Origin of the sequence: Kitasatospora sp. NPDC096140 (assembly GCF_040303045.1) — a bacterium.
In the GTDB taxonomy this organism is placed as follows: Bacteria; Actinomycetota; Actinomycetes; order Streptomycetales; family Streptomycetaceae; genus Kitasatospora.
Genome location: NZ_JBEOUW010000011.1, coordinates 56,250 through 111,687 on the forward strand (window position 1 = coordinate 56,250; position 55,438 = coordinate 111,687).

Sequence of the window (55,438 nt, forward strand, 5' to 3'; positions counted from 1 at the left end):
CACAAGCTGAGCGACAGCCACATCGACAGCATGGTGCTGGCCCTGCGCCCGGGCACGCTGCTGTGCCGCTCGCAGGCCGTGGTCGACCTGCTGCCCAAGCCCCTGCGCAGCTGGGACGTCATCATCCCGCCGGCTCCGGAGACCTACAACTTCCCCGAGTACGCGGACGACGACCTGATCCTCACCAGCCCGTTCATCGATCTCAACGTGCTCTCGGTGAGCCCCGACACCGTCCTGGTCAACGAGGCGTCCCCCGAGCTGATGCGCGAGCTGGAGCGCCACGGCTTCACCGTCGTGCCGGTGCGCCACCGCCACCGCCGGCTCTTCGGCGGCGGCTTCCACTGCTTCACCCTCGACACGGTCCGCGAGGGCGGTCCCGAGGACTACCTCGACTGATCGACCGGCAGCGCCTCTCACACGAAAGGAGGTCGACCGTGCCCACGGACCCCGTGCCATCCCATCCGACCGAGCGCGTCCGTCCGTTCGATCCGCCCGTGGACCTGATGCAGTGGCAGGCCGACGAGCCGCTGCGGCGGATGAGCTACCCGGACGGCCACGTCGGCTGGGTGGTGACCAGCCATCAGCTGGCCCGCCAGATGCTCACCGATCCCCGCTTCAGCGCCCGTTCCGAGTTCAAGCGGGCGCCGGTGTACCGGCCCGGCGCGGATCCGTTCTTCGGTGTCCCCGCGCTGCCCGGCTGGCTGGTCGACATGGACCCGCCGGAGCACACCAGGCTGCGGCAGCAGCTGGCCGGCCAGTTCACCGCGCGCCGGATGCGGGAGATGCGGCCGCAGATCGACCGGATCGTCGACGAGCTGCTGTCCGGCCTGGAGCGCTCCGGCCCCGGGACGGACCTCGTCGAGGCCTTCGCCCTGCCCCTCCCCTCGCAGGTGATCTGCGAGCTGCTCGGTGTCCCGTACCACGAGCGCGCGGAGTTCCAGCACAACAGCAAGCGGCTCTTCGACCTGGAGTCCACCGCGGCCGAGACCTCCGCCGCCATGGACCAGCTGTACGCCGTGGTGCGCGAGATCGCCGCGGGCCGCTCGAAGGACGAGACCCCCGGTCTGCTCAGGTCGCTCGCCGAGGACGGCACGCTGGACACCGAGGAGATCGCCGGCGTCGGGGTGCTGCTGCTGACGGCGGGCCACGACTCCACCATGGGCTCGCTCGGGCTCAGCGTCCACGCCCTGCTGTCCCACCCCGACCAGCTGGCCAGGCTGCTCGCCGACCCGTCGATCGTGGACAACGCGGTGGAGGAACTGCTCCGCTACCTGACGATCTTCCACTTCGGCGTGCCGCGGACCCCGCTGGAGGACCTGGAGTTCGGCGGGCAGCACCTCAAGGCCGGCGACTCCGTCACCGTGTCGCTGTCCGCGGCCAACCGGGACCCGAACTGGTTCCAGGACGAGGCCGACCGGCTGGACCTCGGCCGGCGCACCACCGGCCACCTCGCCTTCGGCTACGGCATCCACCAGTGCCTCGGCCAGAACCTCGTCCGCATGGAGATGCGCGCGGCACTCCCCGCGCTCTTCCACCGCTTCCCGACGCTCGAACTGGCGGTTCCGGCCGACGAAGTCCCGCTCGCCACCGACCGGAGCGTCTACGGCGTGCACCGCCTGCCCGTCACCTGGTGACGCCGACCGCACCGGAGGACACCATGCGCGTATCCGTGGACACGCACACCTGCATCGGAGCGGGCCAGTGCGCCATGGCCCTGCCCGAGGTCTTCGACCAGGACGACACGGACGGCCTCGTCGTCCTGCTGGACGAGACGCCGCCCGAGGATCTGCACGACGCCGTGGACGAGGCGGTCAGGCGCTGTCCGGTGCAGGCGATCACGACCACCGACTCCTGACCGCCACCCCTGACCGCCACCCCGCCGAGAAGGGCACCGCTCCCATGCGACTCAACAGCTTCGACGACTTCACCCCGCTCAAGGAGATCATCGTCGGCTCCGCGGACGGGTACGCCGACCGCATCCGCGACCTGTCGTTCGACATGTTCATCAGCGACAACCTGTCGGGCACCCGGGGCTACTTCCCGAGCCTGTCGACCTGGCGCGACAGCGAGGCCCGCCGGCTGCGCAACGAGCCCGACCGCCTGGCCCTCAAGGAGCGCTTCCTCCGGGAGCTCATCGAGGACGTGGAGGGCGTGGTCGAGCAGCTGGAGGCCCTGGGAGTGACGGTGCACCGCCCGCTGGAGCCCGCCGCCGACCTCACCCGGGTCACCACCCCCGCCTGGGACGCCGCGGTGGTGCCCCCGCTCAACCTGCGCGACAACACCCTCGTCATGGGCGACGAGATCATCGAGACCCCGCCGACCCTGCGCGCCCGGTACTTCGAGAACCAGTTCCTCAAGCCGACCTTCATGGGCTACTTCGCCCAGGGGGCGCGCTGGACGGTCATGCCGCGGCCGATGATGACCGACGCCTCCTTCGACCCGGACAACGACAACCCCGCGCCCAACATCGAGGTCCCGGAGAACCCGCAGCCGTCCCCGTACGACTCCGGCCTGGAGCCGATGATCGACGCCGCGAACTGCCTCCGGCTCGGGCGCGACCTGATCGTCAACGTCGCCAACCGCAACCACGCACTGGCCTACGACTGGCTGGAGCGCCACCTCGACGGGCGCTTCCGGGTGCACCGCATGAACAAGCTGACGCAGAGCCACATCGACAGCGTCGTGGTGCCGCTGAGGCCGGGCACGCTGCTGCTCCGCTCGGCCGACGTGCTGGACTACCTGCCCGAGCCGCTGCGCACGTGGGACGTGATCGTGCCGCCGGCGCCGCAGATCAGCGACTACCCGCAGTACGAGAACGGCGACCCCATCCCGCCCAGCCCGTACATCGACCTCAACGTGCTCTCCATCGACGAGAACACCGTCATGGTCAACGACGCCTGCAAGACGCTGATCCGGACCCTGGAGGAGCACCGCTTCACCGTCGTCCCGGTCCGCCACCGCCACCGCCGGCTGTTCGGCGGCGGCTTCCACTGCTTCACCCTCGACACGGTCCGCACGGGCGGTGCCGAGGAGTACATCTGACCCGGTCCTCCCCCACTCGTGTCGTAGGGAAGCAGAACCATGCGCATAACCTCTGGCGGGGCCGCCGCGGACGACGAGCCCGGACCGGACCTCTCCGATCCGCACTACTTCGGCACCGGGGACCCCCACCCGGTCTGGACCCACCTGCGCGCCCACGATCCCGTCCACCGCCAGTGCCCGATGGGCGGCAAGCCGGAGTTCTGGGCGGTCACCCGGTACGCGGACGTGTCCCGGGTGCTCTCCCAGCACGGCGAGTTCACCGCCACGCGGGGCAACATCCTGACGACCCTGGGGCAGACCGACATCGCCGGCGGGAAGATGCTCGCGGTCACCGACCCGCCGCAGCACAAGCGGCTCAAGGACCCGCTGTCCCCGCACCTGACCAGGCAGGCGGTCCAGGCGTACGAGCCCGCGCTGCGGGAGTTCTCCCGCCGCCTGCTCTCGGTCGGTGCCCGGCAGGACACCTGGGACTTCGCGGCCCAGGCCGCGTACTACCCGATCGCGATCGCGGGGCTGCTGCTCGGCATCCCGGAGTCCTCCTGGAACCGGCTGAGCCACTTCACCTACGCGGCGGTCGCCGAGTCCGACCCGGACTACGCCGGAACCGGCGACTCCCGCTCCGCCGTGCTCAACCGGGCGCACTCCGAGATCTTCCTGTACTTCCACACCGAGGTGTCCCGCCCCGGCCGGGAGGAGGCGGACGACCTCATCGGGGCACTGCTGCGGGCCGCACCGGAGGGCGAGCAGCTGAGCCGCGAGGAGGTCCTCCTCAACGCCTACAGCCTCCTCATCGGGGCGACCGTCACCACCTCCCACGCGGCCGCCGCCGGCCTGCTCGCCCTGCTGGAGAACCCCGCCGAACAGGAGCGCTGGCTGGCGAGCGGGGACACCGAGTCCCTGGTGGAGGAGATCCTGCGCTGGTCCTCACCCGCCAACCACGCGCTGCGGCACACGACCGGAGAGGTGCGGATGGGCGACACGACCATCGGCGCCGGCCGGCCGGTCACCGCGTGGCTGGGCTCCGCCAACCGCGACGAGACCGTGTTCGACGAGCCCTTCCGCTTCCGGGCCGACCGGACCCCCAACCGTCACATCGCGTTCGGCGTGGGCGCCCACCGCTGCATCGGGACCCACCTGGCCCGGCTCGCCCTGACCGTCCTGTTCGACGAGATCGCCAGGAACTTCGAGCGGATCGAGTCGGCCGGGGAGCCGCGCCACCTGCACTCCACCTTCATCGCGGGGATCAAGAGCCTCCCCGTGCGAACGGTCCTGCGACCGGACGGAGCCGGGCTCCGCGACCTCCCACCACTCGGCGACACCTCTGAGGAAGCACTGTGACAGCCCCGGCACACCCGACGTCCGCCCCGCTCGAACCGGGCCCGGCCCCCTGGTCGCACCCCTCCCACCACGTGGTCCGGTGCCTCCGGCTCACCGGGGAGTTCGACCCCGCGGCGGCGCACCGCGCGCTGCAGGAGCTGACCGCGCGGCACGCCGTCCTGCGGACCGTGCTCCCCGCGTCCACCGGACCGGCGGTGCCGCAGCCCGCCGCGCCGGACACCGCAGGCGCGGCGCAGGCCGACTTCGCCGCGGTCCGCGTACCGCCGGAGGAGGAGGCGACCGCGCACGCCGCCCGGCTGGCCGCCGAGCCCTTCGACCTCGCCCGCGGCCCGCTGCTGAGGGTCCGTGCGCTGCGGGTCGGCGAGCAGGAGTGGCTGCTGCTCGCCGTCGCGCACCGGCTGGCGCTCGACCCGGTCTCCCTGGACGCCCTCCTCGTCGAGCACGCGCTCGCCCACACCGCCGTACGGCGGGGGGAGCCGCTCCCCGCCACGCAGGCCCCGGAGCTCCGCTGGCCCTCCGCCGCGGAGGCGAGCGTCGAACTCGACCACTGGCTGGACCGGCCGGAGGCGCTCCCCGTCGTCGACCTGCCGACCGACCGGCCCCGCCGGCCCCGGACCTCCCGCCCCGGCGGCGTGGAACACTTCTCCCTTCCGGCCGGCCTCGCGCCGCGCCTGCGCGAACTGTCCGGAACGGCCGACGCGTCCAGCGCCCTGTGCGCCGCCGCACTCGCGCTGCTCGCCCGGCAGACCGGACAGCAGGCCGTCCCGCTCCTGGTCCCGGTCCGCCCCGACCCGGACACCCCGCTCGGCCGGCCGGAGACCGACGTCGTCCTGGACCTCCGACTGGACGGCAAACCGACCTTCCTGGACGTCGTCGAGCAGGCCCGGGCGGAGCTGGCCCGGGCCCGCGCGCACGCCACCGCCCTGCCGCCGGGAGCCCTGGCCGGGCCGGCCGGAGCCTGCGGCGACCCGGCCCGCCAGCCGGTGCCGGTCAGACTCGCCGCCCGGAACTTCGGCACCGCGCTGCCGGACTATCCCGGTGCCACCTGCACCCCCGTCGACCTGCACCCGGGCACGGCCGCCCGGGACCTCTCGCTCGTCTTCGAGCTGCGCGGGGACGACCTGCGCGGAACGGTCGAGTACGACGCCGACCTGTTCGAGCCGGTCACCGCGCGGCGGCTGGCGCGGCGGATCGAGCTGCTGCTCACCGCCGCCACGGAGAACCCGCACACACCGGTCGCCGCCCTGCCCGCGCTCCCGCCCGAGGAGCGCGCCCTCGTGGTGACCGAATGGAACCGCACCGGGCGGGACTTCCCGCGCGACCGCACCACCGCCGCCCTGTTCGAGGAGCAGGTCCGCCGCGACCCCGCGGCGACCGCCCTCGAACACGAGGACGTCCGGCTCGGCTACGGCGAACTGAACACCCGGGCGAACCGGCTGGCCCACCGCCTGATCGCGTGGGGCGTGGGCCCCGACGTCCCGGTCGGCATCTGCCTGCCCCGGTCCGTCGACATGATCGTGTGCCTGCTGGCCGTGCTCAAGGCCGGCGGCGCCTACCTCCCGCTCGACCCGGACCACCCCGCGCAGCGGCTCGCCTTCGTGGTCGGCGACGCCGGGGCCCCGGTCGTCCTCACCGACACCGCCCACGCGGAGGCCTTCGCCGGGTCCGCCGCCCGGGTGCTCCGGCTCGACGCGCCGGACGACACGGAGCCGACGGACGGCCTGCCGGCGACCGACCCGGTCGTCCCGGCGGCCACCGCCGAGCACCTCGCGTACGTCATCTACACCTCGGGCTCCACCGGCGCCCCCAAGGGCGTCGCCGTCACCCACCGGGCCCTCAGCCGACTGGTCAAGGGCGCGGACTACGTACGGCTCGGGCCCGACGAGGCGCACCTGCAGCTCTCCCCGCTCACCTTCGACGCCTCGCTGATCGAGCTGTGGGGCGCGCTGCTGAACGGCGGCACGCTGGTCCTGCCACCGTCCGGGCTGCCCTTCCCCGACCTGCTCAAGGTTGCGCTGCAGCGCCACCGGATCACCACGCTGCTGCTCGTCTCGCCCCAACTCCACGTGGCGGCCGAACAGTTCCCCGAGGAACTGGCCCGCGTCCGACAGCTGATGGTCGGCGGTGACGTCCTCTCGCCGGCCAGCGCCGCGCAGCTGCTGCCGCACCTGACCGACACCAGCTTCCTGCACGTGTACGGCCCCACCGAGTGCACCCTCTTCGCCACCTGGAAGCCCATCGAGGCCGCCGACACCACCCGCCCCACCATCCCCATCGGCCGTCCGATCGCCAACACCCAGACCTACGTCCTCGACGAGGACCTGGCACCGCAGCCCGTCGGCGTCGCCGGTGACCTCTGGCTCAGCGGCGACGGCCTGGCCCGGGAGTACCTGGGCCGCCCCGACCTCACCCGGGAACGGTTCCTGCCCGACCCGTTCGGCCCTCCGGGCAGCCGGATCTACCGCACCGGCGACCTGGCCCGCTGGCTGCCGGACGGCAACCTCGAATTCCTCGGACGCGGCGACGACCAGGTCAAGATCCGGGGGTACCGGATCGAGCTGGGCGAACTGGACGCGGCCCTCGCCGCGCACCCCGACGTCCGGGCCGTGGCCACCGTGGTCCGCGACGACGCGCCCGGCGGGCCGGCCCTGGCCGCCTACCTGGTGGGCGACGCGCGGCCCGACCACGCCCAGCTGCGGGAGTACATGGCGGCCCGGGTGCCGTCCTACATGATCCCGGCGGCCTTCGTCTGGCTCGACGAGATCCCGCTGACCGCGAACGGCAAGCTCGACCGCAAGGGCCTGCCCGCACCGGAGTACGACTCCGGGGCCGGCCCGGACACCGCCCCGCGCACCCCGGTGGAGGAACGGGTCCTGTCCGTCATGGCGCAGACCCTCGAACGCGAATCCGTCGGCCCCGACGACGACTTCTACGCGCTCGGCGGCAACTCGCTGCTGCTGGTCACGCTCTTCACCCACCTCCAGTCGGCCTTCCCCGACGCCGGGTTGAGCCTCGTGGACCTGCTGGACAACCGCGCCGGCGGGCAGATCGCCGCACTGCTGGAAACCCGGCGGGGCACCGCGTGACCGCCGACCCGACGCCCTGGCTGCTGGGCTCCCCGGCCGGCCGCGGGGCCGGGGAGCGGCTGTTCTGCTTCCCGCACGCGGGCGGCGGGGCGAGCGCCTTCGCCTCCTGGCGCCCGCACCTGCCCGACTCGGTGGACCTGCGCCCGGTCCAGCTCCCGGGCCGGGAGAACCGGGTCGGCGACCCCCTGCCGGCCACGCTCGAAGAACTCACCGTCCAGGTGGCCGGGGCCCTGCTCCCGCTGCTCGAACCGCCGTACGTCCTGTTCGGCCACAGCTTCGGGGGTCTGCTCGCCTACTCGCTGACCAGGCACCTGCACGAGCACGGCCACCCGCTGCCCCGGGCCCTGCTGATCTCCGGTGCCCGGCCGCCGCACCTGGCCGCCGACACCGCGTACCACGCGCTGCCCCACGACGAACTCCTCGACTTCCTGCGCGCCACCAACGGAGTTCCCGACGTCCTCCTGCAGCACGAGGAGTTCGTCCGCCGACTGCTGACCGGCCTGCGGGCCGACCTCGCACTCGCCGCCGAGTACCGGCCCGCCCCCGCCGCACCCCTGCCGTGCGACGTCCGGGTCTTCGCGGCGACGGAGGACCCGGTGGTCCCGCCCGCCGCCCTGGAGGGCTGGCGGGCCTACGCCGGCGGGGAGTTCACCGTCCACCGGCGGCCGGGCGACCACCACACGGTCTACGAGCCCTCCGGCGGCCTGTTCGACGCGATCGTGCGCTCGGGGCTGACCCGCCCATGACGGCCCGCGCCGGTACGGACCGGCCACGTGCCGCGAGAACACCCACGAGGAGATGACCCAGCATGCACACACCCGTGCCGACCCAAGCAACGGCGGCGCAGCCCGACCCGTCCCGCGGCGCGGCGTCCCGTGCCACCGGGGTCCCGCGCTTCCGCGGGGACCACCCGGCGGACACCCGCCTGCTGACCGCCTGTCTCGACGCCTTCGCGGACCAGACCGCGGCGCTGCCGCCGCGCGCCGAGCGCACCCCCGCCGAGCGCGACAGCGCGGAGCACGTCGCGCGCGCCGCCCGGCAGGCCCGGCACCAGTTCCTCGACCTGCACGCGGGCCGCGTCTACGACGAACTCACCACCGGCCGCCGCCGCCAGGTCCGGGTGGACGACCTCGCGTTCGCGGCGGCGGAGGCCTACCCCGGGCTGGTCCCCAGCCGCGCGCAGATCGCCGCGGACCGCCTGGTCCCGCAATCCGCGAAGTCCGGCGGGGAGCTCGACCAGGGCGTCTTCTTCACCCACCTGCTGGGCCTGCGCGACACCGGCGAGCACCTGCTGCGGTCGATGCTGGCCCCCACGCCCCGGGCCCTGGAGCTGCTCCCCGAGTTCCGCCGGACCGGCCACCTGGACCTCGGCCAGGCCACCGTCCGCCGCGACGGCTTCGTGGCCGAGGTGACCATCTGCAACCAGCACGTCCTCAACGCCGAGGACGACGCGGTGGTCGAGGCCCTGGAGACCGCCATCGACCTGGCCCTGCTCGACGACGAGGTCGCGGTGGGCGTGCTGCGCGGCAGCGAGCTCTCCCACCCCCGGTACCGGGGCCGGCGGGCGTTCGGGGCCGGCATCAACCTGACCCACCTCTACGAGGGGAAGATCTCCTTCGTGGACTTCATGCTCCGGCGCGAGCTGGGGTACATCCGCAAGCTGATCCACGGACTGAGCAGCCCGGGGGACGACCTGTTCGACCTGCCCGGCGGCAAGCCGTGGATCGGCGCCGTCGAGACCTTCGCGATCGGCGGTGCGACCCAGGTCGCGCTCGTCCTCGACCGGGTCGTCGCGGGATCCGACGCCTACTTCTCGCTGCCCGCGCTCAACGAGGGCATCATCCCCGGCGCCGCCAACCTGCGGCTGGGCCGGGTGGTCGGGCGGCGGATGGCGCAGCGCCTGATCTTCCACGGCGAGCAGGTCCCGGCGGACAGCCCCCAGGCGCTGGCGCTCTGCGACGAGGTCGTCAAGCCCGACGAGGTCGACGCGGCCGTGGCCTCGGCGGCCGACCGGCTGGCCGACCCGGCCGTACCCGCCAACCGCCGGATGATGCACCTGGCCGAGGAGTCCGACGACCTGTTCCGGACCTACCTGAGCCGGTACGCACTGGAGCAGTCCGTTCGGATGCACAGCGCGGACGTGGTGGCGAAGCTGGAGCGCACCTGGGTCAACCGGCGGGCGTCCGCGAAGCCGGACGGGGACTCCGCCGCGCAGGCCTGACGGACCGCCGTCCCTCCTCCGCCACCGGCCGCCCACCACCGCAGAGAACCCGAAGCGAACCCGACAGCGAACCCGCAGAAACCACGCAGAGAAAGCGAGCCCCTCCCCATGTCCGCCACGGCCACAGCGTCCGAGCAGGGCCTCCGACCGGCGGCGACGGCGCTGCTGCCGTCCGCCACCCCGGTCCGGCTGGTCACCGAGGCCGGCACCGCGGCCACGACCCCCTCGGGGTACCAGGCGCCCCCGGCGGAGCGGCTCCGCGAGGCGTACCGGCGGATGGTGGTGGGGCGGCGCTTCGACCAGCAGGCGACCGCACTGACCAGGCAGGGCCGGCTCGCCGTCTACCCGTCGAGCCGGGGGCAGGAGGCCTGCCAGATCGCCGGCGTCCTCGCCCTGCGGGACGGGGACTGGCTGTTCCCCACCTACCGCGACACCGTGGCCCTGGTCGCGCGGGGCGTGGACCCGGTGGAGGCCCTGACCCTGCTGCGCGGCGACTGGCACTGCGGCTACGACCCGACGGCGGTCCGGGTCGCGCCCCAGTGCACGCCGCTGGCCACACAGCTGCTGCACGCCGTCGGCATGGCCGACGCCGTGCGCCGCAAGGGCGAGGACGGCGTGGTGATGGCCTTCGTCGGGGACGGCGGGACGAGCGAGGGCGACTTCCACGAGGCGCTGAACTTCGCCGCGGTGTTCCGTTCCCCGGTGGTCTTCCTGATCCAGAACAACCAGTACGCGATCTCCGTGCCGCTCGCGCGGCAGACCGCCGCACCGGCCCTCGCGTACAAGGGGGTCGGCTACGGGGTGCGCTCCGAACAGGTCGACGGCAACGACCTGGTGGCGGTGCTGTCGGTGCTGGACGCGGCCGTCGAGCACGCCCGGTCCGGTCAGGGCCCGTTCCTGGTGGAGGCCCACACCTACCGCGTGGACGGACACACCAACGCCGACGACCCCGGCCGCTACCGGGACGAGGAGGAGGTCCGCCGCTGGGACGCCGCGGACCCGCTGGACCGCCTGGAGACCTACCTGCGCGGCGCCGGGCTGCTCGGCGAGCAGGACGTCGACTCCGCGCGGGAGGCGGGCGACGCCCTGGCGGCGGACCTGCGGGCCCGGATCGACGTCGAGGAGCAACCGGACCCGCTCGAACTCTTCGAGCACGTCTACGCCGAGCCCACCCCCCAACTGCGCGAGCAACGCGACCAGCTGGCCGCCGAGTCGGCCGACACGGAGAACTGACATGGGAACGGCCACGATGGCCCAGGCGCTCAACACGGCGCTGCGGGACGCGCTGCGCGAGGACGAGCGGGTGCTGGTGTTCGGCGAGGACGTCGGCCGGCTCGGCGGCGTCTTCCGGATCACCGACGGGCTGACCGCCGAGTTCGGCGAGCACCGCTGCTTCGACACGCCGCTCGCCGAGTCGGGGCTGGTCGGGCTGGCCGTCGGGCTGGCGATGGGCGGGTTCCGGCCGGTGGTGGAGCTCCAGTTCGACGCCTTCGCCTACCCGGCGTTCGAGCAGATCGCCTCGCACGTGGCGAAGATGCGCAACCGCACCCGGGGGCGGGTCTCCCTGCCGATGGTCCTGCGCATCCCGTACGGCGGCGGGATCGGCGGCGTCGAGCACCACAGCGACTCCAGCGAGGCGTACTACGCGCACACCCCGGGGCTGAAGGTCGTCACCCCGGCGACCGTCGAGGACGCCCACTGGCTGCTGCGGGACGCCGTGCGGGATCCCGACCCCGTCGTGTTCCTGGAGCCCAAGAAGCAGTACTGGTCCAAGCAGGACGTCGACCTGGAACGGCGCGGGGCGCAGCCCTTCGGCCGGGCAGCAGTCCGCCGCGTCGGACGCGACGCCACGCTGATCGCCTACGGCCCCGCCGTCCCGGTCGCGCTCGCCGCGGCGGCCGAGGCGGCGCTGGACGGCATCGAGCTGGAGGTCGTGGACCTGCGCACGCTCGTGCCCTTCGACGACGACACGGTGACGGCGTCGGTGCGGCGGACCGGCCGCTGCGTGGTCGTCCAGGAGGCGCAGGGGTTCGCGGGCGTCGGCGCCGAGATCGCCGCGCGGGTGCAGGAGCGCTGCTTCCACTCGCTGGCCGCACCCGTCCTGCGCGTGGCCGGGTTCGACATCCCCTACCCGCCGCCGAAGTTGGAGCACGCCCACCTGCCAGGGGTGGACCGGGTGCTGGACGCCGTCCACCGCCTGCAGTACGACGACGAGCCGGACACCCGGCACCTCGCGCGGGTGGCCTCGTGACCGCCGCGGCCGGGCCCCGGGTCTTCCTGCTGCCCGACCTGGGCGAGGGCCTCACCGAGGCGGAGGTCGTCGGCTGGCGGATCGCCGCCGGGGACACCGTCGAGGTGGACCAGGTGGTCGTGGAGGTCGAGACGGTGAAGGCGGCCGTCGAGGTGCCCGTGCCGTACGCCGGGACGGTGCTGGAACTGCACGCCGAGGTGGGGGCGGTGGTCGCGGTCGGGGCGCCGCTGGTCTCCGTCGCTGCGGCCGCGCCCCCCACCTCCGAGCTGTCTCCCTCCTCCGAGCTGCCTCCCGCGCGGGAGGCCCACGGCGAGGAGACGCCGGCACCGAGCGGCAACGTCCTGGTCGGCTACGGGACGCGGCCGGTCCCGCCCGGCCGCCGCCGCGGCCGCGGCGCCACCGGCCGGACCGGGGCGCCGGAGCGGTCCGCCGCCCCGCTGGTGATCTCCCCGCTGGTCCGCGCGCTCGCGCGCGAGCACGGCGTCGACCTCGCCCGGCTCACGCCCAGCGGGCCGCACGGCGTCATCCTGCGCCGTGACGTCGAACGGGCCCTGCGGCCCGCGGTGGATCCCGCTCCGCGGGAGCGCATCCCGCTGAGCGGCCTGCGCCGGGCCGCGGCCGAGAAGCTGACCCGCAGCAGTGCGGTCCCGACCGCCACCACCTGGGTCGACGTGGATGCCACCGGCCTGCTCCAGGCCCGGGACACCCTCCGGGACGCCGCCCCGGACCGGCCGATCGGGCTGCTCGCGCTGCTGGCGCGGATCTGCGTCGCCGCGCTCCGCCGGTTCCCCGAGCTGAACTCGACCGTGGATGCGGCGCGGGAGGAGATCGTCCGCTTCCCCCACGTGAACCTGGGCTTCGCCGCGCAGACCGACCGCGGTCTCGTCGTGCCCGTGGTGCGGGACGCGCACCTGCGGACGACCGCCGAACTGGCGGCCGAACTCGTCCGGTTGACCGCTCTGGCGCGCTCCGGCAGCCTGCCGCCGGGGGAGCTGACCGGCGGCACCTTCACGCTCAACAACTACGGCGTCTTCGGTGTCGACGGCTCCACGCCGCTCCTCAACCACCCCGAGGCCGCGATCCTCGGCGTCGGACGCGTCGTCGACAAGCCCTGGGTCACGGACGGCGAGCTCGCCGTCCGCAAGGTCACCCAGCTGTCCCTCACCTTCGACCACCGGGTCTGCGACGGGGCGGTGGCCGGCGGTTTCCTGCGCTACGTCGCGGACTGCGTGGAGCGCCCCGCCCTGCTCCTCGCCGCCCTCTGACCACCGCCGCCGCCCCGCCCGCACCGTCCCGCCACCGCAGCACCCCGCCCAGCACCGCCCGATCCGCACCCCTCCGCAGGAGTTGACGATGAGCCCGGCCTTCCCCCTGGTCCGCACCACGAGTCCGGTGCCGGAGGCGGAACGCGCGGCGATCCTGGCCGCACCGGAGTTCGGCCGGCACTTCACCGACCACATGGCCCAGGCCCTCTGGACACCGGAAGCCGGCTGGCACGACCGCTCCGTGGGCCCGCTGACGCCGTTCTCCCTGCACCCCGGCACGGCCGCGCTGCACTACGCCCAGGAGGTCTTCGAGGGGCTCAAGGCCTACCGGCACGCCGACGGCAGCGTCTGGCTGTTCCGCCCCGAGCGCAACGCGCGCCGCTTCGCCCGCTCCGCGGCGCGGATGGGCCTGCCCCCGCTCCCGGAGGAGGACTTCCTCGCGAGCGTCGAGGCCCTGGTCCGCGCGGACGAGCCCTGGGTGCCGGTGACCGCGGGCGAGGAGAGCCTGTACCTGCGGCCGTTCATGTTCGCCGCCGAGACCTTCCTCGGTGTCCGTCCGGCCGAGCGGGTCGCCTACTCCGTGATCGCCTGCCCCACTCGGCCGTACTTCTCCGCGGGCACCGGCGGCGTGGCCCTGTGGGTCAGCACGACGTACACCCGGGCGGGCCGGGGCGGCACGGGCGCCACGAAGTGCGGCGGCAACTACGGGGCGAGCCTGGCCGCGCAGGCGGAAGCCCTGCAGCACGGCTGCGACCAGGTCCTCTACCTCGACAGCACGGACGAGGAGGGCTGCATCGAGGAGTCCGGGGCGATGAACCTCTTCCTGGTCACCGCCGCCGGCGAGCTGGTCACCCCGGCACTCGGCACCATCCTGGAGGGCGTCACCCGCGACACCGCGCTCACGCTCGCCCCCGACTTCGGCCTGGCTCCGGTCGAACGCCCCGTCACCTTCAAGGAGTTCCGGGCCGGCCTCGCCGACGGCACCATCACGGAGGTCTTCGCGGCGGGCACCGCCGCCGTCCTCACCCCGGTCCTCGGCATCAAGGGCGAGGGCTACGCCCTGACCATCGGCGACGGCACACCCGGCCGGCTCACCACGGCCCTGCGCGAGCGGATGCTCGACCTCCAGTACGGCCGGGCCGAGGACACCCACGGCTGGCTGCGGCGCGTCCTGTGAGCACCGTCGTCCTCGTCCTGCTCGGCCTCCTCACCACGGCTCTCGGCTCCCTCTGGGCCGCCGACTTCCGGGGGATCGTGACCCGCCTCCACCGCCGCCAGCTCGCCGAGCGCGCCGGCCTCCCCCCGCACCTGCGCCGTGCCGCCCCTCCCCCGACCGGCCCGACCGCCCAACGCGCCCTCGGCGCCCTCCTCGCCCTCGTGGGCCTCACCCTGCTCCTCACCGGCCTCCACACCCTCACGTCCTGACGGCCGGGGCCCGGGCGGTGGCGCGGTACTCCCCCGGCGGGCGGCCGGACATCGACGAACTGCCGGCGCTCGACGCACCGGAGGGGCGTACGGGAGTCGGTGCGCGCCGGGTAGACGATGGCGCATGGACCCGAGACCCGTGCGCATTGGGCGTCTCATCTTCGTCACCTACGTTCTAGGCATGACAGAAAAGCGAGTTGACGATGCGTCGGCCGTGCTGGTGGTCGGCGTCTCCGGGACGGTCGGGCGGCACGTCGGGCTGCAGCTCGCGGCCGCCGGGGCACGGGCGCGGACGCTGACGCAGCGGGACCTGCTCGACCCGGCGTCCCTGGAGGCGGCGGCGCAGGGCGTCGACGCGGTGCTGCTGGGGTGGCCGCACCCGACGGCGGAGGCGGCGACGGACGCGGTGGGCGTGCTGGCCCGGGAGGTCGGGCGGGTGGTCTTCCTCTCCTCGGCGGCCGTCCGGGACGTCCCCGAGCAACCGGAGGGCGAGATCGAGGCGCTGCTCGCCCGGAGCGGGGTGCGGTACACCGTGCTGCGGGCGTACGGGTTCGCGGCCGCGCTGCAGTGGGCGGAGGAGATCCGCGCCGGCGACGCCGTGCGGGGCTACGGCGGTGCGGCCGAGCTGAACCCGGTGGACGAGCGGGACATCGCGGCGGTCGCCGTCCGGGCCCTGGTCGAGGACGGCCACGCCGGCGCCCGGTACGTGCTGACCGGCCCGGAGTCGCCGACCCAGGCCGAGCAGGTGGGCATCATCGGGGAGGCGGCCGGCCGGCCGGTGGCGTGGGAGGAGATCCCGCGCGAGGCCGCCCGCCACCGCATGACGGCCACCGGCCGGCCCGGGGCGGCGATCGACAGCACGCTGGACTTCATCCACGCCCGCATCGCCGACCCCGAGCCGGCCACCACCACCGTCCAGGACCTCACCGGCCACCCGGCCCGCAGCTTCCGCACCTGGGCCGCCGACCACGCCGCGCTGTTCCGCTGAAGCGGCGCCGCCCGCGGCCCGGGGGCCGGGCCCGTCGGGATCAGATCCCGAGGCCGCGGATGATCAGGTCCAGCAGGGCGAAGCAGAACAGCGAGATGCCCACGAACCCGTTGGTCTGGAAGAACGCCCGGTTCAGCTTCGACAGGTCGTTCGGCTTCACGATGGTGTGCTCGTAGACGAAGGCCCCCGCGACGACCGCCAGGCCGACCCAGAAGGCCGCCCCGGCGTGCGTCAGGACCGCGAACCAGCCCAGCAGCAGCGTGGTCAGGACGTGGCAGACGCGCGCGCCCCGGATGGCCGCGGGGATGCCGAACCGGGCCGGCACCGACCGCACCTTGCCGTGGCGGTCGGACTCGACGTCCTGGCAGGCGTAGATGAGGTCGAAGCCGCCGATCCAGATGCCGACGGCGACACCCAGGACCACGGCCTCCCAGGACCAGCTGCCCGTGACCGCGAGCCAGGCACCGACCGGGCCCATGGCCTGGGCCAGGCCGAGGATCGCCTGCGGGAAGTCCGTGAAGCGCTTGCCGTACGGGTAGACCACCATCGGCACCACGGCGACCGGCGCGAGCGCCAGGCAGAGCGGGTTGAGCATGGCCGCCGCGCCGAGGAAGACCACCAGCGCGACCGCCGAGCCGATGTACGCGGTCCTCAACGACACGGCGCCGGTGACGAGTTCGCGCCCGGCCGTGCGCGGGTTGCGGGCGTCGATCTCGCGGTCGATGATCCGGTTCGCCGCCATCGCGAAGGTCCGCAGGCCGACCATGCACACCGTCACGACGAAGAGCTGGCCCCAGTGCACCCGCTTGTCGGCGAGGAACATCGCGGTCAGCGCGGCGATGTACGCGAAGGGCAGGGCGAAGACCGAGTGCTCGATCATCACCAGGCGCAGGAACGCCTTCGTGCGCCCCGGGGTTTCGACGGCCGCCGTGCTCACAGTCCGTACTCCTTCCAGCGGCGGGACACCAGTGCGGCGGTGGCCGGGTCCGAGGACACCATCTCCGGCCAGCCGCCGTCGCGGGTGTAGCCCTCCTCGGGCAGCTTGCGGGTCGCGTCGATGCCCGCCTTGCCGCCCCAGAACTGCTGGTACGAAGCGTGGTCGAGGTGGTCGACCGGGCCCTCGACCACGGTGAGGTCCCGGCTGTAGTCGACGTTGCCGAAGGCCCGCCAGGCGACTTCCTGGTAGTCGTGCACGTCGCAGTCGGCGTCCACCACGATGATCAGCTTGGTCAGCGACATCATGTGCGCGCCCCAGATCGCGTGCATCGTCTTCTGGGCGTGCTTGGGGTACTTCTTGTCGATCGAGACGATCACGCAGTTGTGGAAGCCGCCGGCCTCGGGCAGGTCGTAGTCGACGATGTCCGGGATGATGATCTTCAGCAGCGGCAGGAAGAACCGCTCGGTGAACTTGCCCAGCGGGCCGTCCTCCGTCGGCGGGCGGCCGACCACGATGGACTGCAGGATCGGACGGCGACGCATCGTCACGCAGTCGATCTTCAGCGCCGGGAACGGCTCCTGCGGGGTGTAGAAGCCGGTGTGGTCGCCGAACGGCCCCTCGGGCAGCATCTCGCCGGGCTCCAGCCAGCCCTCCAGGACCACCTCGGCGTCGGCCGGGACCTGCAGCGGGACGGTCTTGCAGTCGACCATCCGCACCCGCTCCCCGGCGACGAAGCCGGCGAAGAGGTACTCGTCGATGTCGCCCGGCAGCGGCGCGGTGGCCGCGTAGGTGACGGCGGGCGGGCAGCCGAAGGCGATCGCGACCGGCAGCCGCTCGCCCCGCTTCGCCGCCACCGCGTAGTGGTTGCGGCTGTCCTTGTGGATCTGCCAGTGCATGCCGATGGTGCGGCGGTCGTGCCGCTGGAGCCGGTAGAGGCCCAGGTTGCGGACGCCGGTGTCCGGGTCCTTGGTGTGGGTGAGGCCCAGGTTGAAGAAGGAGCCGCCGTCGAGCGGCCAGGTGAAGAGGGCGGGCAGCGCGTCCAGGTCGACGTCGTCGCCGGTGAGCACGACCTCCTGGACGGGGGCGTCGCCGGGCTTCACGTGCCGCGGCGGGACGTGCGCCATGGAGGCGAGCTTGCCGAAGGCGTCGCGGAAGCCGGTGAAGCCCTGCGGCAGCTCCGGCTTGAGCAGGCCGGCGATCTTCTCCGAGATGTCGTCCGGGCCCTTGAGGCCGAGCGCCTTGGCCAGGCGCCGCTCGGTGCCGAAGACGTTCATCGCGAGCGGCATCGACGAGCCCTTGACGTTCTCGAAGAGCAGCGCGGGGCCCTTGGCCTTCTGCACACGGTCGACGATCTCGCCGATCTCCAGGTGGGGGTCCACCTCCGCCTTGATGCGCTTGAGGTCGCCCTCGCGGTCGAGGGCCCGGAGAAACGAGCGGAGATCGTCGTATGCCATGCCTGTCAGTATCCGCCACCCGATAGCCTGGCTTGCGTCAAGGGCCCCGGCAAGGCGCCCGCCACGCCGCCCGCTGGGGGAAGATCGCAGCCATGTTGCGGATCCTGCTGACCATCGTCCTTCCGCTCGCGTTCTGGGTCTGGGCGTTCGTCGACTGCCTGACCACGCCCGAGGACGAGGTGAAGCACCTGCCGAAGGTGGTCTGGGTGCTGATCGTGCTGCTGTTCCCGCCGCTCGGGCCGATCGCGTGGCTGATCGCCGGCAAGCAGCGCGGCTTCCTGCGGGCCGCGACCCCCGACGGCCACCCGGGGCACCCGGCGGCCGACCCGGGGCGCGCCCCCGGGCGCGGCGGGCGGCCGCTCGCGCCGGACGACGACCCGGAGTTCCTCGCCTCGTTGAAGAGGAACGACAAGGACCACGAGGACATGCTCAAGCAGTGGGAGGCCGATCTGCGCCGCCGCGAGCAGGAGCTGCGCGACCGGGACGAGCCGGAGGACGGCCGCAGGAGCTGATCACGGGGGCGGCGCGGGGTACCTCCAACAGCCCACCCGGGCGATCTCGGGTGGGCTGTCGCCTTTTTGGCGCTTCCCTACGACTGGACGCCGCCCCACCCTGACATCCGCCCGCCGGGCCCCCGGCTTGAGCGGACCTTGAGCAGCACCCAAGACGACCGGCCTACATTACTGAGGGACGGCCCTGACCTGCGCTTTCCTTCACGCTCAGATCATCGGACCATCATCTGTCCGACAACCCCCGGTATTCGAACGAACACCGAGCGCACCGGCTCCGACCCGACCGCTTCTGTGCAGGCCTCACAGCTAAACGAACCCGACCTTGTACGGAATCGACGCCGAAACCAGCGCACGGCCCCTCGTACAGTCATAAGTGAAGAAAGTGATTCGCGGCCGGGGGCACAGCAGACGTTGGCTGTCGGACAGTTCCCTCACCCTTGGAGTGGTTCGAGATGACGGTTGTGCATGAGGCGCCGGTCGACGGCGAGGTCCACGAGGTCCCGGCCGACGCCCGCGGGCGGGTCGCCGAGCTGCACGAGCTGCGCGAGAAGGTCCGCCGCGGCCCGAGCGACAAGGCCACCGAAGCCCAGCACGCCAAGGGCAAGCTGACCGCCCGCGAGCGCATCGAGCTGCTGCTGGACGAGGGCTCCTTCCACGAGGTCGAGCCGCTGCGCCGGCACCGCGCCCAGGGCTTCGGCCTGGAGGCCAAGAAGCCGCACACCGACGGCGTCGTCGTCGGCTGGGGCACCGTGCACGGCCGCACCGTCTTCACCTACGCGCACGACTTCCGGATCTTCGGCGGCGCGCTGGGCGAGGCCCACGCGCAGAAGATCCACAAGATCATGGACATGGCCATCGCGGCCGGTGCGCCGCTGGTCTCGCTGAACGACGGCGCCGGCGCCCGCATCCAGGAGGGCGTCACCGCGCTGGCCGGCTACGGCGGCATCTTCCAGCGCAACACCAAGGCCTCCGGCGTCATCCCGCAGATCTCGGTGATGCTCGGCCCGTGCGCCGGCGGCGCCGCGTACTCCCCCGCGCTGACCGACTTCGTCTTCATGGTCCGCGAGACCTCGCAGATGTTCATCACCGGCCCGGACGTGGTCCAGGCGGTGACCGGCGAGAAGATCACCCAGAACGGCCTCGGCGGCGCGGACGTCCACGCCGGCGTCTCCGGCGTGGCCCACTTCATCTACGACGACGAGCAGTCCTGCATCGAGGAGGTCCGCTACCTCCTGTCGCTGCTCCCGCAGAACAACCGCGAGATGCCGCCGTCCGTGGTGAGCGAGGACCCGGTCGAGCGGCGCAACGACAGCCTGCTGGACCTGGTGCCCGCCGACGGCAACCGCCCGTACGACATGCGCAAGGTCATCGAGGAGATCGTCGACCACGGCGAGTACCTGGAGGTCCACGAGCGCTGGGCCACCAACGTGCTGTGCGTGCTGGCCCGGGTCGACGGCCACGTCACCGGCATCATCGCCAACCAGCCGCAGTCGCTGGCCGGCGTGCTGGACATCAACGCCAGCGAGAAGGCCGCCCGCTTCGTGCAGATGTGCGACGCCTTCAACATCCCGCTGGTCACCCTGCTCGACGTGCCCGGCTTCCTGCCCGGCGTCGACCAGGAGCACGGCGGCATCATCCGCCACGGTGCCAAGCTGCTGTACGCGTACTGCAACGCCACCGTGCCGCGCATCTCGCTGATCCTGCGCAAGGCCTACGGCGGCGCCTACATCGTGATGGACTCCCGTTCCATCGGCGCCGACCTCTCCTACGCCTGGCCGACCAACGAGATCGCCGTCATGGGCGCCGAGGGCGCTGCCAACGTCATCTTCCGGCGCGAGATCAACGCCGCCGAGGACCCGGACGCCATGCGCGCCCAGAAGATCAAGGAATACAAGAGCGAGCTGATGCACCCGTACTACGCGGCCGAGCGCGGCCTCGTGGACGACGTCATCGACCCGGCCGAAACCCGCCAGGTGATCGCCTCCGCCCTGGCCATGCTCCGCACGAAGCACGCCGACCTGCCGAGCCGCAAGCACGGCAACCCGCCGATGTAGCAGCGCGGTCCACCGCAGCAGGCCGTACCGAGAGCCGACCCACACCACAATCCACCGGGGGAGAAACCAGGACATGACCGCTTCCGCCGAACCCCTCGTCCGCATCGTCCGCGGCAGCCTCACCGACGAGGAACTCGCCGCCCTGACCGCCGTTCTGATGGCCCGCGCCGCCGCCGCGCAGCAGGCCGCCGGCAACGCGCCGATCGAGCCGATCGCCAACTGGCAGCGCCTGGAGCGCCGCCCGGCCTACTACTCGCCGGTCAGCTGGCAGCAGGCCGCCTGACGGTCCGCGGCTTCCGCCGACGGCCGGTCGCCCCGTCCGGGTGACCGGCCGTCGGCCGTTCCCGGGCGGCGCACGCCCGCTTCGCGCCCGTCCGTTCCGCGCGGGCCGGACCGACCGCCGGACGGCTCGGTAGGATGCCTACCGGTCGGTGTGCCTCCGCCGCCCCGTCGGCCCCATGGGATCGGTCGCTGCCGAGGTACCAGAACTTTCCAGGGAGGCTGCGATGGCCAGGCAGGCCCGCGCGCTGGCGACCCGCCAGGCGGTACTCCTCGCGGCTGCCGAGGTGTTCGACGAGCGGGGTTACGCCGCCGCCACGATGTCCGAGATCCTGGACCGCGCCGGCGTCACCAAGGGCGCGCTGTACTTCCACTTCCGCTCCAAGGAGGAGCTGGCCCTCGCCGTCATCGAGGGGCAGGGCGCCTGGATCGCCGGCTGGGAGCCGTCCTCGGACAGCTCGGTGCAGAACCTGATCGACCTCGGGTACGCCTTCGCCCGCGCGCTCCGGGACGACCCGCTGGTGCGCGGCAGCATCCGGCTGACGATCGAGCACGGCAGCTTCACCCAGCCGCAGATCGCGGCCTACCAGGGGTGGATGGACCTGGTCCGGGAGCTGCTGGAGCAGGCCCGGGACGCCGGCGACCTCCACCCGGGGATCGACCTGGCCGCGGCCTCCGGGGTGATCACCGGGGCCGTCACCGGGATCCAGCTGAGCTCCCAGGTGCTGTCCGGCCGGGAGGACCTGATCCAGCGGATGGCCGATCTGTGGACGCTGCTGCTGCCCGGCCTGGTCCAGCCGCACGCGCTCGCCCGGCTGAGCGTGGCCGAGCGCGCCTGACGACCGGCTCACCTGACGGACGAGCGCGCCTGACGACCGGCGCGCCTGACGGCCGTGCCCGCCTGACCGCCGGGCACGGCCGCGCCCGGCCGGCGAGCGGCGCGGATCAGACCCGGTAGCCGGCCCGGTTCTCGGCCGCCACCAGGGCGGGCAGCGCAGCCGTCCAGACCCGCCGCACGGCCTCCACCCGGGGCCGGTCGGTCTCCTCTCCCGCCAGCAGCACCTGGCCGGCCGCCACCGCGGTGAGCAGTTCGGCGGCGGCCCGGCGGTCCACCCCGGGGCACAGTTCGCCGGCCTCGGCGGCGCGGTCCAGCAGGCGGTGGACGACCGCGGTGAGACTGCGCCAGGTGGCGTCCGGGCCGGGCGGGCCCGGCGGGCCGTCCCGGTTCTCGTCCCGGCGCGGGACCTGGCGGCCGAGCCGGACGCCGGCCCGCACCACCACGTCCTCGCGCAGCATCCGGGCCAGCTCGTGCGAGAAGTCGATCAGCCCCTGGAGCGCCGGGCCGTCGGCGCGCAGGGCCCGCAGCGCGGCCGAGCCGATCTCCCGCCCGGCGGCGCCGCGCACGCCGTCCGCGAGGGCCTGCTTGGACACGAAGTGGAAGTAGAGCGCGCCCTTGCTCACCCCGGCCCGGCGGCTGATGTCGACCAGGCTGGCGGCCTCGAAGCCCACCCGCGCGAAGGTCTCCGCCGCGGCGAGCAGCACGGCCTGCCGGGTCCGCCCAGCCCGTTCCTGCTTGACCACTGGCCCCCTCCGGACTCGACCGGGCGCGTTCCCTCCCCCGGCCCGGCTGCTGTCGGCGCACCCCCTGCCGGGAGCGGCGCTCGCATGCGGACGGCTGCGACCGAAACCGCATGGTTGGTATCTAATCTAGCGCCTGCGTCGCCCCCGCCGTCCAGCGGGGACGGCCCCCCGCCCAAGGTCTGCGGTCATCCGTAGGGCATTGCCCCAGCCCACGGGGCGGGTAGCGTGAACGGGCCGGGCTGCGCGGCCGGGGCACCCCAGTCGCCGAACACAAACCGGGTGGTATGTATGTTTTGCTCGGGCGTCCATGGCGGCCGCCCGACCGACACCCTGGGAGCGGGGGCCAGTCATGCCATCGATCGTAGAGCCGGACCCCCACGGCGCTTACGCGCACCCCGGGCCCGGCCCCGGCCCCGGTACCGGCCCCGGGGCCGGCTACGACTTCCACGACCGGACCGTCTCCCGGCACCTGGTGCACCGCTCCTCGGTCTCCGAGGTCCTCCTCACCGGCTGGCAGGCCACCGGCCCGTACGACTTCCTGCTCGGCGCCCAGTGGCCCCGGCTGCACGGCTTCTACCGGCTGCCCGGGGACCGCTACCACGACCCGGTGCTGATGGCCGAGACCGTCCGGCAGGCCGGGCTGCTGATCGGCCACGCCGGGTTCGGGGTGCCGCGCGGCCACCACTTCGTGATGGAGGACCTCTCCTACGCCCTCGGCGAGTCCGGCCTGCCCGGTCTGGCCGTCGGCGCGGGCCCGGCCTCCCTCATGCTCGCCGTCGGCTGCGAGGACGTCCGGATGCGGCACGGACAGCTCGCCTCGCTGCGGGTGCACGCCGAGATCACCCGGGACGGCCGGCCGATCGGCCGGGGCTCGGGCCAGCTGCGCGTGCTGTCCCCCGGCTCGTACGCCCGGCTGCGCGGTCCGGGACGGCACGCCGTCGCGCCGCGGCCGCCGGCCCCCACGGCGCCCGAACTCGTCGGCCGTGCGCAGCCCGCCGACGTGGTGCTCAGCCCGACCCTGCGGCCGGACACCTGGCTGCTGCGCGCCGACGCCGCGCACCCGGTGCTGTTCGACCACGAGCTGGACCACGTGCCCGGGATGCTGGTCCTGGAGGCGGCCCGGCAGGCCGCCCAGCGGCTGCGCCACCCCGAGCCGGTGGTGCCGGTCGAGCTGGTGACCTCCTTCGACCACTACATCGAGCTGGACCGGCCCTGCTTCGTCCGGGCCGTCCCGGAACCGGCCGCGGACGGCCGCCGGCTGCCCGTACGGGTGCAGCTGGTCCAGGACGGGCGGACGGCGGCCGAGTGCCGGCTGCTCACCGAGCCGCAGGACGGGCCGTTGGACGGGCCCGCGGAGCGGCCGACGGTGCCGGCCCGGCGGGACGCCCTCGACGGCCGCCCCACCGCGCCGGGCCTCGGCAGCACCCGGCTGCCGCTGGCCAGCTGACCGGCCCCGCCGCCCGGGCCGACAGGCCGCCGGCAGCGCCGGGGCGTCAGGCGGCCACCAGCGCCGAGGACGGCCGCCCGGCGTGCATCACGCTGAGGTTGGTCGCCAGTCTGACCGGGTCCTGCGCCAGCCAGAGCCGCAGTGCCGCGCCCAGGGCGGCGCTGGCCGACTCGATCCGGACGTCGGTGATCTGCGCGATCCGGGCCGCGCCGGGCACCAGCAGGTCGGCCAGCGCGGTCGGCAGCCAGACCGTCAGGGCGCACGGCGCCGGCATCGCGAGAGCGCCCAGCAGCCGGTAGGCGTCCCCCGGCGCGCTGAGCGTGGGGATGATGTCCAGCAGGGCGTCCGCCACCACCTCGGACACGTCGCTCCGGTGTCCCTGGGCGAGCCGGCGGAGCAGCAGCTGCTCGCCGGCGGTGATTCGGACGGTCAGCATGACCTCGTCGCACTCCATTGCGCGATTTCCTCCTCAGTTCCTCCCCGTACCGGCGCGGACGCGGCCGGCACGAACTACCCCTGTCGCACCTCGGCCCGGCCACCTCCTGCGGAAAGCCGGGCCGTCGGGTGACTGCGCCCCGGTCAGATCCCCGCGTAGGAGTGCTTGCCGGTGACGAAGATGTTCACGCCGTAGTAGTTGAAGAGCCAGCAGGCGAAGGCCGCCAGCGCCAGGTAGGCCGCCTTGCGGCCCTTCCAGCCGGCCGTCGCACGGGCGTGCAGGTAGCAGGCGTAGGCGACCCAGGTGATGAACGACCAGGTCTCCTTCGGGTCCCACTCCCAGTACTTGCCCCAGGCCGCCTCGGCCCAGATCGCGCCCGCGATGATGGTGAAGGTCCACAGCGGGAAGACCAGGGCGTTGATCCGGTAGGACAGCTTGTCGAAGGTCGACGCGGCGGGCAGCCGGCGCCAGATCGACGCCGAGGTGCCCAGCGGTCCGGTGGTCAGGCCGGCCGCCGTCCGCTTGTCGAAGGAGTCCTTGCCGAGGTACAGCAGCGTGGCGATGAACGCCGCGTAGAAGGCGCCGCCGCAGAAGATCGCGGTGGACACGTGGATCGCCAGCCACGGCGAGTGCAGCGCCGGGACGAGCTGCTCCGAGTCGGTGTACAGCACCGTGGTGGCGATGCCGAGGGTCAGCAGCCCCGCGAGGACGACCGGCAGGCCGAGCCAGCGGACGTTCTTCTTCGTCGCCAGCAGCACCAGGTAGGCGGCCGTCATCGCGAAGGCGAAGGCGCAGGAGAACTCGTACATGTTGCCCCACGGCCAGCGGGACACCGACAGGCCGCGGGCGACGATGCCGCCGCCGTGCAGCAGCAGCCCGAGGACGGTCAGCGAGACGGCGATCCGGCCGGCCATGTCGGCCTTCTCGTTGGTGCCGGCCGCGCCCGGACCGTCCTCCTCCTCGGCGCCGCGGCCGCTGGTGACCACCGTCGCGCCCTCGCCCGCGATCGCGGTGCGGGTGAGCGTGGTGGTACCGCCGCCGGCCCCCGCGACGGTGACGGTGACCGTCTTCGCGGCCTTCTTCCCGTCGGCCGCGGCGACGGTCTCGCCCAGGGTGCCCGCCTGTTCCTTGGAGCGGACGGCGACGGCGCCCTTGCTGCCGAACGTCCACTCGATCATGTGGGCGAACATGGCGAGCGTGTAGACCACCATCGCCGAATAGATCAGCTTGTTGGAGAGGTCGGCCAGCTGTGGGTCGACCGCCGAGGCGAGATGCACCGTCTACTCCTTGGAGTTCTGGTCGGCAGGGACTGCGGGGTCCGAGGCCTCGGCCTCGGGGTCGTCGGGCACGGCGGGCTCCCCGGCCGGGGAGGCGGCGCCGTCCTCCACCGGAGCGGCGGCTCCGTCCTCCACCTCGGAGGCCGGGGCGTCGTCCTGGAGGTCCACCGCGAGTTCGGCCAGCTCCTCGGCGATCTTCGCCGACTCGCTGCGGGCCAGCCCGGCCAGCTCCACCTGGGTGTCGCCGCCCGGCAGGGCGACCGCCCGCACCCAGATCCGGCGGCGCTGGATGAACAGCGAGCCGATCAGGCCGAGGATCGCCAGCACGGCGCCGGTCAGCGCGATCGCGTTGCCGGGGCGGTGCGAGACGTTGAAGCTGGCCCACTGCTTGTAGCCCTCGAAGGTGACGGAGCCGTAGCCATCGGGGAGGGTCCAGCCCTGGCCGGGCTTGAGCCGGGCCTTGGCCGGCTGGCCGTCCTGGGTGAGCTGGGTGAGCTTGCGGGTGTTGAGCTGGTAGACGTTCTGCGGCAGGCCGGAGTCGGTGCCGAGGTCGCCCGCGAAGGCGTTCAGCACCAGCTCGGGGGCGGCGTCGCCGGGGAACAGCGAGACCGGGCCGGTGCCCTCGAAGCTCAGCGGGGCGGTCGGCAGGAAGAAGCCGGAGAAGCCCATCTGGGTCTTGGTGCCGTCGGGGCCCGTGCCGTAGTCGGACACCTTCACGACGCCGGTGGAGGTCAGGTTGGCGTCCTGCGGCAGGAAGGGGACGGCCCCCTGGTAGACGACGTCGCCCTGCGCGTTGCGGACGGTGATCACCGGGGCGTAGCCGTGGCCGATCAGGAAGACCTTGCTGCCGCCGATCTCCAGCGGGTGGTTGACCTCGATCGTGGACTTCTTGAGCTTCGACGAGTCGCTGCCGGAGTAGTACTCGACGTTCGCGGTGAACTGCCGGGCGGCGCCGATCTGGTCGCCCTTGGTCTGGAACTTCGACGTGAAGCCGTCCAGCTTCAGGTAGAACGGGTCGAGGTCCTGGTTGCCGTAGAACCGGGTGCCGTTGAAGTCGTCGAGCTGGGTGATGGTGTTCGAGTAGCCCTCGCCCTCGACCATCAGCTTGCCGCCCGTACCCGACGCCAGGCTGGCCCAGGCGAACCCGCCGAGCAGCGCGAACAGGGACAGGTGGAAGAGCAGGTTGCCGACCTCGCGCAGGTAGCCCTTCTCGGCGGCCACCGCGCCGCCGGACAGGTTGGCGCGGAAGCCGCGCTTGCGCAGCAGCCGGTGCGCGGCGGCGTTCACCGCGGCGGAGTCCGCCTCGGTGCGCCACACCGCGTGCACCGGCATCCGGGTCAGGTTGCGCGGCGCGGCCGGCGGCTGGGAGCGCAGCACGCCGACGAACTGCCAGGTGCGCGGGACGATGCAGCCGGCCAGCGAGACGAACAGCAGGATGTAGATCGCGGAGAACCAGACCGAGCTGTAGACGTCGAACAGCTGGAGCTTCTCGTAGATCGGCGCGACGGTGCCGTGCTGCGCCTTCCACGCCTCGACCTTCAGCTGCCCCTGGCCGTTCTGGTACTGGGGGATCAGCGAGCCCGGGATGGCGGCCAGCGACAGCAGGAAGAGCAGGATCAGGGCGACCCGCATCGAGGTCAGCTGACGCCACATCCAGCGCGCCCAGCCGAACGCGCCCATGCCGGTCGGTCCGTCGGACTCGACCGGGGCGGTGCTGAGCCGCTCGGCGGCGGCGTCTTCCGGCGCCGGCGGCTGCTCGGTCTCGGTCGTGGTGTTGCTCACGGTCAGATTCCGATCGAGGAGTCGGCGGTCCAGGACTGCAGTTCGCTCATCCAGGAATCCCAGATCCCGGTGACGAGCAGCAGACCGACCGCGACGAGCATGCCGCCGCCGATCCGCATCACGAGCGGGTAGTGCCGCTTGACCCACCCGAAGGCGCCCAGCGCCCGGCGGAAGGCCACCGCGGCCACGATGAACGGTACGCCGAGGCCCAGGCAGTAGAAGGTCATCAGCATGGCGCCGCGTGCCGCGTCGGCCTGGTTCAGGGCCAGGTTCTGGACGGTCGCGATGGTCGGGCCGAGGCAGGGCGTCCAGCCGACGCCGAAGACCACGCCCAGCAGCGGTGCGCCCAGCAGGCCGACCGCCGGGCGGCGGTGCGAGCGCACCTCGCGCATGCTCAGGCCGGGGACGAGGCCCATGAAGGCGAGCCCCATCACGACGGTCACCGCGCCGAGCACCATCGAGATGACCCGCTTGTGCTCCTGCAGGGTGTCGCCGAACTGGCCGAACAGCGCACCGCCGGAGACGAACACCGCGGTGAAGCCGAGGATGAAGAGCGTCGCGCCGAGCGCCATCCGGCCGCGGCGCACGCCGCGCGCGTCCGCGAGGTCGGCCGCGGAGAAGCCGGTCACGTACGACAGGTAGCCCGGGACGAGCGGCAGCACGCACGGGGAGAAGAACGACACCAGCCCGGCCGCCAGCGCGATCGGCGCGGCCACCAGCAGCGCCCCGCTCTGGAGCGTTCCGGTGTTGTCGGCGAGTTGCTGGGGCAGGCTCACTGCTTCTGCTCCGCGACCACCGGCTGGAGGATCGACTCCAGCGCGTCCTGGGTCGTGCCGCCGATGGCGCGGGCGGCCAGCTTGCCGTCGCGGTCGACGATCAGGGTGGTCGGGATGGACTGCGAGTTGAGGCTGCCCTTGGGGAACCTCAGCAGCTGGGTGCCGGCCGGGTCGAAGATGCTCGGGTAGGTGACGCCCTGCTCCTGCTCGAAGCGGACGGCGTTGCCCTTCTCGGTGTCCCGGGTGTTGATGCCGAGGAACTGGACGTCCTGGTCCTTGTACTTGTCCGCGACGGCCTGCAGGCTCTTCGCCTCCGCCCGGCACGGCCCGCACCAGGAGCCCCAGACGTTCAGCACGACGACCTTGCCGCGGTAGTCGGAGAGCTTGGCCTGGCCGCCGTCCAGGGTGTCCCCGGAGATGTCCGGCGCGTCCCCGCGCTTGCCCGCGTCCACCTTGGACAGGTTGGTGCCCTTGACCGTGACGAAGCCGACCTGGCCGTCGCCGCTACCGGACGAGCCCGCGGAGGAGCAACCGGTGAGGGCGAGCGCAGCGGCCGCGGCGGTGGCGACGGCGGCTGCGGCGACACGGGGACGGGGGCGCGTCATGGCAGACATGTGAAAAGTTTCGCATGGAGTTCCAGGCAGGTTCGGGGGGGTCCTGCCTTGCGCGTCGCACCCCCTCTGACCTGCGACGAAATCGGGTCACCCGGCGTACGCCGGGTGACCCGAAGTCATACTTACGCACCACTTACCCGCCGTGCGCGCGGGCGTGTGACGCCGCTCGCACGCCCCCGTGTGACGCCGGTCGCCCCCAGGGGTGACGCGGGTCGCACGCCGGGGGTGACGCCGGTCGCAGGCCGCCGGGCGGCGCCGCTCGGCCGCCCGCGCCGGAGGCTAGGCGCCGAAGCTCTTGCCCACCGGCTTGTCGCCCTTGCGGCCCTTGCCCACCAGGTGCGCGGGCAGCAGGTCGCGGGCCGGCTCGCGGTAGCCGACCGAGACGATCCGGTCGCCCTCGAAGGTGAAGCTGGTCAGCGAGGCCAGCGAGCACTGCCGGTTGCGCGGGTCGTGCCAGAGCCGACGGCGCTCGACGAAGGAACGGACGATCCAGATCGGCAGCTGGTGGCTGACGCAGACCGCCTCGTGCCCGCGCGCGGCGTCCCGGGCGGCGCCGATCGCGCCCATCATCCGCACGACCTGGTCGAGGTACGGCTCGCCCCAGGAGGGCTTGAACGGGTTGGTGAGGTACTTCCAGTAGCCCGGGTTGCGCAGCGAGCCGTCGCCGACGCCGAAGGTCTTGCCCTCGAAGATGTTCTCCGCCTCGATCAGCCGCGCGTCCGCCGCGACGTCGAGGCCGTGCGCCTTGGCGATCGGCTCGGCGGTCTCCTGTGCCCGCTCCAGCGGCGAGGCCACCACGTGGGTGATGTCCCGGCCCGCCAGGTCCTCGGCCACCCGGTCGGCCATCTGCCGGCCCAGCTCGGACAGGTGGTAGCCCGGCAGGCGTCCGTACAGGACGCCCTCCGGGTTGTGCACCTCGCCGTGCCGCATCACGTGGACGACGGTGATCTCTTTGGCGCTCACTTCTCGACTGCTCCTGGGCTCGTAAGGGACTAGGCCGTGGCGGCCGCGGCTGCGCGGGCCGCGGCCGGCAGCGCGGCGGCGATCCGCTCGATCGCCCGCTCGTCGTGGGACGCCGAGACGAACCAGGACTCGAAGGCGGACGGCGGCAGGTAGACGCCCTCGGCCAGCATCGCGTGGAAGAAGGCGGTGAAACGGTACGCCTCCTGGGTCTTCGCCTCGTCGTAGTTCGTGACGGCGGCCTCGGTGAAGAACACCGAGAACATGTTCCCGGCGGTCTGCATCCGGTGCGCCACGCCCTCCTTGGCGAGCGCCTCGGAGACCAGGCCGGAGACCTCGGCGGCCACGGCGTCCACCCGCGCGTACACCTCGTCGGTGCAGCCGCGCAGCTGGGCCAGGCCGGCCGCGGTGGCGATCGGGTTCCCGGACAGGGTGCCCGCCTGGTAGACGGGGCCGGCCGGGGCCAGGTGCGCCATCACGTCGGCGCGGCCGCCGAAGGCCGCGGCCGGGAAGCCGCCGCCCATGACCTTGCCGAAGGTCAGCAGGTCCGGCGCCCAGCCCTCGTTGGCGGCCTCCAGGCCGTACCAGCCGGCCTTGGAGACGCGGAAGCCGGTCATCACCTCGTCGGAGACGAACAGCGCGCCGTTGTCCCGGCAGAGCCGGGCCAGGCCCGCGTTGAAGCCGGGCAGCGGCGGGACGACGCCCATGTTGCCGGGCGAGGCCTCGGTGATCACGCAGGCGATCTCGCCCGGGTGGGCGGCGAAGGCCTGCTCGACGGCGGCCAGGTCGTTGTACGGCAGCACGATGGTGTCGCCGGCCTGGGCGCCGGTGACGCCCGGGGTGTCGGGCAGGCCGAAGGTCGCCACGCCGGAACCGGCGGCGGCCAGCAGGGCGTCCACGTGACCGTGGTAGCAGCCGGCGAACTTCACGACCTTCGCCCGGCCGGTGAAGCCTCGGGCCAGCCGGATCGCGGACATGGTGGCCTCGGTGCCGGAGGAGACCAGGCGGACCTGCTCGACCGGGGCGACCCGGGCGACGATCTCCTCGGCCAGCTCGACCTCGCCCTGGCCGGGCGTGCCGAAGGAGGTGCCGTGGGCGACGGCCCGCTGGACGGCGTCGATCACCGCGGGGTGCGCGTGGCCGAGGATCATCGGACCCCACGAGCACACCAGGTCGACGTACTCGCGGCCGTCGGCGTCGGTGAGGTAGGGGCCGGTGCCGGACACCATGAAGCGCGGCGTGCCGCCGACCGCGCGGAAGGCACGCACCGGGGAGTTGACGCCGCCGGGCGTCACCACGGAGGCGCGATCGAACAGCGACTGGGACTGGGGGGCTTCGTAGGGGTAGCTCACGGGAGACATGGTCTCAAATCGTGTCCTTGCCCTCTGCATGTCGGACCCGATCATCTGGAACGATGATCCGGGCACTCGTTGTCTGTACGGTTGTCCGTACAGTCCGTACGGACGGGGGCGCTGACTGCTCCCGAGCACGGACCAGTCAGACTGTGCACACAGAGTGCGCGAGTGCTCCGGTTGTGTGCAGGGGTGTGAAGAGGACTGCTGTGCGCCGCTGGTGGGTACGGCCCGCGAGTGGGTACGGCGGCGCATGACGGGTAAGGAGCACGTCCGGAGGGACGCCGGGCGTGCGGGGGTCTGTCGATTCCGGCGAATTCCGGTGAGGATGGTCCGAGTGTCCGAGGCGCAGGACGGCTACGACGAGGCCGCGGGGGGCTCCCGCCGGCCTGCCGAGGCCGCACGCGGGGGTACGGGAGCGGGTACGGGACGTGGTCGCCGCGGCGGCGAGAGGCGGGGTGAGGGACGCGTGGGGGTGACGTACAAGTACTTCGGCGCCCCTGACCGCGCGACCGCCGCCAGGGTTCCCACCGCCCTCGGCCCGGGCGGGCTCGGTCTGGACGCCGGGGAACTCGGCTCGCTGGGGCGGCTCGGCGACCTGATGGAGACCAGCGGCTCCCCCACCGGCCACCTCTCCACCAAGATCAAACCGGAGACCATGAGCGCCATGGTCCTCACCGGCATCCAGGGCGTGCCGCTGCACCAGGTGCCCCCGCTGGAACTCGTCGTGCTGCACCCGGACTACGCCGTCGTGCAGCTCCCCCACAACGTGGTCGAGCCGCTCCGCAAGGCCGACGAGACCGAGCTCGGCGCCGCCGCCTTCATCTGGTCCACCGTCCCGGACCGGCGCGGGCCGCGGGACGCCTTCGTCATCTACAGCATGCTGCACGAGTGGCAGGACTTCGCCAACCGCCTCCACGAGGCCGGCCACCAGCTGTACTGCCTGGTCTGGCCCTGACGCCCGCTCGGCCACCCGCCCGGACTCCGGCGCCGACGAACTCGGCGCAGGACGAGGTGGGTTGACGGTCCGTCGGCTCTTGACGGGCGGTCGGGGCGCGGCGGCGGCGGGCCGCCCGGCAGCGGGCTCGGGACGTGCCCCGGCGCGGCCCTCAGCCCCGGGCCCGGCGGGCGCGGCGTACGGTGCGTTCGCTCTCCACCGGCTCCGCGAGGTGGCCGCCCACGAGGTGCGTCAGCGCGGAGACGAAGACCTCGCGCTCGGACTGCGGCAGCGACTCCAGCAGCTCGCGGTGCACCCGGTCGGCGATCGCGCTGCCCTCCGCGACGGCGCGCTCGCCCGCCTCGGTGACCGAGATGATCCGGGCCCGGCGGTCGGTCGCGGACGGGCGGCGCTCGGCCAGGCCCGCCTTCTCCAGCTCGTCGACGGTGACCACCATGGTGGTCTTGTCCAGGTCCGCCAGCTCGGCCAGCTGGATCTGGGTGCGCTCGGCCTCCTGCGCGTGGAACAGCACGCAGTACGCGCGCGGGGTGATCCCGAGCTCGGCGAAGGCGGCCGCCATCCTGGTCGCCAGCACGTGGCTCGCGTGGTCCAGCAGGCCGGAGATGTCGCGGATCTCGCGCACGGGCGGGGTCGTCGTCATACGTCCGAGATTAGCAACGGCCCGTCTGCTGCCGGATGATCCCGTTGACAACCAACGCCGGGTCTACGGGATGCCCAACTCGAACAGCGCATAGCCGGCGTACCAGCCGGCCGCGATGGCGGGCATCGCGAACAGCCCGACCAGCGAGGAGGTCCGCACCCGGCGCAGCGCGAACGCGAGGCCGATGCAGAGCGGGAAGGCCGGCAGCAGGTAGCGCGAGATGTTGCCGAAGATCTGGTTGCTGCTCAGCGCGGTGGCGATGGTGAGCGCGGTGTAGACCCACAGGACCAGCGGCGGCCGGGCGCGCCACAGCAGCACCAGCAGGCCGGGCAGGGCCATCAGCAGGGCGATGGCGATCAGGTCCGGGACGGGGTTGGACTGCCAGAAGTCCCAGTGCCCGGTGATCACGTCCATGATCGTGCGGAGCGTCGAGGCGCCGCCGTCGAAGTAGCGGTTCCACGCGCCCCGCTGGAGCTTGAAGTAGCCGCCCCAGTCGCCCATCTTCCAGCCGACCCAGGCGACGTAGCCGACCAGGCCCCAGGGGGTGATCAGCATCGCGGTCAGCGGGCGGGCCACCCCGTCGGTGCGGCGGACCAGCGCGACCAGCGCGGCGATCGAGACGGCGGCGATCAGTGCGGCGGCGGTCGGCCGGTTGAGTCCCGCCACCAGCGCCAGCACGCCGGCGGTCAGCCAGCGGCGGGTCATCACGCAGTAGCAGGCCCAGGCGGACAGCGCGACGAACAGCGAGTCCGAGTAGACCGCCCACTCCACGCCGGAGCCCGGGAACAGGGCCCAGAGCGCCGCGGCCGTCACGCCCGCCCGGAAGCCGCCGAGCCGCTCGGCGATCGCGAAGATCCCGGCCGCCGCGACCAGCGAGGCGAGCACCGAGACCACGATCCCGGAGCCGTACGAGCCGAGCCCGGTGACCGTGCCGACCAGCCGCATCAGCCAGGGGTAGAGCGGGAAGAAGGCGGCCGAGTTCTCGTAGTACGTGGCCAGCGGGAAGCCGTGCAGCGGGATCAGCTGCGGGTGGTAGCCGTTCTCGGCGATCCGCTGGTACCAGACGCCGTCCCAGGTGCTCAGCACGTCCCAGGGGTTGGCGCCGCCGCCGCGGCCGGGCTGCTTGTTCAGGTAGTCGCCGGTGTGCGAGAGCAGCAGCATGAAGACGGTCAGGCCGATGGCCTTGACCACCGCGTACGCGCCCAGCGCGGGCGCGAAGCGGTCCACCAGTGCCCCGAACCGCCCGGGCGCGCGGCCCGTCCGGTCCTCGGACGGCGCCGCCGTCGCCGCGGCGGGCGACGTGGGCTCGGTGCCGGGCGACTCGGTGCCGGACGACTCGGTGCTCGATGCCGTGCTCATCTGCTCTGGGTACTCCCCCGCCCCGCCCGTGGTCCGCGCGGCTCCGGCGCAACGATTTTCCCGTGAGCCTACGGCACGTCCCGGACCGGGCCGGCCGTCCCCCGCCACGGCGGGAAAACCGATGGCACCCCGACGGCGGCGCCCGCGACGATTGCGGACATGCCGAACACTCCGTCGACGCGCCGGATCCGGGCCGCGCACACCGCCGCGACGATCACGGTCTACCAGGCCTTCCCGCCGGCGATCGCCGGACCCGCTGCGGCCGAGGGGCGCTTCCCGGCGGCGTTCGAGCGCGACCGGATGACGTGGATCAAGCCGTCCTTCCTCTGGACGATGCACCGCAGCGACTGGGGCAGAGGCGCCGGGCAGGAACGGGTGCTGGCGCTGGAGATCAGCCGGGAGGGCTTCGACTGGGCGCTGGAGCGGGCGGTGCTCAGCGCCTACACCGGCCGGGTGCACGAGTCGCGGGCGGCGTGGAAGCGGGAACTGCGGCAGAGCCCGGTGCGGGTGCAGTGGGACCCGGACCGCGACCTCCGCCTGCAGCCGCTGGACCACCGGGCGATCCAGGTCGGGCTGCGCGGCGAGGCGGTGCGGCGGTACGCGGACGAGTGGATCCGGCGCATCACGGACGTCACCGCGCTGGCCGAACGGGTGCGGCTGGAACGGGACCCCGCCCTGCTGCCGGCCGAGGGGCCGTACCCGACGAGCGCGGCCGTCGCCGCCCGATTGGGGGCGGCGACGGCCTGAGGGGTGCCGAGGGGCCGGGTCAGCCCTTGACGTAGACGATGCCGAGCTTGGTGAGCTGCCAGAGCTGGTCGGCGGAGCCGGTGTTGGTGGCGAGCTGGACGTAGGGGTTGCCCTTGGCGTCCACGGTGCTGCCGGCGGCCAGGACCTTGCCCGGGTCCTGGGAGTCGGCGATCTTGTAGCGGCCGTCGCCGGCCGGCTCGAACACCCAGTGCTGGTTGCCGCCGCCGTTGCAGCGCCACTGCTGGATCCGGGTGCCGGGGGCGGTGGAGGCCGCGTTGGCGTCCAGGCACATGTCGCGGTTGCCGCTGAAGTCGAGCTCGTAGCTGCCGCCGGCCTTGGCCTCCAGCACGAAGGACTGGTTCAGCCCGCCGCCGGCCGGGTAGCTGATGGCGGCCCGGCCGTTGGTCGAGTCGCCGTAGGTGCCGCCGCCGGTGAGGTCCAGGACGTTGCCGGTGGCCGCGTTGGTCAGCTGGTACCAGGCGCCGTCCTCGGGGACGTCCCCGAAGGGCTTGCCCGGGGTGAGCGGCTGGATCGACGTGGTGTTCTGCTGGTTGAGCGAGCAGTAGGCCTGGCTCAGCTCGGGCCGGGCGTAGAACTGGCCGAGGCAGACGCCCTCGCCGCGGTAGCCGGCCACCCGCAGGTGGTACGACTGGCGGACCATGTTCATGCACAGCCCGGGGATGCCGATCTGCGAGTCGCAGCCGTTGCGCGCCCACTCGGAGAGGTTGATGACGTCCCCGTTGCTGTACTCGTACGGGGAGCTGGTCCACTCCGCGCAGACCTCGTGCCCGAAGGCGACCCGCCGCTGGTCCAGGTACCGGACGCCGGGGACCTGCTCGGCGGCGCCGCGCAGCGCGTCGCTGAAGGTCGGGACCACCCAGTTGTGGCCCCAGGCGAGGTCCTCGGGGAAGGCCGGGCAGCCGTCGGCGATCTTGCCGAGGTAGTCGTTGCGCCGGATGTCCGGGGTGATCGGATTGAAGTACGACTGGTAGACCAGCTGGTACGCGGAGTCGGCGTAGCCCGCCTTGCGCATGGTCTGACGGATGTTCTGCAGCGCCGCGACGACCTTGGGCTGGACGCCCTCGGCCCGCCGGCGGATCTCGTCGCTGCCGATGGTGTCGCGGCAGCCCTGGTCCTTGGGGATCGGGAAGTACTGCGCCAGGCAGTGCATCATGACGCCGCTGAAGTCGAAGTCGTCGTTGGCGCCGATCGTCACCACGACCAGCTTGACGTCGTACTTGGACGCCACGTCGGCGAGCTTGACGTCCTGCTTGGGCTCGCCGAAGTCGCCGCTGCCCGGGCCGGTGACCTTGGCCAGCTCGGGGTCGCTGACCAGGTCGCCGGTCTGGGCGCCGGAGCAGGCGAGGTCGATCGGGGTGACACCGGGGATGTCGGTGACGAAGATCTCCGACTTGGGGTGCCGGTGGCAGTAGTTGGTGGGGCTGTCGGTCTCCGGGAAGTAGCCGTCGTTGGTGTCGGTGCCGGCGCCCTCCCCGGAGATGGCGCTGTCGCCGAGGGCGACGACCGCGGCCGGTCTGGCGGCGCCGGGTGCCGGGGCCGGGGCGGGTGCGGGATCGGCGAGGGCGGCGGGGGCGCCGGCCAGCCCGAGGGTGACGACGAGGGCGCCGGTGGCGAGCGCCGCCGACAGGCGGGACCTGATCACACGCGACTCCTTGCGGGGGGGGGTGGGGGGACCGCCCGGGCGGGGGCGCCGAGCGGCGCGGAGCAAGGGAGGAGCTGAAAAGGTGAGCAGGACTCGGATTCTAGGAACTGACAAGTAACACAACAAGGCTTAGGACGAAGCCGGGACCTGACGGGCCGACGGATTCCCGGCACGACGATTCCGGGCACGACGAAGAGCCGCCGCCCCGCGCCCCAGGAGGGAAGCGCGGAACGGCGGCTCGCACCGGCCGAACCGGGTGCGGGATCAGCCCACGTTGGCGCAGTGGTTGCCGAACGCCGGGTTCAGCAGGCCCACGATGTCGATGGTGTTGCCGCACAGGTTGACCGGCACGTGCACCGGAACCTGGATCTGGTTGCCCGAGATGACACCGGGGGAACCGGCGGCGACGCCCTCGGCGCCGGAGCTGGCCATCGCGGTGCCGGCGCCGGCGGCCACGATGCCCACCACGGCCGCGCCGACGGCGGCGGTCTTCTTGATGCTCATGCGAGCCTCCTGACTGTTCAACAGAGATGCACGGGGAGTGCGACATCAAGAACGACACCCGCCCGGACCGGTTGCGACGGTGCGCCCACTGTCACCCGTCCGGAGCAACGGCGCCCCCGGTCGGCATTCGGGTGATCGGCTTCGGACGGGCCGTTTCCCCGCGCGCCGTGCCTCGTTCTCCCTGACGGAACCCGGTCCATCCGGCCCCCTACACACGAATCGAGCACGTCCATGCACCACCTCGCCCACGGCCCCGTCGGCACCGCGGCCACCGGCGGCTCGATCGACGTGGCGGGCCCCACGAACGCGGCGTCCGGCAATCCCCGCCGGAACGTCTGACCGGGAATTCCGCCCGGTCGCGCCTTTGTCCGAGCCATTCCCGGCCGTGCGGGAGCGGTTTCGAGAGGCGCTGCAACACGGCGGCTGCGTCCACGCCCGAGCCATGGGCGGAACGCGCCGGTGTGCGCCGTCCGAGTGACAAATCACGGCAATCCCTGAAACCAGCGGGCGAGTATTCGTGCTCGCCCGGATCCCGACAATTCCCTTCCGTCGGGCAGAAATCGGAGGAAGAACGATGCGTAACTTCAAGAAGGCCGCCGTGCTGTCCCTGGCCACCACCGGCCTCGTGCTCGGTGCCGCCGGCGGCGCGTTCGCCAGCTCCGGTGCCCAGGGCGTGGCCGCCGGCTCCCCCGGCGTGCTCTCCGGCAACCAGATCCAGATCCCGGTGCACATCCCGCTCAACGTCTGCGGCAACAGCATCGGGGTCATCAGCATCCTGAACCCGGCGTTCGGCAACTCCTGCGCCAACATCGGCTGAACCCGCGGTCGCCGCACCGGCGACAGCTGATTCACCGAGCCCTTGCCGCGCCCCGCACTGCCGGGGCGCGGCACGCTCCCCCCGTGTGTGATCGAGGAGATCAACCCCCATGCAGAACGTGAAGAAGGCCGCCGTCCTCTCCGCCGCCGCTGCCGGCCTGGTGCTGGGCGCCGCGGGCTCCGCCGCCGCGAGCTCGGGCGCCGAGGGCGTCGCCGCCGGCTCCCCCGGTGTCGCCTCCGGCAACCAGATCCAGGTTCCGGTGCACATCCCGGTCAACCTGTGCGGCAACTCCATCGACGTGATCGGCCTGCTGAACCCCGCGTTCGGCAACAGCTGCGCCAACGTCGAGCTGCCCCCGCCGCCCGCGGACAACTGCTGATCCCCGATCGGCACGTGTTCCGGCCGTCCTGCCCCCCGACCAGTCGGCCGGGGGGCAGTTCGGCATCCCCGGACGGCCGTCCGGGACCCCCGATCCACCGAAGGGTGATGATCCGCATGGTTTCGAAGAAGAGCGGGGCCGGCCTGGCCGCCGCCGTCGGTGCCGCGGTGCTGCTCGGCGCGGGCTCGGCGCAGGCCGCCACCGCCCCGGCGGGCCAGGCGCCCGCCGGCCCGGCCACGCTGGCCAGGACCGACGTCGGCCAGGCGCTGAACGGGACGACCTCCGGTCTCGGCTACGGCGTCGCGCCGATCAAGAGCCTGCGCCTGGACCCGTGGGCCAACTCCTCCGCCGACGTGCTCAACAACGGCGCGACCGTCCAGCCGGACCAGGGCCTGGCCCCGGTCGGCACCGGGACGCTGACCGGCCCGCTGAGCGCGGGCGGCGGGGTCAAGGACCTCCCGCTGGTCGGCGGCCTGACCGGCGTCCTGCCCGGCTGACGGGCGCCGCGTCCGACCGGGCGGCGCACGCGCCGGAGCCCGGCACCCCGCGCGGTGAGCGGGGTGCCGGGCTCCCGTCGTGCCGGGCCCCTGGCGTGCCCGGCGCCGGTCAGAGCCGGGTCAGGTCGGTCAGCCCGGCCTGCCGGAGCACGCCGGTGGCGGTGGCGGTGGTGGCCGCCGGGTCGGCCAGTCCGCTCTGGCCCACCACCTCGGTGGCGGTCGCGGCGGTGGTCGTGGTCAGGTCGTTCACCTCGTCGGTGACGGAGAGCCGGTGGTCGTCGCCGCCGAGGCTGGCGTTGGCCCCCGGGACGGCCTGCACGGCACCGGTGAGCAGGCGCGGGTCGACCTCGTCGACCTTCAGCCGACCGCCGGCGAGCTGGCCGGCGCCGTCCTGGGCGAGCGAGAGCGGCTTGCCGAGGGTGACGCCGGGGGTGTCGGCGTGCAGCGGGGCGGCCGGGGCGTCCAGCAGCACCTGGCCGAGGTCGGCGCCCTGGTCGAGCAGCGGGAGCGGCAGCTCGGCCTTGGCGCTCGGGCCGACCTTGCCGGTGCTCAGCTGGGGGACGATCCGCTCCGGGATCAGTTCGGTGCTGGTACTGGTGGTCCGGCCGGGCACCGGCGGCATGAGCAGCGAGGTCGGGATGCCGGCCGACAGCCGGCTGCCCAGCGGGGTGAGCGGCACCTCCGCCGGGACCTGCTGGGTGGCCAGCGCGTCCTCCAGGGCTCCGACCTGGTCGGGGCCGACCGGGGCGGCGGAGGCCGGCCCCTGGGAGGCGAGCATGCCCGCACCGACCGCCAGCAGCATCGCGCCGGCCCGCTTGGAGAACTTCATGCTTTTCACCGTTCTGCTGTCCGTACTGGGGATCACTGAGGAAGGCTGCGCGGGCGCAGCCGGAAAGCAATCTGCTCAACGAGTGACCGGGAGTGCGGATTGCGCCGGTTAGCCGGTTCGGCCTAATAATCCGACCGGAAACCATCCTTCGTCGCGCCTCCCGGACTCTTTTCAAAAATCCCCGTAACCTTCCGTGCCGTCATTCTTTGATCTGGACGTCAGTGACTGCAGACCGGGTCTGAGCGTTCTACGCGTTGTACGCAAGGAATCCAAGAGCATTTCAGAGAGGGATCTCCCCATGATCCAGAAGTCCTTCGCCGCTGCCGGCCTGGCCGTCGCCGCGCTGGCCGCCGCCGCCGCGCCCGCCTCGGCCATCGGTGACGCGGACGGCGCCGCCGCCTCCATCGAGGGCAACGGCGGCTCCAACTTCACCGGGACGGTCGGGAACAACAGCCCGAACTTCCACTTCCTGGACAACGCGAACGTCTGCCTCCCCGAGATCCACAACATCGCCGTCGGCGTGCTCGGCGTGGCCGTCCCGGTCGAGGTCCCGATCGCCAACAGCGGCGGCAAGCAGTACTGCACCCAGGGCCAGGGCACCCAGAGCCACGGTGACGCGGGCGTGTCCCACCTGATCGGCTGACGCTCCGTTCAGCTCCCTGCACCACCCCTCCGATCCACCCTACGAATCGCTCCCCGATTCACCCCCGAGAGGAAAACCGGAAATGATCAAGAAGTCCCTCGCCGCCGCCGGCCTGGCCGCCGCCGCCATCGCGATGTCCGCCGGCTCGGCCTCCGCCATCGTCGACTCGGACGGCGCCGCCACCTCCGTCCAGGGCAACGGCGGCACCAACCAGACCGGCACCCACGGCAACGGCAGCCCGAACTTCCACACCCTGGACAACCCGAACATCTGCCTGCCGGAGGTCCACAACATCGCCGTCGCGGTCATCGGTGTCGCGGTTCCGGTCGAGGTCCCGGTCCTGAACAGCACCCCGAAGCAGATCTGCAACGTCGGCCAGAACACCCAGTCCTCGGGCGACGCGGGTGTCTCGCACCTGATCGGCTGATCAAGGGGCATGGCACGGACGGAGGGCCCGGGGAGGAAGGTCTCCCCGGGCCCTCCGGGCTTGCGGGCCGAGAAGTCCGGACGGGCGCCCGGCCCGACCGGGTGACCGTCCGTCCGGCCGGGCGCGTGGGGCGCCGGGCGGGACGGACGGGCTGTGATCACGAGTCAGACGCAGAGCGCCCGCGGGGGCGCTCCCAGAGAGAGGGCAGATCCATGAAGAGCAAGCTGGCCAAGGCCGCCCTGACCGCCACCGCCGCGCTGGCGCTCGCGGGTGCCGCCACCCCGGCGTTCGCCCACGTCGGCCTCGCGGGCGGCGGGGGCATCGCCGCCTCGGCCGACCAGCCGTTCGTGGCCGGCGGGGGCTGGGGCGTCGCCCACACCTCCGACATCGCCGCCGGCGGCTTCGGCGGCGGCGCGGCCACCTCCACCGACCTGGTGGGCGGCGGCGAGGGCTTCGCGCACATCGCCGGCTGGAACTAGCCGGACGCGGAAGGCCGGGCCGCTCCCGTGGGAGCCGCCCGGCCTTCCGTACGCCCTGCTACCGCGCCGGCTACTTGAGCATCGCGGCGGCCTCGACGGCCCAGTAGGTGAGGATCTGCTCGGCGCCGGCGCGGCGGATCGAGGTGAGCGTCTCCATGATCATCCGCTCCCGGTCGATCCAGCCGTTCGCGGCGGCCGCCTCGACCATCGCGTACTCGCCGGACACCTGGTAGGCGGAGACCGGCACCGGGGAGGCGTCGGCGACCTGGCGCAGGATGTCCAGGTAGGCCATGGCCGGCTTGACCATCACCAGGTCGGCGCCCTCGGCGAGGTCCTGCTCCAGCTCGCGCAGCGCCTCGCGGGCGTTCGCCGGGTCCTGCTGGTAGGCCTTGCGGTCGCCCTTGAGCGAGGAGCCCACGGCCTCGCGGAACGGACCGAAGAAGGCCGAGGCGTACTTGGCGGTGTAGGCGAGGATGCCCACGTCCTGGTGGCCCGCCTCGTCCAGCGCCCGCCGGACGACGCCGATCTGGCCGTCCATCATGCCGGAGGGCCCGACCAGGTGGACGCCGGCGTCGGCCTGCACCCGGGCCATCTCGGCGTAGCGCTCCAGGGTGGCGTCGTTGTCCACGCTGCCGTCGGCGGCCAGCACGCCGCAGTGGCCGTGGTCGGTGTACTCGTCCAGGCAGAGGTCCGACATGACCACCAGCGAGTCGCCGACCTCGGAGACCACGTCCCGGATCGCCTGCTGCAGGATGCCGTCCGGGTTGGTGCCCTCGCTGCCGATCGCGTCCTGCACCTCGGGGACGCCGAACAGCATGACGCCGCCCACGCCCGCCTCGGCCGCCTCCACGACGGCCTTGCGCAGGGTGTCCCGGGTGTGCTGGACCACGCCCGGCATCGAGCTGACCGGGACGGGCTCGCTGACGCCCTCGCGGACGAACAGCGGCAGGATCAGCTCCGCCGGGTGCAGCCTGGTCTCGGCCACCAGGCGGCGCATCGCCGGGCTCTGGCGCAGCCGACGGGGGCGTACGTACGGGAATTCAGCGGACACGGCTTCTCTCTCCGAACGGTTGTGCAGTGCCGGGGGCGACGGCTCGCCACCCCCGGCCGGGGGTCGGGGCAGGCCCTCAGCGGGCCTTGCGGCGCGAACCCGGACGGCGCTCGCTGGGCCGGTAGACCGGCTCGCCCGCGGCCGTCGCGGTGTCACGGCGCTTCGCCCCGAAGTCTGCCAGTGCCTGGGCCAGCGCGGCCGCCGACGGCGCGGGGGCCATCACGTCGACCCGCAGGCCGTGCTCCTCGGCGGTCTTGGCGGTGGCCGGGCCGATGCAGGCGATGACCGTGACGTTGTGCGGCTTGCCCGCGATGCCGACCAGGTTCCGGACGGTCGAGGACGAGGTGAACAGCACCGCGTCGAAGCCGCCGCCCTTGATCGCCTCACGGGTCTCGGCCGGCGGCGGCGAGGCGCGCACCGTCCGGTACGCCGTCACGTCGTCGACCTCCCAGCCGAGCTCGACCAGGCCGGCCACCAGGGTCTCGGTGGCGATGTCGGCGCGCGGCAGCAGCACCCGGTCGATCGGGTCGAAGACCGGGTCGTACGGCGGCCAGTCCTCCAGCAGACCGGCGGCGGACTGCTCGCCGGAGGGCACCAGGTCGGGCTTCACGCCGAAGTCCACCAGGGCCTGCGCGGTGGTCTCGCCGACCGCCGCGACCTTGATCCCGGCGAACGCGCGGGCGTCCAGGCCGTACTCCTCGAACTTCTCCCGGACGGCGCGCACCGCGTTCACCGAGGTGAAGGCGATCCACTCGTAGCGGCCGGTGACCAGGCCCTTGATGGCCCGCTCCATCTGCTGCGGGGTGCGCGGCGGCTCGACCGCGATGGTCGGCACCTCCTGCGGCACCGCGCCGTACGAGCGCAGCTGCTCGGACAGGCCGGTGGCCTGCTCCTTGGTGCGCGGCACGAGGACGTTCCAGCCGAACAGCGGCTTGGTCTCGAACCACGAGTGCGAGGCCCGGTGGGCGACCTGCTCGCCCACCACGGCTATCACCGAGGTGGCCGGGTCGACCGGCGCGGAGACCGGCGAGGGCAGCACCCGGGCGGCCTTCAGGTCGGCCGCGATGGCGGACAGCGTGGAGGTGAAGGTCCGCTGGCGGGTGGTGGTGCCGGAGAGCGTCGCGCTGAGCGCGGACTCCGGCTTGCGGCCGTTGGAGACCAGCGCGGCGGCCGTGGCCGGCAGCTGGCCCAGGGTGGTGCGGACCACCAGGGTGGTCTCCGGCGCGCCCAGGTCCACCGGGCCGCCGGACAGCAGCTGGGCACCGTCCACGAAGCGCACGTCGGTGCCGGCCCCGGCCCGCAGCGGGACGCCGGCGTAGGCCGGGACGCCGACCGACTGGGCGACGCCCGGGATCACCTCGAAGGGGATCCCGTCGCCCGCGCAGCTGAGCATCTCCTCGGCGGCGCAGCCGTCCAGGCCCGGGTCGCCGTCGACGGTGCGGACCACGTGCTTGCCCGAGCGGACCGCCTCGGCGACCACCTTGGCCAGGTCGAGCTCGGCGCCCTCGGCGGCCGGGTCGTGCACCTGCACGGCGGCCGGGCAGTGGCTGCGCACGGCGGCGGCGGTCAGCGGGTCGGCGACCAGGACGTCGGCCGTGGACAGCACCTCGACCGCGCGCAGGGTCAGCAGGCCCGGGTCCCCGGGGCCCGCGCCCAGGAAGGTGCACCGTCCGGTGGCGGGCTGCCCGGCGGGGAACAGGGCATCGGTGGCGGCGGTGGGGCTCATCGGGCTCGCTCCCCCATCAGGGCGGCCGCGCCCCCGTCGAGCAGCCGGTCAGCCAGCGCGCGGCCGAGGGCCGCCGCCTGCTGCTCGGCGGACTCGTCGAGGACGATCGGACCGTTGGCGGACATCTTCAGCAGGGCGGAGCCGTCGGGGTTGCCGACCACGCCGTCCAGCCGCAGTTCGTTCTGCCGGCCCCAGGTGGCCAGCGCGGCCACCGGTGCCGAGCAGCCGGCCTCCAGGGTGGCCAGCAGGGCGCGCTCGGCGGCCACGGCGACCCGGGTGGGGGCGTGGTCCAGGGCCGCGAGCGCGGCGGTCAGTTCGGTGTTCGCGGTGGTGCACTCGATCGCGAGCGCGCCCTGGCCGGGGGCCGGGATCATCAGCTCGGGGTCGAGGTGCTGGGAGATCTCGGCGCTGCGGCCGAGCCGGTTCAGACCGGCCGTCGCCAGCACCACCGCGTCCAGCTCGCCGCCGGTCACGTAGCCGATCCGGGTGTCCACGTTGCCGCGGATCGCGACGGTCTCCAGCTGGGCGCCGCGGGCGGCGGCCCAGGCGTTCAGCTGCGCCATCCGGCGCGGCGAGCCGGTGCCGATCCGGGCCGGGCGGCCGGAGCCGGCCAGCTTCTCCACCAGCTCGTCCAGGGTCAGGCCCTCGGCCGCGACCAGGGCGTCCCGGACGTCCTCGCGCTCGGGGACGGCGGCCAGCACCAGGCCCTGGGGGGCGGCGGTGGGCAGGTCCTTGAGCGAGTGCACGGCGAAGTCGATCCGGCCCTCCAGCAGTGCGTCCCGCAGCGCGGAGACGAACACGCCGGTGCCGCCGATCTGCGCCAGCGCCTCCCGTGAGGTGTCGCCGTAGGTGGTGATCTCGACCAGCTCGACGGGGCGCCCGGTGACCCTGGTCACCTCGCGGGCCACCATGCCCGACTGGGCCATGGCGAGGGCGCTGCGCCGGGTGCCGAGCCGCAGGGGTGCGGCGGCCGAGGGCTGCTCCGTGATCGGTTGACCATTCATGGGGTGATCGTCCCGGTGGTACTCGTGGGATGGCTGACGGTTCATCTGGTGCCCCCGGCGGAGGGCTGGGGCGCGCCGCCGACGGGCGTCCCGGACACCGCGTGCACGGCGGCCGGGTCGAGGTCGAACAGCTCGCGCAGGGCCTCCGCGTAGGAGGCGCCGCCGGGCTCGGCGGCCAGCTGCTTCACCCGGACGGTCGGGGCGTGCAGCAGCTTGTCGACGACGCGGCGGACGGTCTGGCCGATCTCGGCGCGGGAGCGGTCGTCCAGGTCGGGCAGCCGGGCCTCCAGCCGGCCGAGCTCGGCGGCGACCACGTCGGAGGCCATCGAGCGCAGCGCGACCACGGTCGGCGCGATCCGGGCGGCCCGCTGGGCGGCGCCGAAGGCCGTCACCTCGTCGGCGACGATCCGGGTGACCTGGTCGACGTCGCCGGCGCCGGGGGTGGCGGCGTGCGCGTGGGACAGGCTCTCCAGGTCGACCAGCAGGGCGCCGTCCAGCTCGTGGACGGCGTGGTCGACGTCGCGCGGCATGGCCAGGTCGAGCAGGGCGAGCGGGCCCCGGCCGGCCGGGCGCAGGGCGACGGCGGCGGCCACGTCCTCGGCCTTGACCACCACGCCGGCCGCGCCGGTGCAGGAGATCACCAGGTCGACGTCGGCCAGCGCCTCCGGCACCTTGGCGAGGTCGAGGGCGCGGGCGACGTCCGGGCCGAGGATCTCGACCAGCCGCTCGGCGCGGGCGGCCGTCCGGTTGGCGATCAGCAGGTCGGTCACGCCGGAGCGGACCAGGGTGGCGGCGGCCAGCGCGCTCATCGAGCCCGCGCCGACGACCAGCGCGCGCTTGCCGGCGATCTCGCCCGCGCCCGCCGCGACCTGCTCCAGGCCGAAGGTGACCAGCGACTGGCCGGCCTTGTCGATGCCGGTCTCGCTGTGCGCCCGCTTGCCGACCCGCAGCGCCTGCTGGAACAGCTCGTTCAGGTCGCGCCCGGCGGTGTGCTCCTCCTGGGCCTTGGCCAGGGCGTCGCGCAGCTGGCCGAGGATCTGGCCCTCGCCGACCACCATCGAGTCCAGGCCGCAGGCCACCGAGAAGAGGTGGTGGACGGCGCGGTCCTCGTAGTGGACGTACAGGTGGGAGGTCAGCTCCTCCAGGTCCACCCCGCTGTGGTGGGCGAGCAGCAGCGACAGTTCGGCGACGCCGGCGTGGAACTTGTCCACGTCCGCGTACAGCTCGATCCGGTTGCAGGTGTTCAGCAGCGCGGCCTCGGCGACGGTCGCGGTGGCGGCCGCGTCGTGCAGCAGCCGGGTCGGCACGTCGCCGGTCAGCGCGGCGCGCTCCAGCACCCCGACCGGGGCCGTGCGATGGCTCAGCCCTACGACGAGAAGGCTCATGCCCGCCCCCCACAGCTCTCGGTGTTCATGCGGGCATCACCGCGGAGAGATCCCCGTCGCCGCCCTTGGCGGCCTTTCCCTTGGCCTGCTCGGCCTGGTCCTTCGCCGTCGACTCGGCGGTGCCGCGGCCCTTGCCGTTGCCGCCGGCCGCACGCCGCAGCTTGGCGGCGGCGGCGCGGACCGGGCCGGGAGCGCGGTCGAGCACCGACTCGGCGCGGTCGTCCGGCTCCTCGCCGGCCTTGCGCTGCTCGTGGAAGGCCAGGATCTGCAGCTCGATGGAGAGGTCCACCTTGCGCACGTCCACGCCGTCCGGAACGGTCAGCACGGTCGGGGCGAAGTTCAGGATGCTGGTGACGCCCGCCTCGACCAGCCGGTCGCAGACCTGCTGGGCGGCACCGGGCGGGGTGGTGATCACACCGATGGAGACGTGCTGGCTCTCGACGATCGACTCCAGCTCGTCCATGTGGCGCACCGGCAGCCCGGCCGCGCTGCTGCCGACCACGTTGGGGTCGGCGTCGAGCAGGGCGGCCACCCGGAAGCCGCGGGAGGCGAAGCCGCCGTAGTTGGCGAGGGCGTGGCCGAGGTTCCCGATGCCCACGATGACGACCGGCCAGTCCTGGGTCAGGCCGAGCTCGCGGGAGATCTGGTAGACGAGGTACTCGACGTCGTAGCCGACGCCGCGGGTGCCGTAGGAACCGAGGTAGGAGAAGTCCTTGCGGAGCTTGGCCGAGTTCACGCCGGCCGCGGCGGCCAGCTCCTCGGAGGAGACGGTCGGCACCGAGCGCTCGGAGAGCGCGGTGAGGGCCCGCAGGTAGAGGGGCAGGCGGGCGACAGTCGCCTCCGGGATGCCCCGGGCACGCGAGGGTCGGCGCGCGGCGCCCTGGTCGGGCGTCTGCGAACTGCTCTGTGGTGATCGGCCGATTGCCACGGTGCTCCTGTGGGTGAAGCTGGGCTTTGGCAGCCAGGCTATGCGTTTGTGAACGTGTGCACAAAGATGGTGTCCGATTTGTCCCCGCACAGTGATGCGCATCACGCCATCGAGCCCATAGCACCGGCGTGCGTCAGCACGACCTCCGGGGCCTGCGCACCGGGCAGCCAGGGGCCGTACGGGGCCTCCCGGCGCAGCAGCGGGACGGCCGCGCCGGACGGGCCGGAGCGGGCCCCGCCCAGCCGCGGCCAGGGCACCCGGGCCGCCTCGCGCAGCGGGCCCGCCCAGTCGCCCGGCGGGCAGGAGGGGGCACCCAGGCAGTGCCGCAGCAGCTCGGCCGTCACCCGGGCGTCGCCGAGGGCGGTGTGTGCCGGGTACCAGCCCAGGCCCGCCGCCTCCACGCAGGCCGCCAGGCCGTGGCTGCGGGCCTCCGGCAGGTGGGCGCGGGCCAGCCGCATCGTGCACAGCAGCGGGACGGGCGGCAGCGGCACCCCGATCCGGGCGAACTCTCGGTCCAGGAAGGCGTGGTCGCAGCTGACGTGATGGCCGACCAGCACCCGGCCGGCCAGCAGCTCCAGCAGCTGCGGGGCGATCTCGCGGAAGCGCGGGGCGCCCTCGACGTCACTCTGGCGTATCCGGTGCACATGGGTCGGGCCGACCGGGCCCAGCGGGTCCAGCAGGGTGGCGAACTCGCCCTCCGGACACAGCCGCTCGTCGAGCAGCACGACCGCGACCTCGACCACACGGTGCCGCCACGGGCTGCGGCCGGTCGCCTCCACGTCCACCACGGCGAAGCCCCCGGCCCCGGACGGGGCTTCGGGCGTGCCGGGGGTCGGACCGGGAAGCATGGCGGCACTCCTCGTGTGCTCAGCCCCCCACGGGCGCAAACGCGTTCGATCGTAAGCCGACCAAGGCGCCCCGGCCGGGGCCGAAACGGAGTGTCTTTGGCAACGATTCGGCGAAGCGCCCCCGCCGAGTGGCGGGGGCGCGAGCGCCCGCGCGCCGGGCCGTCAGCCGCCCAGGGCCGCGCGCAGCCTGCGCTCGTCGACCCGCCAGAAGTCGTGCTGGCGCCCGTCGACCAGGGTGACCGGGATCTGCTCCCAGTAGCGGCGGTACAGCTCCTCGTCCTGGGTGATGTCCTTCTCCTCGAAGGACGCCCCCAGCTCGCCCGCCACCCGGACGATGACCTCGCGGGCCTCGTCGCACAGGTGGCAGCCGGGCTTGCCGACCAGGGTCACGGTACGGTCCGCGGGATCGGGGCTCTTACGTCGCAGCAGTGGGCTCACCGCCCCATTCTGCGCCCACGGGGCGCCCGCCCCCGCGCGCGGTGGAGCTGTTCACCTCACGGGCACGGCACCGTCACGGCCGCTCCGCGCCCGGCTGGCTATGCTCGGTGCCATGGCCGTGCTCCGAAGGCTCACCCAGGCAAGACGTTCCACCAGCGAGCGGAGCGCCCTGGCGGGCGAGGCCGCGGCCGAGGCGGCGGAGGCCGCGCTGCGGGCCGAGCCCGGAGCGGCGGACGCCCCCGCGGCGGACGCGCAGGCCGCCGGGGACACCGCGGCCACCGGGGACGCGCCGGCCGCCGCGGACGGCCAGGCCCCGGCCAAGCCCGGGAAGGCGCCCAAGGCCCCGGCCGGGAACCACACCCCGGACCAGGACGACCCCCGCGCCGCCGCCTTCTTCGACTGCGACAACACCATCCTGCGCGGCGCCGCGATCTTCTACCTCGGCGTCGGCCTCTTCCGCCGCGGCTTCCTCACCCGCCGCGACATCGCCCGCTTCGCCTGGCAGCAGGCCTGGTTCCGGCTGCACGGCGCCGAGGACCCGGACCACATCTCGGACGCCCGGACCACCGCCCTCGGCATCGTCGCCGGCAAGCGCACCGCCGACCTGGAGGAGATCTGCGAGGAGATCTTCGAACCGGTCGTCGCGGACAAGATCTGGCCGGGCACCCGGGCGCTGGTCCAGATGCACCTGGACGCCGGCCAGCGGGTCTGGCTGGTCACCGCCGCCCCGCTGGAGGTGGCCCGGATCATCGCCCGGCGGCTCGGCATGACCGGCGCGCTCGGCACCGTCGCCGAGGCCCGGGACGGCCTCTACACCGGCGGACTCGTCGGCGACATGCTGCACGGCCCGGCCAAGGCCGCCGCCGTCCGGGCGCTGGCCCGCCGCGAGCGCCTCGACCTCGACCGCTGCGCCGCGTACAGCGACTCGGCCAACGACATCCCGATGCTCTCGCTGGTCGGCCACCCGTACGTGGTGAACCCGGACGGCGCGCTGCGCCGCCACGCCCGGGCCCAGGGGTGGCGGGTGCGGGACTTCCGCACCGGCCGGAAGGCGGCCAAGGTGGGGCTGCCGGCGGCGGCCGCGGTCGGGGTGCTGGCGGGCGCGACGGCGGCCGCCGTGGCCCTGCACCGGCGACACCGGCGCGCCTGAGGCCACCGCCGCAATCCGCCGCAACCCGCCGCCGGAGCCGTCATACGGGCTCCCGCAGCGTCACCCGACGCGCTCGCCCGCGCGGGTGACCGGACGTCAACCAGGGCCCTGACCTGGCCGCTCGTACGGGCGAACTCCCTTCCGGCGCAACACGGTCAAGGGCCGATGCGCGAACCTGTCAGCCGGTGACCGGTTCTGATCGTTCGCCAGACCGGGAAAGTCAGGGGTTGCCGAGCCCCAAGGCTGGGAAACGGCCCCCCGGACCGCCGAATTGGTCACCCTGAGCGCCTGTTCGATCACGTTGAGCCGGATGAACGCCGACAGCTCCGGTCAGTGTCAGCCGAATATGCGCAACAAATGGATCCCAAACGACCACTTCGACCACACGGTGTAGCTGTCATTGCACAAAGCGTTATTCTCTCCTGGATGCACGTCCCCACACGTCCCGCTCGAACGGACGCTTCGGGGAGTGCTCTCCGCGCAGGCGGAGGTGATCCGTCCACAGTTCTGCCTCTGGGAGTCCCGTGTACCCACCCGTCCGGAACGACGCGCCTGCACCCTCCCGCCCGTCGTCCGTGCCCCTGCGCCCCCGCACCGGCCACCACGACCGGCCCACCGCCGAGCGGCAGATCTCCACCGGCCTGGACCTGCTGCGCAGCCTGCTCCGCAGCCAGCTCGCCGCCTCGCCCCAACTCGTGCCCGCCGGAGGGTCGTTCGGCCACCCGCACGGCCCCGGCCTGGCCCTGCGCACCACCGCCGCCGGCTCGGCCGGCACCGGCTCGCGCGGTCGCACCGGCGGTGCCGGCCTCGGGCGCGGCCGCTCCCGGACCGCGACCGGCCCCGGCTACGAGACCGAGCACAACCCGATCATGGAGCTGGTCGAGCGGGCCCAGGCCGGCGAGAGCGAGGCCTTCGGCCGGCTCTACGACCACTACGCGGACACCGTCTACCGGTACATCTACTACCGGGTCGGCAGCCGGGCCACGGCCGAGGACCTCACCAGCGAGACCTTCCTGCGCGCGCTGCGCCGGATCGGCACCTTCACCTGGCAGGGCCGGGACTTCGGCGCCTGGCTGGTCACCATCGCCCGCAACCTGGTCGCCGACCACTTCAAGTCCAGCCGCTTCCGGCTGGAGGTCACCACCGGCGAGATGCTCGACTCCAACGAGTGCGAGCGCAGCCCGGAGGAGTCGGTGCTGGAGTCGCTCTCCAACGCCGCCCTGCTGGACGCGGTGCGCCGGCTCAACCCGCAGCAGCAGGAGTGCGTCACCCTGCGCTTCCTGCAGGGGCTCTCGGTCGCGGAGACCGCCCGGATCATGGGCAAGAACGAGGGCGCCATCAAGACCCTCCAGTACCGCGCCGTACGGACGCTGGCGCGGCTGCTGCCGCCCGACGCCCGATGAGCCGACCGTGACCGCGGGGGACACAGCCGGAGGGCCGCCCGGCCGGCCGTCACCGTCCACGCCCGACCGACACGTCAGAGTGAACGGTCGGTCCGATGATCAGCCGTGCGTAACCGACCGCCCGCACCGATCGTTGGCCAGCGTGCAAGCCTCCACCAGGCGTACGGTCAAGCCGAATTGCGACCCGTCACCCGATGGAGTGGCTTTGGCCAGCCGGGGCAACCGTCCGGCGGGCCAGGGTGTCGACAACGACGAAGGGAGGTGTGGCCCGTGACGGCAAACGTGCTGGAGCACCGGCGGGCGAAGGCCTTCGCCGAGGCGCTGGAGGCCCACCGGACGGAGCAACGCGCTGCAACCGACGCGGAATCGGCCAACACCGCAGGCACCGGCCCCGGTTCGGCCGCGATGGCCGAACTGGTCGGCCTGACCGACGTGCTGGGAGCGCTGCCCGGACCGGTGCTGGACCGGGAGGTCCGGACGGTCCAACGCGCCCAGCTGATGGCCGCGTTCGAGCAGGCCTTCGCCGGCGGACCGGGCGCCGCGGTGCCCCGCCAGCGCCGCCACCGGGCGATCCGGTCGGCGCCGCGCGGCCGGTGGAGCCGCCGGTTCGCGATCGGCGGACTCGTCGCCGGGCTCGCCGTCGGCAGCCTGGCCGGTGCCGCCGCCGCGAGCACCGGAGCGGTTCCCGGGGACACGCTGTACGGGCTGAAGCGCGGCCTCGAAGGGCTGCGGCTCGACTTCGCCGGCTCCGACGCCGAGCGCGGTGAGCTGCTGCTCGACAACGCCGCCACCCGGCTCGGCGAGGCCAAGGTCCTGGTCGGCCGTACCGGCCCGGCCGGCGCACTGAGCCCGGCCACCGTCGAGCAGGTCCGCCGCGCCCTGGACGACATGCACGCCGACGCCCTCAAGGGCCGCGAGCTGCTGCGCTCGGTCTACCGCAGCAACGGCTCGCTCGACCCGATGCGCGCGCTGGCCGGCTTCGCCCACGACGAGGACGGCCGCTGGACCGAGCTGCAGGGCAAGCTGCCCTCCCAGCTCACCCAGCAGGCATCCCTGGTGAGCCAGCTCTTCGACGACATAAGCGAGGACGTCGCGCCCCTGCGCCTGGTCCAGCCCGCCGGCAAGAACGGTGGGTCGCCCGGCTCCGGAGCGGGCGGCGGGTCCGCCGACTCGACGGGTGGCTCCCCCGCCGGCGCCCCGGCCGACGGCTCCGGCGCCACGCAGGGCGGCGGCCAGGCCCCGGACAGCGGCGCCACCGGCGGCAACCGCCCCGGCACCACCGCCCCGGTCGGCCCCGGTGCCGGCGCGACCGGCAGCGGCGGCAAGGGCCCCGGCCTGCCGAGCACCCTGCCCACCAGCGCCCCGGACGCCGTCAACGGGCTGGTCGGCGACCTCACCAACGGGCTCACCGGCGCCAAGCCCTCGCCGAGCGCCGACGCGGCCCCGCCGCAGGTGCCGCAGCCGTCCGGCACCCCCGGTGTCCCGGACGGGGCCCGGCAGCAGGGCGTCGAGGTGCCCCCGCTGGTCCCGGGCCTGCTGCCCGGGCTGCGGATCCTCGGCGGCTGACGGCACACCGACGGCACGGAGCGGGCCCTGCGGAGTGCGATATCCGCCGGGCCCGTTCCGTGCTCCCGTACGGCGGTCCCTCCGGCCTCCCGTACGGGGAAGGGGGTCAGGGGAAGGGGTCAGAAGAACACCGAGCGCCGCTGCACCAGCAGCTGGTAGAGCGTGTGCTGGATGATCTCGCGCACCTCGTCGGCCAGGTCGAAGACCAGCATCGGGTCGTCCGCCGCCTCCGCCGGGTACCCGTCGGTGGCGATCGGCTCGCCGAAGCGGATCGTCCACTTGGTCGGCAGCGGCAGCACCCCGAGCGGGCCCAGCCAGGGGAAGGTCGGCGTGATCGGCACGTACGGCAGGCCCAGCAACCGGGCCAGGGTCTTCACGTTGCCGATCATCGGGTAGGTCTCCTCCGCCCCGACGATCGAGCACGGCACGATCGGCACCCGCGCCCGCAGCGCCGAGGCCACGAAGCCGCCGCGGCCGAACCGCTGCAGCTTGTAGCGCTCGGAGAAGGGCTTGCCGATGCCCTTGAAGCCCTCCGGCCAGACCCCGACCACCTCGCCGCGCTCCAGCAGCGCCTGCGCGTCCTCGTTGCAGGCCAGGGTGTGGCCGGCCTTGCGGGCCAGCTCGTTGACGCCGGGCAGCACGAAGACCAGGTCGGCGGCGAGCATCCGCAGGTGCCGCCGGTTCGGGTGGTGGTCGTGGATGACCACCTGGGTCATCAGCGCGTCCAGCGGGATCGTCCCCGAGTGGTTGGCGACGATCAGCGCGCCGCCCTCGGCCGGGATGTTCTCCACGCCCTGGACGTCGATCCGGAAGTACTTCTCGGCGAGCGGGCGCAGCAGGGAGAGCAGCACCTCCTCGGTGAGCTCGCGGTCGAAGCCGAACTCGTCCACCTCGTAGTCCCCAGTGACCCGGCGGCGCAGGAAGGCGAGCCCCTCGGCGGCGCGGCCCTCCCACCCCTTGCCGAACAGCCGGGCGGCCGCCGGGCCGAGCGGCCCCGACAGCGCCCCGCCGACGGCCCCGGCGAGCCGGTCGGCCAGGCCGGGGCCCTCGGGTCCGGTCCAGCTGGGGGCGGATTCGATCGGGATCACCTTGGCCTCGCCCGACGCGTTCTCGGCTGCGGCACTCATCGCGGGTTCAGCTCCTCGGTCGGCGGGGGCGGTTCGGTACGGCGCCCGGCGCGGCGGGGTCGGCCCCCTCCGGGCCGAGCAGCGCGGCCAGCCGGTCGGCGACGGCGGCCAGCCGCTCGGGCGGCAGCAGGCCCGGGCCCACGGCGGCGGCGAAGTCGGCGAAGGCCTCGGGCGTGGTGAACGCCGGGCGGTAGCCGAAGGTCTCGCGCAGCCGCGTGGTGTCCACCACCCGGCCGTGGGTGAGCAGCCGCAGCTGCTCCGGCGAGACGTCCACCAGCCGGGTCTGGCGGGCCAGGACGGCCATCCAGCTGACCGCGGGCAGCAGCAGCGGCAGGGTGGGCCGGCCCAGCCGGCGGGCGCACTGGGAGAGCAGCAGGACGCCCTCCCCCGCCACGTTGAAGGTGCCGGTGTTGACGGTGCCCGGCTCGGGCTCGCCGACGGCCCGGCAGAGCACGGCGACGGCGTCGTCCTCGTGGACGAACTGCAGCCTGGGGTCGTAGCCGAGGACGGTCGGCAGCACCGGCAGCGCGAAGTACTCGCTGAGCGGGGTGTCCGGGTTCGGGCCGACGATGTTGGCGAAGCGCAGCACCGTCACCGCGACGTCCGGGCGGCGCCGGGAGAAGCCGCGGACGTAGCCCTCGACCTCCGAGGCGTCCTTGGCGAAGCCGCCGCCGGGCGGGGTCTTCGGCTGGATCCGTTCGCTGAACACCGCCGGGTCGCGGGGGGCGGAGCCGTACACGCCGGTGGTGGACTTCACCACCAGCCGGCGCACCCCGGGCGCCTTCTGGCAGGCGCCGAGCAGCTGCATGGTGCCGATGACGTTGGACTCCTTCACCGCGGAGCGGTTGGTGGAGCCCAGGCCGGTGGCGCTGACGCTGAGGTGCACCACGGTGTCCACCTGGTGCTCGGCGAGCACCCGGGACAGCGCCGGTCGGCGCAGGTCGAGCTGGTGGAAGCGGTACGGGGCGGCCGGGCCGGGCGGCTCCTCGGCCGGCGTCCCGGGCGGCTGCACGTCCACGCCGACGACCAGGTCCACACCCGGACGGCGGCGGACCTCGGCGACGAAGCGGGCACCGAGATGGCGTGCCACGCCGGTGACGAGCACGACCACGCCCACGGTGCTGCACCCCATTTCCCTCGACCCGAGCGGCCTGCGTGCACCGTACCGCGCCGCCCCGCCGGGCCGTGAAACGACACCGCCCGCCCGGGCCGCGAGGGCCTGGGCGGGCGGTGGAAGCGCTGGGCGCGCTGGGCGCGGCCGGGGGCGCTTACTTCTTGTTGCGACGCTGAACGCGGGTCCGCTTCAGAAGCTTGCGGTGCTTCTTCTTGGCCATACGCTTGCGACGCTTCTTGATGACAGAGCCCACGGAACAACCCTCGCTCACTGAGACTCTCGTCCGTGAGAGACGGAGTCCATACGACTGACGTGAGGGCCTAGCCTACCGTCCGCGTGGCCGGGGCTGTAAATCGCACTCCCGGCAACCGGGAAACTCGCGGGAAATCCGGGGCGAACGGAGCCGGATCCGCGGCTGCGGATCCGGCCCCGCCGGCCCGGTGCTACGCGCTCTCAAGCCGCACGTACGACTCCTTGAGGTACTCGTGCACCGCCTGCTGGGGCACCCGGAAGGACCGTCCGACCCGGATGGCCGGCAGCTCGCCGCTGTGCACCAGGCGGTACACCGTCATCTTGGACACCCGCATGACCGCGGCGACCTCCGCCACGGTCAGGAAGACGACTTCCTGCAGGGGACGCTCCACGGAACTCATGACCATCACCCGACCCTTACCCGTGT

General features: G+C 73.4%; 56 protein-coding genes (1 of these 56 running past the window's edge). 30 read left to right on the forward strand and 26 right to left on the reverse strand.

Annotated features, from left to right (window positions below):
• The 14 genes from ABT048_RS13810 to ABT048_RS13875 all read left to right on the forward strand — a co-directional run.
• Positions 1–396 carry the final stretch of a glycine amidinotransferase gene (locus ABT048_RS13810; protein ID WP_350521570.1) on the forward strand. 756 nt of this gene lie to the left of the window's left edge, so only the last 396 of its 1,152 coding nucleotides appear in the window; the start codon falls outside the window, past its left edge; it ends in the stop codon at positions 394–396.
• A 107-nt stretch (positions 397–503) separates the two neighbouring features.
• Positions 504–1,634, forward strand: coding sequence for a cytochrome P450 (locus tag ABT048_RS13815; RefSeq protein WP_350521730.1), 1,131 nt, complete (start codon positions 504–506; stop codon positions 1,632–1,634).
• Between the two features lie 23 nt (positions 1,635–1,657).
• Positions 1,658–1,855 (forward strand): ferredoxin, encoded by a 198-nt coding sequence (locus ABT048_RS13820; protein WP_350521571.1) that lies wholly within the window; start codon positions 1,658–1,660, stop codon positions 1,853–1,855.
• Between the two features lie 44 nt (positions 1,856–1,899).
• Entirely contained in the window at positions 1,900–3,042 is a 1,143-nt protein-coding gene (locus ABT048_RS13825) for a glycine amidinotransferase (protein WP_350521572.1), read from the forward strand.
• Positions 3,043–3,081: 39 nt separating this feature from the next.
• A complete protein-coding gene (locus tag ABT048_RS13830) occupies positions 3,082–4,380 on the forward strand; it encodes a cytochrome P450 (protein WP_350521573.1) in 1,299 nt (432 codons plus the stop codon).
• A complete protein-coding gene (locus ABT048_RS13835; protein ID WP_350521574.1) occupies positions 4,377–7,466 on the forward strand; it encodes a non-ribosomal peptide synthetase in 3,090 nt (1,029 codons plus the stop codon). The genes ABT048_RS13830 and ABT048_RS13835 overlap by 4 nt, the downstream gene beginning before the upstream one ends.
• Positions 7,463–8,212 carry a thioesterase II family protein gene (locus tag ABT048_RS13840; RefSeq protein WP_350521575.1) on the forward strand — a complete coding sequence of 250 codons (750 nt, stop codon included), beginning with the start codon at positions 7,463–7,465 and terminating at the stop codon, positions 8,210–8,212. Before ABT048_RS13835 ends, ABT048_RS13840 begins: the two co-directional genes overlap by 4 nt.
• Before the next feature lie 62 nt (positions 8,213–8,274).
• Positions 8,275–9,687: an enoyl-CoA hydratase/isomerase family protein gene (locus tag ABT048_RS13845; RefSeq protein ID WP_350521576.1), complete on the forward strand. Its 1,413-nt coding sequence runs from the start codon at positions 8,275–8,277 to the stop codon at positions 9,685–9,687.
• Between the two features lie 108 nt (positions 9,688–9,795).
• A complete protein-coding gene (pdhA, locus tag ABT048_RS13850; RefSeq protein WP_350521577.1) occupies positions 9,796–10,920 on the forward strand; it encodes a pyruvate dehydrogenase (acetyl-transferring) E1 component subunit alpha in 1,125 nt (374 codons plus the stop codon).
• A gap of 1 nt (position 10,921) precedes the next feature.
• A complete protein-coding gene (locus tag ABT048_RS13855; protein WP_350521578.1) occupies positions 10,922–11,938 on the forward strand; it encodes an alpha-ketoacid dehydrogenase subunit beta in 1,017 nt (338 codons plus the stop codon).
• The gene (locus ABT048_RS13860) at positions 11,935–13,203 is read left to right on the forward strand and encodes a dihydrolipoamide acetyltransferase family protein (RefSeq protein ID WP_350521579.1); all 1,269 of its coding nucleotides are present in this window, start codon (positions 11,935–11,937) and stop codon (positions 13,201–13,203) included. The genes ABT048_RS13855 and ABT048_RS13860 overlap by 4 nt, the downstream gene beginning before the upstream one ends.
• 88 nt (positions 13,204–13,291) lie before the next feature.
• Positions 13,292–14,380: a branched-chain amino acid aminotransferase gene (locus ABT048_RS13865; protein WP_350521580.1), complete on the forward strand. Its 1,089-nt coding sequence runs from the start codon at positions 13,292–13,294 to the stop codon at positions 14,378–14,380.
• Positions 14,377–14,628, forward strand: a complete 252-nt coding sequence (locus tag ABT048_RS13870; protein ID WP_350521581.1) for a hypothetical protein — start codon at positions 14,377–14,379, stop codon at positions 14,626–14,628. The genes ABT048_RS13865 and ABT048_RS13870 overlap by 4 nt, the downstream gene beginning before the upstream one ends.
• Positions 14,629–14,809: 181 nt before the next feature.
• Entirely contained in the window at positions 14,810–15,616 is an 807-nt protein-coding gene (locus tag ABT048_RS13875; RefSeq protein ID WP_350521582.1) for a Rossmann-fold NAD(P)-binding domain-containing protein, read from the forward strand.
• 40 nt (positions 15,617–15,656) lie between these two features.
• Here ABT048_RS13875 and mqnP read toward each other — a convergent pair whose 3' ends face one another.
• Both mqnP and ABT048_RS13885 read right to left on the reverse strand, forming a co-directional pair.
• On the reverse strand, positions 15,657–16,553 hold the full coding sequence (mqnP, locus tag ABT048_RS13880) for a menaquinone biosynthesis prenyltransferase MqnP (RefSeq protein WP_350521583.1): 897 nt from the start codon (positions 16,551–16,553) through the stop codon (positions 15,657–15,659).
• A complete protein-coding gene (locus ABT048_RS13885) occupies positions 16,550–18,007 on the reverse strand; it encodes a menaquinone biosynthesis decarboxylase (protein WP_350521584.1) in 1,458 nt (485 codons plus the stop codon). The genes mqnP and ABT048_RS13885 overlap by 4 nt, the downstream gene beginning before the upstream one ends.
• Before the next feature lie 92 nt (positions 18,008–18,099).
• Between ABT048_RS13885 and ABT048_RS13890 the strand changes: the two genes are divergently transcribed.
• The 4 genes from ABT048_RS13890 to ABT048_RS13905 all read left to right on the forward strand — a co-directional run bounded on the left by ABT048_RS13890 (position 18,100) and on the right by ABT048_RS13905 (position 21,691).
• Positions 18,100–18,519 carry a PLD nuclease N-terminal domain-containing protein gene (locus ABT048_RS13890; protein ID WP_350521585.1) on the forward strand — a complete coding sequence of 140 codons (420 nt, stop codon included), beginning with the start codon at positions 18,100–18,102 and terminating at the stop codon, positions 18,517–18,519.
• A gap of 452 nt (positions 18,520–18,971) precedes the next feature.
• Entirely contained in the window at positions 18,972–20,573 is a 1,602-nt protein-coding gene (locus ABT048_RS13895; protein ID WP_350521586.1) for an acyl-CoA carboxylase subunit beta, read from the forward strand.
• 73 nt (positions 20,574–20,646) lie between these two features.
• The gene (locus tag ABT048_RS13900) at positions 20,647–20,856 is read left to right on the forward strand and encodes an acyl-CoA carboxylase subunit epsilon (protein ID WP_350521587.1); all 210 of its coding nucleotides are present in this window, start codon (positions 20,647–20,649) and stop codon (positions 20,854–20,856) included.
• 223 nt (positions 20,857–21,079) lie between these two features.
• Positions 21,080–21,691 carry a ScbR family autoregulator-binding transcription factor gene (locus tag ABT048_RS13905; RefSeq protein WP_350521588.1) on the forward strand — a complete coding sequence of 204 codons (612 nt, stop codon included), beginning with the start codon at positions 21,080–21,082 and terminating at the stop codon, positions 21,689–21,691.
• A gap of 106 nt (positions 21,692–21,797) precedes the next feature.
• Here ABT048_RS13905 and ABT048_RS13910 read toward each other — a convergent pair whose 3' ends face one another.
• Complete coding sequence (locus ABT048_RS13910) at positions 21,798–22,433, reverse strand: ScbR family autoregulator-binding transcription factor (RefSeq protein ID WP_350521589.1); 636 nt, start codon at positions 22,431–22,433, stop codon at positions 21,798–21,800.
• A 349-nt stretch (positions 22,434–22,782) separates the two neighbouring features.
• On the opposite strand from ABT048_RS13910, the gene ABT048_RS13915 reads away from it, so the two are divergent.
• Positions 22,783–23,880: a ScbA/BarX family gamma-butyrolactone biosynthesis protein gene (locus tag ABT048_RS13915; RefSeq protein ID WP_350521590.1), complete on the forward strand. Its 1,098-nt coding sequence runs from the start codon at positions 22,783–22,785 to the stop codon at positions 23,878–23,880.
• Positions 23,881–23,926: 46 nt separating this feature from the next.
• Here ABT048_RS13915 and ABT048_RS13920 read toward each other — a convergent pair whose 3' ends face one another.
• The 7 genes from ABT048_RS13920 to hemL all read right to left on the reverse strand — a co-directional run bounded on the left by ABT048_RS13920 (position 23,927) and on the right by hemL (position 31,086).
• Entirely contained in the window at positions 23,927–24,334 is a 408-nt protein-coding gene (locus tag ABT048_RS13920) for a hypothetical protein (RefSeq protein WP_350521591.1), read from the reverse strand.
• Between the two features lie 125 nt (positions 24,335–24,459).
• On the reverse strand, positions 24,460–25,593 hold the full coding sequence (ccsB, locus tag ABT048_RS13925; protein ID WP_350521592.1) for a c-type cytochrome biogenesis protein CcsB: 1,134 nt from the start codon (positions 25,591–25,593) through the stop codon (positions 24,460–24,462).
• Between the two features lie 3 nt (positions 25,594–25,596).
• Positions 25,597–27,375 (reverse strand): cytochrome c biogenesis protein ResB, encoded by a 1,779-nt coding sequence (resB, locus tag ABT048_RS13930; RefSeq protein WP_350521593.1) that lies wholly within the window; start codon positions 27,373–27,375, stop codon positions 25,597–25,599.
• 2 nt (positions 27,376–27,377) lie between these two features.
• Positions 27,378–28,151: a cytochrome c biogenesis CcdA family protein gene (locus tag ABT048_RS13935; RefSeq protein ID WP_350521594.1), complete on the reverse strand. Its 774-nt coding sequence runs from the start codon at positions 28,149–28,151 to the stop codon at positions 27,378–27,380.
• Positions 28,148–28,765, reverse strand: a complete 618-nt coding sequence (locus ABT048_RS13940) for a TlpA family protein disulfide reductase (protein ID WP_350521595.1) — start codon at positions 28,763–28,765, stop codon at positions 28,148–28,150. Before ABT048_RS13940 ends, ABT048_RS13935 begins: the two co-directional genes overlap by 4 nt.
• 279 nt (positions 28,766–29,044) lie before the next feature.
• The gene (locus ABT048_RS13945) at positions 29,045–29,695 is read right to left on the reverse strand and encodes a histidine phosphatase family protein (RefSeq protein WP_350521731.1); all 651 of its coding nucleotides are present in this window, start codon (positions 29,693–29,695) and stop codon (positions 29,045–29,047) included.
• Between the two features lie 62 nt (positions 29,696–29,757).
• A complete protein-coding gene (gene hemL / locus ABT048_RS13950; RefSeq protein WP_350521596.1) occupies positions 29,758–31,086 on the reverse strand; it encodes a glutamate-1-semialdehyde 2,1-aminomutase in 1,329 nt (442 codons plus the stop codon).
• A 466-nt stretch (positions 31,087–31,552) separates the two neighbouring features.
• Between hemL and ABT048_RS13955 the strand changes: the two genes are divergently transcribed.
• The gene (locus ABT048_RS13955) at positions 31,553–32,035 is read left to right on the forward strand and encodes a hypothetical protein (protein ID WP_078589103.1); all 483 of its coding nucleotides are present in this window, start codon (positions 31,553–31,555) and stop codon (positions 32,033–32,035) included.
• 151 nt (positions 32,036–32,186) lie between these two features.
• Here the strand turns inward: ABT048_RS13955 and ABT048_RS13960 are convergent, their stop codons facing one another.
• On the reverse strand, positions 32,187–32,675 hold the full coding sequence (locus tag ABT048_RS13960) for a MarR family winged helix-turn-helix transcriptional regulator (RefSeq protein ID WP_350521597.1): 489 nt from the start codon (positions 32,673–32,675) through the stop codon (positions 32,187–32,189).
• A 63-nt stretch (positions 32,676–32,738) separates the two neighbouring features.
• Positions 32,739–34,034: a glycosyltransferase family 39 protein gene (locus ABT048_RS13965; RefSeq protein WP_350521598.1), complete on the reverse strand. Its 1,296-nt coding sequence runs from the start codon at positions 34,032–34,034 to the stop codon at positions 32,739–32,741.
• Positions 34,035–34,193: 159 nt separating this feature from the next.
• Here ABT048_RS13965 and ABT048_RS13970 point away from each other — a divergent pair, with 159 nt between their 5' ends.
• Positions 34,194–34,781, forward strand: coding sequence for a DUF4291 domain-containing protein (locus ABT048_RS13970; RefSeq protein WP_350521599.1), 588 nt, complete (start codon positions 34,194–34,196; stop codon positions 34,779–34,781).
• A gap of 19 nt (positions 34,782–34,800) precedes the next feature.
• Here ABT048_RS13970 and ABT048_RS13975 read toward each other — a convergent pair whose 3' ends face one another.
• Complete coding sequence (locus ABT048_RS13975; RefSeq protein ID WP_350521600.1) at positions 34,801–36,444, reverse strand: RICIN domain-containing protein; 1,644 nt, start codon at positions 36,442–36,444, stop codon at positions 34,801–34,803.
• Positions 36,445–36,708: 264 nt separating this feature from the next.
• Positions 36,709–36,948 (reverse strand): chaplin, encoded by a 240-nt coding sequence (locus tag ABT048_RS13980; protein ID WP_350521601.1) that lies wholly within the window; start codon positions 36,946–36,948, stop codon positions 36,709–36,711.
• A 574-nt stretch (positions 36,949–37,522) separates the two neighbouring features.
• On the opposite strand from ABT048_RS13980, the gene ABT048_RS13985 reads away from it, so the two are divergent.
• The 3 genes from ABT048_RS13985 to ABT048_RS13995 all read left to right on the forward strand — a co-directional run bounded on the left by ABT048_RS13985 (position 37,523) and on the right by ABT048_RS13995 (position 38,641).
• Positions 37,523–37,765 (forward strand): chaplin, encoded by a 243-nt coding sequence (locus tag ABT048_RS13985; protein WP_350521602.1) that lies wholly within the window; start codon positions 37,523–37,525, stop codon positions 37,763–37,765.
• A gap of 109 nt (positions 37,766–37,874) precedes the next feature.
• On the forward strand, positions 37,875–38,144 hold the full coding sequence (locus ABT048_RS13990) for a chaplin (RefSeq protein WP_350521603.1): 270 nt from the start codon (positions 37,875–37,877) through the stop codon (positions 38,142–38,144).
• Between the two features lie 107 nt (positions 38,145–38,251).
• Positions 38,252–38,641 (forward strand): hypothetical protein, encoded by a 390-nt coding sequence (locus tag ABT048_RS13995; RefSeq protein ID WP_350521604.1) that lies wholly within the window; start codon positions 38,252–38,254, stop codon positions 38,639–38,641.
• Positions 38,642–38,750: 109 nt separating this feature from the next.
• Here the strand turns inward: ABT048_RS13995 and ABT048_RS14000 are convergent, their stop codons facing one another.
• Entirely contained in the window at positions 38,751–39,470 is a 720-nt protein-coding gene (locus ABT048_RS14000) for a hypothetical protein (RefSeq protein ID WP_350521605.1), read from the reverse strand.
• 298 nt (positions 39,471–39,768) lie between these two features.
• Between ABT048_RS14000 and ABT048_RS14005 the strand changes: the two genes are divergently transcribed.
• The 3 genes from ABT048_RS14005 (at position 39,769) to ABT048_RS14015 (ending at position 41,019) form a co-directional block, all read left to right on the forward strand.
• Positions 39,769–40,113, forward strand: coding sequence for a rodlet layer protein (locus tag ABT048_RS14005; RefSeq protein ID WP_350521606.1), 345 nt, complete (start codon positions 39,769–39,771; stop codon positions 40,111–40,113).
• An 82-nt stretch (positions 40,114–40,195) separates the two neighbouring features.
• Complete coding sequence (locus ABT048_RS14010; RefSeq protein WP_350521607.1) at positions 40,196–40,540, forward strand: rodlet layer protein; 345 nt, start codon at positions 40,196–40,198, stop codon at positions 40,538–40,540.
• Positions 40,541–40,752: 212 nt separating this feature from the next.
• A complete protein-coding gene (locus ABT048_RS14015) occupies positions 40,753–41,019 on the forward strand; it encodes a hypothetical protein (protein ID WP_350521608.1) in 267 nt (88 codons plus the stop codon).
• A 70-nt stretch (positions 41,020–41,089) separates the two neighbouring features.
• Here ABT048_RS14015 and hemB read toward each other — a convergent pair whose 3' ends face one another.
• The 7 genes from hemB to ABT048_RS14050 all read right to left on the reverse strand — a co-directional run bounded on the left by hemB (position 41,090) and on the right by ABT048_RS14050 (position 48,399).
• Entirely contained in the window at positions 41,090–42,070 is a 981-nt protein-coding gene (gene hemB, locus ABT048_RS14020) for a porphobilinogen synthase (protein ID WP_350521609.1), read from the reverse strand.
• Between the two features lie 76 nt (positions 42,071–42,146).
• Positions 42,147–43,796, reverse strand: coding sequence for a bifunctional uroporphyrinogen-III C-methyltransferase/uroporphyrinogen-III synthase (locus ABT048_RS14025; RefSeq protein ID WP_350521610.1), 1,650 nt, complete (start codon positions 43,794–43,796; stop codon positions 42,147–42,149).
• A complete protein-coding gene (hemC, locus tag ABT048_RS14030) occupies positions 43,793–44,800 on the reverse strand; it encodes a hydroxymethylbilane synthase (protein ID WP_350521611.1) in 1,008 nt (335 codons plus the stop codon). The genes ABT048_RS14025 and hemC overlap by 4 nt, the downstream gene beginning before the upstream one ends.
• 41 nt (positions 44,801–44,841) lie before the next feature.
• A complete protein-coding gene (locus tag ABT048_RS14035; protein ID WP_350521612.1) occupies positions 44,842–46,185 on the reverse strand; it encodes a glutamyl-tRNA reductase in 1,344 nt (447 codons plus the stop codon).
• A 25-nt stretch (positions 46,186–46,210) separates the two neighbouring features.
• Complete coding sequence (locus ABT048_RS14040; RefSeq protein ID WP_350521732.1) at positions 46,211–47,107, reverse strand: redox-sensing transcriptional repressor Rex; 897 nt, start codon at positions 47,105–47,107, stop codon at positions 46,211–46,213.
• A gap of 107 nt (positions 47,108–47,214) precedes the next feature.
• Entirely contained in the window at positions 47,215–47,961 is a 747-nt protein-coding gene (locus ABT048_RS14045) for a 3'-5' exonuclease (protein ID WP_350521613.1), read from the reverse strand.
• 162 nt (positions 47,962–48,123) lie between these two features.
• On the reverse strand, positions 48,124–48,399 hold the full coding sequence (locus ABT048_RS14050; protein WP_350521614.1) for a glutaredoxin family protein: 276 nt from the start codon (positions 48,397–48,399) through the stop codon (positions 48,124–48,126).
• A 112-nt stretch (positions 48,400–48,511) separates the two neighbouring features.
• On the opposite strand from ABT048_RS14050, the gene ABT048_RS14055 reads away from it, so the two are divergent.
• The 3 genes from ABT048_RS14055 (at position 48,512) to ABT048_RS14065 (ending at position 52,518) form a co-directional block, all read left to right on the forward strand.
• Positions 48,512–49,549 (forward strand): HAD family hydrolase, encoded by a 1,038-nt coding sequence (locus tag ABT048_RS14055; RefSeq protein ID WP_350521615.1) that lies wholly within the window; start codon positions 48,512–48,514, stop codon positions 49,547–49,549.
• A gap of 575 nt (positions 49,550–50,124) precedes the next feature.
• Entirely contained in the window at positions 50,125–50,952 is an 828-nt protein-coding gene (locus ABT048_RS14060; RefSeq protein WP_502894004.1) for an ECF subfamily RNA polymerase sigma factor, BldN family, read from the forward strand.
• Between the two features lie 270 nt (positions 50,953–51,222).
• On the forward strand, positions 51,223–52,518 hold the full coding sequence (locus ABT048_RS14065; protein ID WP_350521616.1) for a DUF5667 domain-containing protein: 1,296 nt from the start codon (positions 51,223–51,225) through the stop codon (positions 52,516–52,518).
• A 119-nt stretch (positions 52,519–52,637) separates the two neighbouring features.
• On the opposite strand, the gene ABT048_RS14070 is transcribed toward ABT048_RS14065, so the two are convergent.
• From ABT048_RS14070 to ABT048_RS14085, 4 genes are all read right to left on the reverse strand, one after another.
• The gene (locus ABT048_RS14070; protein WP_350521617.1) at positions 52,638–53,645 is read right to left on the reverse strand and encodes a lysophospholipid acyltransferase family protein; all 1,008 of its coding nucleotides are present in this window, start codon (positions 53,643–53,645) and stop codon (positions 52,638–52,640) included.
• Positions 53,646–53,652: 7 nt separating this feature from the next.
• Entirely contained in the window at positions 53,653–54,762 is a 1,110-nt protein-coding gene (locus ABT048_RS14075) for an NAD-dependent epimerase/dehydratase family protein (protein ID WP_350521734.1), read from the reverse strand.
• 151 nt (positions 54,763–54,913) lie between these two features.
• A complete protein-coding gene (locus ABT048_RS14080; RefSeq protein ID WP_425311139.1) occupies positions 54,914–55,030 on the reverse strand; it encodes a 30S ribosomal protein bS22 in 117 nt (38 codons plus the stop codon).
• A 172-nt stretch (positions 55,031–55,202) separates the two neighbouring features.
• A complete protein-coding gene (locus ABT048_RS14085) occupies positions 55,203–55,412 on the reverse strand; it encodes a helix-turn-helix domain-containing protein (RefSeq protein ID WP_045699258.1) in 210 nt (69 codons plus the stop codon).
• Between the last annotated feature and the right edge of the window lie 26 nt (positions 55,413–55,438).

Bases quoted from the DNA above. Each gene is read 5' to 3' on its own strand.
- ABT048_RS13815 (WP_350521730.1), top strand. From the start codon at position 504: ATGCAGTGGCAGGCCGACGAGCCGCTGCGGCGGATGAGCTACCCGGAC.
- ABT048_RS13820 (WP_350521571.1), top strand. From the start codon at position 1,658: ATGCGCGTATCCGTGGACACGCACACCTGCATCGGAGCGGGCCAGTGC.
- ABT048_RS13825 (WP_350521572.1), top strand. From the start codon at position 1,900: ATGCGACTCAACAGCTTCGACGACTTCACCCCGCTCAAGGAGATCATC.
- ABT048_RS13830 (WP_350521573.1), top strand. From the start codon at position 3,082: ATGCGCATAACCTCTGGCGGGGCCGCCGCGGACGACGAGCCCGGACCG.
- ABT048_RS13845 (WP_350521576.1), top strand. From the start codon at position 8,275: ATGCACACACCCGTGCCGACCCAAGCAACGGCGGCGCAGCCCGACCCG.
- pdhA (WP_350521577.1), top strand. From the start codon at position 9,796: ATGTCCGCCACGGCCACAGCGTCCGAGCAGGGCCTCCGACCGGCGGCG.
- ABT048_RS13855 (WP_350521578.1), top strand. From the start codon at position 10,922: ATGGGAACGGCCACGATGGCCCAGGCGCTCAACACGGCGCTGCGGGAC.
- ABT048_RS13865 (WP_350521580.1), top strand. From the start codon at position 13,292: ATGAGCCCGGCCTTCCCCCTGGTCCGCACCACGAGTCCGGTGCCGGAG.
- ABT048_RS13875 (WP_350521582.1), top strand. From the start codon at position 14,810: ATGACAGAAAAGCGAGTTGACGATGCGTCGGCCGTGCTGGTGGTCGGC.
- ABT048_RS13885 (WP_350521584.1), bottom strand. From the start codon at position 18,007: ATGGCATACGACGATCTCCGCTCGTTTCTCCGGGCCCTCGACCGCGAG.
- ABT048_RS13890 (WP_350521585.1), top strand. From the start codon at position 18,100: ATGTTGCGGATCCTGCTGACCATCGTCCTTCCGCTCGCGTTCTGGGTC.
- ABT048_RS13895 (WP_350521586.1), top strand. From the start codon at position 18,972: ATGACGGTTGTGCATGAGGCGCCGGTCGACGGCGAGGTCCACGAGGTC.
- ABT048_RS13900 (WP_350521587.1), top strand. From the start codon at position 20,647: ATGACCGCTTCCGCCGAACCCCTCGTCCGCATCGTCCGCGGCAGCCTC.
- ABT048_RS13905 (WP_350521588.1), top strand. From the start codon at position 21,080: ATGGCCAGGCAGGCCCGCGCGCTGGCGACCCGCCAGGCGGTACTCCTC.
- ABT048_RS13915 (WP_350521590.1), top strand. From the start codon at position 22,783: ATGCCATCGATCGTAGAGCCGGACCCCCACGGCGCTTACGCGCACCCC.
- ABT048_RS13920 (WP_350521591.1), bottom strand. From the start codon at position 24,334: ATGGAGTGCGACGAGGTCATGCTGACCGTCCGAATCACCGCCGGCGAG.
- ABT048_RS13940 (WP_350521595.1), bottom strand. From the start codon at position 28,765: ATGTCTGCCATGACGCGCCCCCGTCCCCGTGTCGCCGCAGCCGCCGTC.
- ABT048_RS13945 (WP_350521731.1), bottom strand. From the start codon at position 29,695: ATGCGGCACGGCGAGGTGCACAACCCGGAGGGCGTCCTGTACGGACGC.
- hemL (WP_350521596.1), bottom strand. From the start codon at position 31,086: ATGTCTCCCGTGAGCTACCCCTACGAAGCCCCCCAGTCCCAGTCGCTG.
- ABT048_RS13960 (WP_350521597.1), bottom strand. From the start codon at position 32,675: ATGACGACGACCCCGCCCGTGCGCGAGATCCGCGACATCTCCGGCCTG.
- ABT048_RS13965 (WP_350521598.1), bottom strand. From the start codon at position 34,034: ATGAGCACGGCATCGAGCACCGAGTCGTCCGGCACCGAGTCGCCCGGC.
- ABT048_RS13970 (WP_350521599.1), top strand. From the start codon at position 34,194: ATGCCGAACACTCCGTCGACGCGCCGGATCCGGGCCGCGCACACCGCC.
- ABT048_RS13980 (WP_350521601.1), bottom strand. From the start codon at position 36,948: ATGAGCATCAAGAAGACCGCCGCCGTCGGCGCGGCCGTGGTGGGCATC.
- ABT048_RS13985 (WP_350521602.1), top strand. From the start codon at position 37,523: ATGCGTAACTTCAAGAAGGCCGCCGTGCTGTCCCTGGCCACCACCGGC.
- ABT048_RS13990 (WP_350521603.1), top strand. From the start codon at position 37,875: ATGCAGAACGTGAAGAAGGCCGCCGTCCTCTCCGCCGCCGCTGCCGGC.
- ABT048_RS13995 (WP_350521604.1), top strand. From the start codon at position 38,252: ATGATCCGCATGGTTTCGAAGAAGAGCGGGGCCGGCCTGGCCGCCGCC.
- ABT048_RS14000 (WP_350521605.1), bottom strand. From the start codon at position 39,470: ATGAAGTTCTCCAAGCGGGCCGGCGCGATGCTGCTGGCGGTCGGTGCG.
- ABT048_RS14005 (WP_350521606.1), top strand. From the start codon at position 39,769: ATGATCCAGAAGTCCTTCGCCGCTGCCGGCCTGGCCGTCGCCGCGCTG.
- ABT048_RS14010 (WP_350521607.1), top strand. From the start codon at position 40,196: ATGATCAAGAAGTCCCTCGCCGCCGCCGGCCTGGCCGCCGCCGCCATC.
- ABT048_RS14015 (WP_350521608.1), top strand. From the start codon at position 40,753: ATGAAGAGCAAGCTGGCCAAGGCCGCCCTGACCGCCACCGCCGCGCTG.
- ABT048_RS14025 (WP_350521610.1), bottom strand. From the start codon at position 43,796: ATGAGCCCCACCGCCGCCACCGATGCCCTGTTCCCCGCCGGGCAGCCC.
- hemC (WP_350521611.1), bottom strand. From the start codon at position 44,800: ATGAATGGTCAACCGATCACGGAGCAGCCCTCGGCCGCCGCACCCCTG.
- ABT048_RS14035 (WP_350521612.1), bottom strand. From the start codon at position 46,185: ATGAGCCTTCTCGTCGTAGGGCTGAGCCATCGCACGGCCCCGGTCGGG.
- ABT048_RS14045 (WP_350521613.1), bottom strand. From the start codon at position 47,961: ATGCTTCCCGGTCCGACCCCCGGCACGCCCGAAGCCCCGTCCGGGGCC.
- ABT048_RS14055 (WP_350521615.1), top strand. From the start codon at position 48,512: ATGGCCGTGCTCCGAAGGCTCACCCAGGCAAGACGTTCCACCAGCGAG.
- ABT048_RS14070 (WP_350521617.1), bottom strand. From the start codon at position 53,645: ATGAGTGCCGCAGCCGAGAACGCGTCGGGCGAGGCCAAGGTGATCCCG.
- ABT048_RS14085 (WP_045699258.1), bottom strand. From the start codon at position 55,412: ATGAGTTCCGTGGAGCGTCCCCTGCAGGAAGTCGTCTTCCTGACCGTG.